This window comes from Marinigracilibium pacificum (assembly GCF_012926615.1).
GTDB classification, from domain to species: domain Bacteria; phylum Bacteroidota; class Bacteroidia; order Cytophagales; family Cyclobacteriaceae; genus Mangrovivirga; species Mangrovivirga pacifica.
In genome coordinates this window covers 57,672-115,342 of the sequence record NZ_JABBNU010000006.1, presented here as the reverse complement: position 1 = coordinate 115,342, position 57,671 = coordinate 57,672, and the positions used below count along the sequence as shown (strand labels likewise).

The window sequence follows — 57,671 nt, the reverse complement described above, 5'->3', positions numbered from 1 at the left end:
CGCAATGGGATTGACCTGGCAATAAGGTATGACATAATTCCATCACTACGCCTTGATTTTGACCTAAATTTAACAAAAGCAAGAGCTTCAGGTTCTCCCGAGGGATCTGATTATATCCCATTAGCTCCATCAATTACTTCAATGGGTGGAATAACCTATCGAAAAGGTAAATTTTCTTCTAATTTAAGATACAGATATCTGGGTGATAGACCTGGTGATGAAATGTATGAATTGACTGCAGAAGGATACTTGCTCTTTGATAGTAATATAAAATATGAGCCAGGTGATTTCTATATAAAACTAATAATTGAAAATATTCTTAATGAAGAATGGGAAGAGGCCCAATTTGCTACCGAATCAAAACTTCAGAATGAATTTTCACCTATAACAGAGATGAACCTTACACCTGGATACCCTTTAAATTTCAGGATTCAGGTGGGTATAAAATTCTAAAATACATGGTCGTCATTTATATGGCGACCATTACTTATTTAAATGAGGAATTCTCAATATAAAAGTACTTCCTTCTTCCGGATGTGACTCAACTAACAACTCCCCTTTTAACTTTTTAGCTAAATCATAACAAAGCATTAAGCCAATTCCTACTCCCTGAGCCAGACTTCTTTTGCCTGCTGCTTTCCATCTAAAAAGATCATTAAGTTGATCAGATGAAATGCCAAATCCAAAATCCTGAACTTCAAAAATAATCTGATTTCCTTTGTTAAATGCATTTACTCTTACCACACTATTATCCTTGCTAAATTTCATTGCATTTGAAAAAAGATTCTTCAAAATAAACGACAGTGCATTTCGGTCAGTAAGAATACTTAACCCGGATGAAACATTAATTTTCAAATCAAGTTGCTTCTGGCGGGCCAGATTATCAAATGAACTAATTGATTCGATCAACAGATCTTTTACATTTATAAATTCCGGTATTAATTGCTGTTCGTCAATACTACTTTTAGCCCAATGTAAAAGGTTGGTTAACATCTCGTCGGTTTGATCAAACCTGACTAGCATTTCAGCAGTTAAAAACTGTAGTTCTCTTTCAGATACTCCACCCATACGCATTAGCTCGAGCATCCCCTTCAATGATTTTAATGGAGCTCTAAAGTCATGAGAAATGATAGTAAACAGTTCATCTTTGATCTTTACTAGCTCTTGAAGTTCTTTATTGGCTTTTACTTTTCCTCTGTAGTACAATGAAATAAGAATAACCAATCCAAAAAGTAAAATAATAACCCCAGCCAAGAGCAATGTGTTTATTCTATTATTTGCCTGTACCTTCTTGGCAAGGTTAAGTTCATTAATTTTTTCTTCAAGCTGCCTGGTAAGTTCCAAACTGGCCACTTTTAACTTCTCATCCTTTAAATTCAATGAGTCTCTCAGTGAATTATGAACTTCCAAAACAGACAGAGCATCCTCATACTTACCAGTGGCTTTTTGCAATTGATATTTATGCATATAAAAATCAAGCAATAGTGGGCCATTTGAATATTTACTTGATAGTTCAATTCCCTCATCAATACTTTGAAGTGCTTTAGCTGTATCCCTATTTCCAATATATAAATCTGAAGATTTTAATAGTGTATAAGCAATACCATAATTATCATTAATTACCCTTTTGATTTTAAGAGAGAGATCAAAGTAATACTCAGCCGAATCATAGTTTTCAAGTTTTAGATAAGACTCCGCAATATTATTATATAAATAAGCTACACCCTGACGGTTTTCCTGTTTACTCATATAATCCAGTGAGTTCCTGAAACTATTTAAGGCTTGTTCGGGTTTGTTAATGGCAAGATAGAGCATACCTTTATTGTTATCTATTCTGGATATGTACTCTAATAAGCCCACATCTGATGCTATCTTTTCAGCCCTTTTATAATAATCACCAGCGAGATCGTACCTTTCCATTCTAAAATAAAGAAGCCCCATTGCATTGGTAATAATAATCTGGCCTTTAACATCTTGAATTTCTTCAAAAGACCTCAATCCTTTGAGATATAACTCAGTAGCCTGAGAATAATTACCTAAAATATAGTTGATATAACCAAGAGTTTGTAATGCTGAAGCCCTTCCTTTTACGTAATCCAGAAGTATTGATTCATTCATTACAGCTTTAGATATCTCAAGAGATTTTGATATATCAGAAGCTTTTATTTCCCAGGCAAAGGCATTAAGGGAGTCTATTGCCTCAATTTTCTCATCATAGTTAAGTTCCTCAAAATATAATTGATCAACTTGTGCCATTAACGAGAACTGCTGGCAATAAATAAAAACATACAGTACTATACTATAAAAAAGCCTATTCACAATTATTGAACCGGTGTCTTACCTCCATCTATTGCTAAACTTACACCGTTTATATACGATGCTTTATTGGATGCCAAAAATACAACAGTATCGGCAATTTCTTCAGGTTCTGCGAATCTTCCTACAGGAATTGATTTCATCATTCTATCTTCCATTTCCATAAAAGTGACTGATTCTGATTCAGCCTTATTTTTTATTATGCTCTTTAATCTATCTGTTTTTGTTAATCCGGGTAAAATATTGTTTACTGTTATACCAAAACCAGCTAACTCAACTGAAATAGTTTTTGACCAGTTAGCTACAGCTCCTCTAATGGTATTCGAAACACCAAGTCCGGGAATTGGAGCTTTAACAGATGTTGAAATAATATTAATAATGCGGCCAAATTGCTGGTTCTGCATATGCGGCAAAGTAGCCTGTAATAATATTTGATTAACTATTAAATGGGCAGAAAATGCTTTTTGATAAAGTTCCGGTTCTGACTCAAAAGCTAATCCCGGCGAGGGTCCTCCTGTATTATTGATTAAAATATCAATATTCTTACCACTTTCCAGATATTTATTAATTCTCTTCTCAACTAAATGAGGTTCATTAAAGTCAGCAACAATAAAATCATGTTCTTGCCCTGAAGTGGTATCTAAAACAGAAATAACCTCCTTTAATTTATCTTTATCCCGAGACATCAGGAGTACTGAGGCACCAGAACCTGCTAAAGCTATTGCAATAGCCTTTCCTATGCCCCTTGAGCTTCCACAAACTAATGCTCTTCTACCTTTTAAAGAAATCTCCATTATTCATTATTTCCTACAAATTAATTTTTACATCATAAACTTGGTAATTATTAGTCAAGAACTTTATGTAAAAGATTTAAACACCAGAATAAATATTGCGTTTGATAAATGATATATTTGACTTAATATGGAAATAATCGGAAGAAATGAGTTTGTTGATTTACCCGAATTAGGGTTATTTGGACTGAAGGCTAAAATTGATACCGGTGCATATAGAAGTGCCATACACTATCACGACCTTCGTATTGAGACAATTAATAATGTGAAAACATTAATTATTACTTTAGATTTAATAGGTGACCAACCTGTCGAAAAGAAATTTACTGATTTTAAGATCACTAAAGTAAAGAGTTCATTTGGAGATAAATCAAAGAGATATTTTATCCGCACCAAAATGCGAATCGGAGATATTGAGAAAATGGTTGATTTAAGTTTTAGTGATCGGTCTGATATGCGATACCCTTTACTAATTGGCCGAAAAGTATTGGCAAAAACATTTTTAGTTGATGTTTCTGCCAAATATTTACATTCACAAAATAGTTCAGATTAAGAGTTTGTTTCTATAAACTTCACTATTTGTCCGGCAACATCTATACCTGTTGCCTTTTCTATTCCTTCAAGTCCCGGAGAACTGTTCACTTCAATAATTAGAGGTCCACGAGAAGATTGCAACATATCAACACCGGCAACTCCAAGTTTTAATGCCTTAGCTGCTCTTACAGCTGCTATTTCTTCCTCACGAGTCAATTCGATAACTTCAGCAGTACCTCCTCGATGCAAATTAGATCTGAACTCGCCTTTCTTACCCTGACGCTTCATAGCCCCAACTACTCTACCGTCAACAACAAAAGCCCTGATATCCGCTCCTTTTGCTTCAGAAATAAATTCCTGAACAATTACCCTGGCCTTTAATCCATTGAATGCTTCTAGTACAGACGATGCTGCCTTCTTTGTTTCTGCAAGTACAACGCCCAATCCCTGAGTCCCTTCTAGTAACTTAATTATCAATGGAGCCCCACCTATTTGATCAATGATAGTATCAACATCCCTTGAATAATTAGTGAAAATTGTTTTAGGCAAGCCTAATCCTGCCCTACTTAACACTTGAAATGAACGTAACTTATCTCGTGACCTTACCAATGATTGAGAATCCACTGTTGTAAAAACATTCATCATTTCAAATTGTCTTACAACTGCCGTTCCATAAAATGTTACTGAAGCACCAATTCTTGGAATGATTGCATCAACATCCTTTAACTCCTCACCATTGTAATATATTTGCGGGTTCTTTTTCTCAATAAGAATATTACACTTTGTATGATCGACTACTCTGGCATTATGACCACGAGCTTCCGCAGCTTCTACAAGTCTTTTTGTCGAATATAATGATGTGTTACGAGATAATATTACAATGTTCATTAATCAAATAAATTTATAGCGACAAAAATAATCGCTCATTTAGATTATACTAATTTTTGATTATTAATTAATTTAATTAAGTACCTACGGATAACAAAATATTGCTAGAAATTGCAATTAATTTTCTTTGAATTCTGGCAAATGACTCTTCATCAGTTACATCTGCCAATTCAGATATCGAAACCCATTTTAACCCCTTAGATTCCTTATTACTTCTTACTTCTTCTTTATTATCGGTTATCCATAAAAATCTGAGATCATAATGATAGTGTTCTTTCACTTCTCCTGATTCAGGGATTTTATGGATATCTACATCAAAAGGAATGATATCATATAACTTTGCACTCAATGCATTAGTCTCTTCATGGAGTTCTTTCATTGAAACCTCCGGAAGATTTTTTTCTCCATCCGCATGGCCACCAGGTTGTAGCCATCGACCTAATTTTTTATGATTTAATAATAATATCTCTTCACAATATTGATCGATCAATATTGCAGATGCTGTAAAATGTGCATCATTAGATTTTCTGGTATATGCCTCAGGCTCCTCATTATGAAGATGAATCATTTTCTCAATAAATTCTTCTTCAATTTCCTCCTTATACTTCATTCCTTTTAAGGCAGGTATCAGATCAAAATTCATTATACAATAGGTGTTTTTTAGTTTATGATAATGTTTGCTCTATTCATTTTACCATTTTCAAGCGGACCGACGATATTTCCAGTCATGTAATTATTAAGATCTCCCTTCTCAACATTAACATAATATTTCTCCATATCAAGGTCTTTTATTACAACTCTACCCTTTTGATCCGTTTTATAAACCTCTTTTACATGATTTTCCGAACTATTATAATCATCTTCAGTCTTGTAAAGTTTGACTTCAGCACCTTCTACAGGATTTCCTAATTCATCTAATACGGTTAATCTTAAAGAAGTTGTAAATATCTGATTTTCAACTACTGAATCAGAGACAAAAGAAAAATTAATGACAGAAGATGTCAATAATGCAAGTAAAAATACTAAGTTTCTCATAGTCAGTTTAAATTATTAATAATGAAATAGTTAGTTAAGTAAATATTAATTAAATTATGTATAGGTTAAGTTAATTCAAAAACTAAACACCCAATAAAATTTTAACAACCCACATGGAAACAATTAAAAAACATTCTGACAACATTTTATCTGCTCCGGATGCTATCATTACCGAAAACTTCCTTTTTTGCTCTGCTCAATTACCTATAATCCATAGCAGTAAAAGTTTATCCGGTACTGATATAGATAGTCAGGCTCTTCAGGTTATGTTAAACTTAAGGGAAGTTCTTGAATTAAAACAGTTAAACTTCGTAGATCTTGTTAAAACCACAATATTTGTCACTGATATCTCCGAAATATCCAAGATTAAAAGAATCTATGAATCATTTTTCAAAATTCAACAACCCGTTTGCTCTGTAATTGAAGTGAGTAAACTTCCAATGGATGCTAAAATTGCTATTGAAGCAATTGCTAAGCTTTAAGACTCTCTAGTAAATACAAATTCATTTTTACTTGACAATTCATTGTCGAATGTATACCCCATTCCAGTAAACAGCTTAAGCTCCTCTGGATTTTGTATTTTATTTTTGATTATATAATCAGCCATAGTACCACGAGCTTTCTTGGCAAAAATCGCAATTACCTTAGCTTTCCCTCCTTTTATTTCTTTAAATACTGGAGTAATAATTTCAGCATCAAGCTTCTTTTTATCTATAACTTTAAAATATTCATTTGAAGCCAGATTAATAAGCACCTTACTTTTATGTTCCTTAAATTCTTTATTCAATTTATCTGTTGGTCTGTCTCCCCAAAACTTATATAAATCTTTACCTCTTTCATTTTCTAATTTCGTCTTCATTTCAAGACGGTAAGGCTGAATGAGATCCAGGGGTTTTAACATACCATATAATCCTGAAAGAATTCTTAGATGATTCTGTGCAAATTCAAAATCACTTTCAGAATAACTTCCAAAATCAAACCCGGTATAGACATCACCTTTAAATGCCATAAGAGCTTGCTTGGCATTATCCTCACTAAATGGAACTGAAAATTCTTCAAATCTCTGAGCGTTTAACTCAGCCAAATTTGTAGAAATTGCCATCAAAGATTCCAATTGAGTAACAGATAACTTTCGTAGCTCTCTAACCAACTTCTTAGATTCGGACAAAAACTCAGGAATTGAGCTCTTAATTTTAAAATCACTATCTGAAAAATCTTGAGTTTTAGAAGGTGATATTATAAGGATCATAACATTTAAAAATTTATTCCAACCACAAAACTAACGAAATATTTGCCTTTGCTGTTTTCAAAGAATAAAAAAAATCCCTCCAAATTGGAGGGATCTTTAATTTTTATCTTAATACCGTGACCCCACCCCGCTGTTTATAATATTCTCCATCTTCAAACTCACTTTTAAAAGTAGCAACATATACATACGAACCAACAGGAACATCATTACCGTTATGGGTCGCATCCCATTCAAAATCAATATCATTTGTATAGTAAATCAGCTCTCCCCATCTGTTATAAATCACCAACTCAAAATCATTAGCAGATATAAACCTCGGGAAAATCTTAAATCGCTGATTATCATCAATTCCACTGTTTGGTCTAATTGCATTAGGGGCTCCGAAAGTAGGTGTACATTTATCTTCTACAAAAATCGAATCGTTAACCACACACCCAAATGCATTTTCCATACTCACTTCATACAATCCACCTGTCTGACCTATTTCAGTGGTATATTCTGGTGAATTGGCTCCAACAGGAACACCATTATATGTCCATTGATAAATTATAAACTCATTATCAAGATCGGAAATCAAAGTTGTTGTTGAAAGCTCTGGATTCTCAGCTCCAATCTGTGAACAGATCTCTGCAAAATCCTGAAGATCACTGAATCCGACAGGCTTTCTGTCTATCAATAAATTCTCCCTTACTGAACAATTATTCTCATCAGTAACCTCGACAGAAATCACTCCTCCCTCTTCAAATGTTGTAAAAGTTGGTGAATTCGTATCTGGTATCGGGTTTCCATTAGTGCCAAACCATCTATATGTAACATTTGTTTTATTTGCAGAAGCTTCAAAGGTTACTTCACTTCCGTCATTACATTGAACATTGGTTGGAACAGCAAATACATCAAGCGGTTCGAAAACAGTTACATCTGTAGATATTTGATTTTCACATCCTGTAGAAGTACTGATTGCAGTTAAACTATAAGTTCCTGATTCAGAAGGATCCGATACAAGGTAACTAGGACCTGTTGTGGTGGTACCATCTGGCCTTGTCCATCTGAAAGAATATGTATCTGTTGAAGGACTTGCGGAGGCTAAGAATGTGATTTGTCCTTCACAAGCATTTCCATCTTGATTTATTATTGCAGCTGGATTATTGTTTACTTCAATGTTCTCGGTCACAGAAGTCATACATCCGTTTGCATCTGTAACTTCAACCGTATAATCACCTGTCTGTGTAATCTCAATAGTTTGTAAACCATCATCTCCTGCAAATGGAGAACCATTTAAAAGCCATCTAAATGTTTTCCCTGTATTATCACCTTGGATAAATACTGCTTCAACAGTATATGTTTCTCCAGGATTTCGGCATATCACTGAAGACTCCGGTTGAATATCCACTTCAAAATTAGATGGATTTTCAATTAGTTGGTCAGTGAATGAATAATCACAAACTCCCTGGTTTACTGTTATATTATAATTACCATAAATCAACCCATCGAGCACAACTTCGCCATTTACATCTGCAGGTAATGTTCTGGTTGGTTCAGTTTGATTTATGTCAGTGTTCTCGATTATAAAGTTATAAGAACTACCTCCAGTAAGGTTACCAATTATTATAGAGTTCGTTCCATCAACACATTCAACATTAATTGCGGCGGTCGGCGTAAATGCACTACTATTAATTGTCACATTATCTTGGGCCGCACATCCCGTTTGCTCATCAAGAATACTTACTAAATAAATATCAGCTGGAATAGTGCCGGTTACAGGAATATTTATCGGACCCGTTAACCCAGTCTGATTATCAACTACTGTATTATCTCCTGTATTTGTTACGTCATAAGCATAAAATCCTGTTGAAGTTATATCAATATCAATTTGCCCGTTAGTCGCACCACAAACAATCGAATTCCCTGTCAGAGTGAATACCGGTATAGCATTTACTTGAAGCATAACAGTATCTCTTACCAAACATGGTGTTGCAGGATCACTAGCAGGATCACGCACTTCAACAACATATTCAAAAAGCCCGGGAATGGAAGTATCAACATCTTGACTACTGGTTGTATTCCCCAGGTCAGCCCCATCAAGGTACCAGTTATGAAGATTTGCACCTGCAATTTGAGTATCGAAGGTTAAAGCTTCACCTTCACATAATATAGCATCCGGGCCTAGATCTAATGGAAGTGGTTCAATTACTAACACCTCTCCAGTAGTTTCACAACCTCCTGCGTTAATCAAACTATATTCATACAAGCCAATATCAGGTACATTCAAAACAGTAGTACTATCGATCACAACTCCTCTGGTAGACCAAGTCGCAAAAACAATATCTGTATCTCCATTAGTTGCATCCAGAACAAGTGGTGGTTCATCACACAATACTTGACTAGGCTGTAATAATGGATCGGTAGGTAATTGGTAAACCGTTACCGTATCAGTCAATATATCATCTGGTATAATACTACCATTACATCGGGTGAGTCTAAGTGTCACTATATATTCTCCCGGTGCAGCATATTGATGTTGTGGATTTTGCTGGGTTGAGGTGTTTCCATCACCAAAATTCCAGGTATAGGTATCAATATCATATCTGTAATTACCAGTAAATAAAGTAGGGCTGCCAAAACAAGCCGGACCCGTTGCAATTGAGGGAGATTGTCCGAGACTAACCCCTCCCTGTCTGTTTCGTGGCAATAATTTCCCTACTGTCCCTCCTGTATCTATACCCTGATCATAATTTATTGTCGAAACTGTTCCAGTATCAGCAGCAATTATTGGAAACAATTCAGATTGCCCTTCAATAGCAAGATATATTGTTCCATTTGGAGCAGTTTGTAACGCTCCTACACTTCCTCCTGGTGCTGCTCCAGTTGTATTTAATGCTGTTAAAGTGGCCTGTATTTCACTAGCATCAAATGAAGTTAAATCGATCTCATAAATTGTTCCATTACCGGTTGATATAGCTAACTTTCTACCTCCCGAATGAAATTCTAATCCAAATGGAGTTGATGGAAGATCAATTCTCACCGGATCGGATAAAACACCTGTTGAATCATTAAATTGAAAAATCTCGATAGCATTTTCACCTGGCACTGTAGTTGCTAACCAATTTACTTGGGTACTATCAACTAGTGCTCCGGTAAATAATTCCATTTCACCAGTTCCGCCTGTACCATGTACAGATCCAACCTGGGATTTTACAGGTGACCCGATTCCTTCAGCTGTGATTTCCCAAACCAGGAAGCTATTAGTTTCTAATTCATGAGCTATCAACCAGCGATCATCAGAAGATACCGCCAAAGCTTCGGTTACATCATTGAATAAATAAGATGATTGTTCTGTTGCTACTGCTTCTCCAATTAATGTCCCTTGAATTTCAGTCAAATCAACTAAAGTCATTCCCAACCTATAAACACCGTCTGTACCCGACCCATATGGCTCTGTTGTAAAGATGTATTTCATTGATTCATCACCAGCTGCATCTACAATAATCGTAGATTGCGAAGCCATTCCATCTTCAATTGACTGCCCTCCAGGCATATCAGTATGAGTAATTGAATTGTCCATACCAAAGGCACTATAAACATTTACTCCATCAGTATAAAACCATACTCTCCCAAGATTATCCACATAGGTATCGCCACCCAAAAGGTTATTCGTAAGTCCTCCAGGTGAAGCCTGAGGACCATTCTCAAAATCAAAATATATTCCTGCTCCCTGGCCAAAATACCAATATGAATCCTGTTCATTTAAAGAATCACCAACGACAGTTACTTGACCCCTTGCTGATGTAGCACATCCTGTAATTTCATCTTGAACTGTTACCCAATAAACACCAGAGCTATCAACATCAATAGTTGGAGAAATTTCATCTGTCGACCAGTAATAAGAAAAATTTCCAGAACCTCCACTAGCCATAGGATCAAGGGTAATTGTACCCGGACAAATAGTTGTATCTTGAAGTTGCGCAGTTAAACCTTGTGAATCCTGAATTACTACTGGCAATGTTGTTTGTCTGGGTTCCCCTGCATAATAGGCAGTCATTGTAACATTAGCTGTCCCAGGACTATCAAATATTACCCTAGGCACCATATCACGACTAATTACTTGTCCATTTGAAGTCCAAATTATACTATCTGGTGAACGTTCGAATTCAGGATATAAAAAAGTCTCAAGCTCGGAACAAGCTCTTGTATATCCAAAATTCAAATTAGGATCAGCCAAATTAAACCCTCCAAATTGAGGAAAACCGCTTCCATCAAATCCATTTCCTGAAAGACTTGTAAGCCGTTCGACATCAAAGAAGAAATTGGTGCTATCCGGATTATTAAACCGATAGGCATCTACAGCACCCGATCCGGTTCTGCCTAGAAAATAAATATTATTATCAGGTCCCAAACCAATTCCTAATGTTTGATTTACAGTTTGGCTTAACCCACCTAACAATCCTGTCATCAAAACTGAAGGATTTTGTAAATCATACCTGTAAATATTATCAGGACCTGTATTATGATCAAATGAAATATAAAGAAACCTTCCTGAAGGAGACCATGCCATACTTGTTGCTTCTCCTCCTTTACTATTCAGGTTAAGAATATACTGATCAAATATTATTGAATTACTACTTAAATCAATATCTGCAATAAATGGATTAGGTAAAGAACTCCCCGTATTTACTGCTAGTTTGCCATTAGCCAGATCAATCGAAAAGTTTTTTACTGTAAAATTCCCTAATGATGCAAAAGGAATATCTTGTGAAGCAGTGATATCCCCTGTGGAAGATATTACTGAAACTGAAATTGTATTAGTATTTGCTTCCTGAGATAAAAGATAATACCCCCCATTTCCATCAGAAACCAAAAGCAAAGCACCAGACCTGTTTGATAAAGATGGACCTGGAATATTTCCTGTAGAAATTATCTCACCTAGAGGTTCAGCAGTTGTACCATTCCCGGGCTGTGACATATCAACTACTGAATACTTCACCTGACCTCCTTCGATGTAGTAAACTTTATAAGTCTCAGGAGCACTCAAATCGGGTACAATTACAACTGGCTGAGTATTTGAATTATCTCCATTAGGCATTCCCACTCCAGCCATTGTATTTCCATCTGCATCTACTATTATATTTCCATCGGTATAAAACAAAACCTTTCCAGTTTGAGGATCAGTCAATACAGCCGACCCTCCGGTTCCTAATGGTCTTTGACCGGTATTTAATTGAAATTCACCCCCAGTAAAGGAAATAAACTCACTACTATTCCCGAAATACCAAATATTATTAGATAGATCCTGACCAATTGCCGGCATAACTATGAAGGTAAATACCGCCATTAAGCAAAAGGTATTTAAGAATCTAAAAAATGTCGATCTATACATATCTATTTTTTTATTGTCCGAATAGAGGATTTATACGAAAATATAACAAAAAAACGTATTCTAAGTATTGATAATTATAGTTTTGTCAACTAGTTTACTTGAAATTGTTTTTTAAGTAGAAGATTACAATAATTTATCAAAATTGGTACAAAAATTGTGCCGTTTACTCAATAAATATTTTGCCAATCGTTATTAATTTTACAATTTTAAATTAATAGTATTTGGTATTGCATATAAATCGAAGTCAAATTAAAGGTGACCGCATGAACAAATTTTTTCTTCTTATAGCCGGATTACTGATGTCTGGAGTCATTTTAGCTCAGGACGCACAGTTTTCGCAGTTCTATTCCCATAACCTATATTTGAACCCTGCATTTACGGGTTCTCATCATATGGGGCGTGTTGGTGCCATTTACAGGTCGCAGTGGCCTTCGATCAATGCAACTTTTGAAAGCTACTCTGCATATTTTGATGGGTATTTAGAAAGATATTATAGTTCAGTCGGACTAATGATTCAAAGAGATCGCGAAGGCTTATCAGGCTTAACATCTACCTCTATCAATGCACTTTATAGCTACGAACTTTATCTCACTGATAACCTTGTGTTTCGTCCGGGAGTAGATATCGGGTATGTTTTCAGAGGAGTGAATTTCACTAAACTTACTTTTGGAGATCAGTTTGATCAAAATGGTTTTATTAGCCAGGAAACAGCCGAAGCTCTTAATACTGGTGAAAATGTTAATTATTTCGACCTTGGTTTAGGTGGTTTATTGTACTCATCTAACTTCTTTGTTGGTGTTGCAGCTCACCACCTTACGACACCAGACCAAAGTATTCTTGGAGATCAATCCAGTAAATTACCAATTAAACTATCAGTACATGGTGGATACGTCCTACCATTTGCTAATAACAGAACTGGTAGAGAAAGAAATATAACTCCGACTTTTCAATACAAAAGACAAGGAACTTTCCAACAACTTGACATAGGAACGTATGCAACACTGGAACCGTTAGTTTTAGGACTCTGGTATAGAGGTTTACCTATCAATGGTGATGGTGGTGTGAATTTAACTGAATCTATAGTAGGACTGGTTGGACTTATGCCGAATGAAAACTTAAGAATAGGCTATTCGTTTGATTTCACAATGTCTAAAGTCGGACTTGATGCTGGTGGGGCACATGAAATCACAATTAACTACCTGTTTAAAATGAGAAGCCACCCTTACAGACCACCACGTAGTGTTATGTCTGTCCCTTGTCCTAATTTTTAAATCTTATATAATGAATTTTGATCCACAATTTCTGCTGATTTTTATATTAGCATTAATCATAACGGGCTTCATCTTTGATAAAGCCCTTTCTTTTGTCAATTTAAAACATGGTGAAAAACCCATTCCTGAAGATCTTAAAGATGTCTTTAGTCAAGAACAGCACCAAAAAAGTAAAGATTACCGTTCAACCAATTACAAATTTGGCTGGATAAGTGGTGCTTTTTCTTTGATAATCACAGTTTTATTTATCGGTTACGGTGGATTTGGTAAGCTCAACCTTTATCTTTCAAATCATTTCGACTTCTCTCCGATAGTCCAGGGTTTGATATTTTTCGGAATTCTTTTTATCGCTTCCGATTTAATTTCTACTCCATTTTCTTGGTATCACACTTTTGTGATTGAAGAGAAATTCGGATTTAACAAAACTACTCCAAAGGTATTTTGGACAGATAAGCTTAAAGGATATTTACTTGGCGCTATTCTGGGAGGGATAATTTTAGGAGCTTTACTTTTTCTACTCTATAAGCTAGGCCCTGATTTCTGGTGGATATTCTGGATAGTTATTACAGTATTCATAATCTTCATGAATATGTTTTACACAACTCTGATCATGCCTTTGTTTAATAAATTCACTCCTTTGGAGGAAGGCGATCTTAGAACTGCTATCGAAAACTACAGTAAAAAAGTAAACTTCCCCTTGACTAATATATTTGTTATTGATGGAAGTAAAAGATCGACTAAGGCAAATGCATTCTTTTCAGGGTTCGGTAAAAACAAAAAAGTTGTATTGTATGACACTCTGGTTGAAAATCATTCAGTTGAAGAACTAACTGCTGTTTTTGCTCATGAAGTAGGTCATTTTAAGAAAAAACACATTATAGGTAGTTTGATATTAAGCATTCTTCAAACCGGATTAATGCTTTTCATCATGAAAGAGCTAATTTTCTTACCTGAACTTTCAAAAGCATTAGGTGCAGAATCTTTAACCCTTCACATAAACCTGATTACATTCAGTTTATTATATAGTCCTATTTCAACCATATTAAGTATTGGAATGAATATTTTTAGCAGAAGGAATGAATATGAGGCTGATAATTACGCAAGAACAACCTATTCTGCTGAACCACTAATTACAGCTCTTAAGAAACTTTCATCTGACAATTTATCAAATCTAACGCCACATCCTTTTTATGTTTGGTTGAACTATTCGCATCCTCCGCTAATAAAAAGGATCAAAGCCCTACGCAGCGAATGACACTTGTAAGTTTATACTTAATATTCATTTATTTTTATATTCTGATATCATTAATATTGCGTCACATTAATTAATTCATATATCTACTAATATGAAATACAATTTTTTAGTCTTTGCATTCTTAATACTTTTTAGTTTTATCGGCAACGCTCAGGATATTGAAAAAATCCTTTATAGAGCTGACCAATATTTCAAAATTGAAAATTATCAGGAAGCATTAAAGAATTATGAAAAAGCGGTTGAATTAGGGGCTGATGATCCTGTTTCACTTTATCGATATGGTGTAACATTATCAAACCTTATTGACGTACAAGGTCAAAAAAATGCTCTTGATCACCTAAAAAAAGCTATTGATTCAAAAAGTGATAAGCTACCTGTTGAAAAATACTGGTATCTTGGTCTGGCTGAATTAAGAAACGAAAATCCTGTCGAGGCTATTAACGCTTTCGATAATTTCTTGTCAGAATCTAAACCGAATGATCCTTTAAGAGAAAAAGTTGAATTGTACAAAAAAATGGGATTCAACGCTCAAACTTTTTTAAATGATCCGAAGGATGTTCGTTTGCAAAGCCTTAGTTCGGTAGTGAATTCAGAATTAATAGAGTATAATCCGGTTATTTCTGCTGATGAGAAAGTAATGGCTTATACAGTATTTGATCCATTTACTAAAGGAGCTAAAGAGAAGATCTTTATTGTAACCAAGAAAGATGATGGAACATGGGGGAATCCGGAAGAAATAAACATAAATACTACAGGAAACATTGGTACAGCAGGTATTTCTGCTGATGGACGTCAACTTCTTGTTTTTGTGGGTAATGCTTCTGACCCAGGTGATTTATATACAATTCACAAAATCAAAGGAAAATGGCAGGCTCCTGTTTCATTGGGAAGCAATATCAACAGCAGATATATGGAAACTGCTGCATCATTAACTTCTGATGGAAAAACAATTTATTTTTCAAGTAACAGACCTGGAAGCGTTGGTGGTTTTGATATTTATAAGTCAGAACTGAATGATAAAGGTGTTTGGGGACCGGCAGTTAACCTTGGAAAAACAATCAACACCAAACAAAATGAAGAGGCTCCATTCATTCATCCTGACCAGAGAACATTATTTTTCACAAGTGAAGGACACAAATCTATGGGTGGAAGAGATATCTTCCGTACAGTCCTGGTTAATGATAAATGGCAATCACCTATAAACCTTGGATATCCTATTAACACAACTACTGATGATAATTACTTCACATTATCTGCAGATGGTAAAACAGGTTACTTCTCTTCTGACCGTGTAGGAGGTAAAGGAGGACAGGATATTTATTATTTCAATATGCCTGAAGGAAGTAACAATATTGCCTTAACAATGATCAAAGGATTAATACTTGATGGGGACACAAAAAAACCAATTAACTCAAGTATTAAAGTAGTAGAGAAGAGTTCAGGTAACAAAGTAGAATATGTTTACTCTCCAAATGAAAAAGGAGAATATCTTATCATATTTCCTCCGGGAAAAAGCTATGATTTGATAGTTGAATCTGAAAGTTACCTGCCATACACTATAGCAATTGATGTACCGGATCAGGAATATTTCTACGAATTATATCAGCGTATACTCCTTACCCCAATAAAACAATTTGACGTTGTAGTCGGGCAGGAAGTAAAGGTTAGTAATGTGTTTTATGACACTGAAAAAAACACAAAAATTAGTCCTAGAATGGCTAATGAAGCTAACCTTATCAAGAATGATAGTCTTGATCTATTAGATATCATGGATGGAATTATTGCAACTTCTGACACAGAAGCATTAGACTATTTAATGACAATAATGTTTGCAAAAAACCCTGTTAACGAAGTAAACTTTGATGACCCGGACAATCATAAAATTCAGCATGCAACTCAGAGGTATTACTATGACGAGAATGGCGAAGAAACATTGATCAAAACTGAAGTAGATGGCGAGACAATTTTCAGCTTACCAACATTCAGTGTATCTAAAGAATCAGCAAAAGTTGGAACTGAAATCATCAAAGGGTCTGAATACGACGCAAAAGTTTTACAAACAAAAGTATCTATATACTTCAATGTCGGCGATGCCAGCATGAATTCTGAAGCAAATGACAAGCTTGCTAAGATTTATGAATCCATTAAAGATAATCCGGTTCTTGGATTAGAAATTTCCGGATATGCATCAAAAGACGGCGATGAAGATACTAATAGAAAATTAAGTAACGAAAGAGCTAAGGAGGTTCTTGATTACTTTAATACACGAGGAATTGTTAGGAGAAGGATCATAGCTAAAGGTTATGGTGCGGTAGACAACTCGAACTTGTCAAAAGAAGAAAGCCGACGAGTAGACGTTCGAATTGTTGATCTTAACAAAGAACACTCACTTTAAACAAGCAAGGCTTACCTAAAAATCTGCAAGGCATCTCAATTTGGGGTGCCTTTTGTTTTGCCCTGACATCACAATTATTAACAAGAATTAACTGACTTATCCTTAATAATTTCTTATTTTCGCCCGAGTTAGTGATTCTAAATACAATTCATGAAAGATTTTAATAGGATAAATAACATTACCGGTTGGCTTATATTCATTATTGCCACAGTAGTTTATACTTTGACAGTTGAAGAAACTGCCAGCTTCTGGGATTGCGGAGAATTCATCGCTGTTTCATACAAGCTTGAGGTCCCTCACCCTCCTGGAGCACCATTATTTTTAATGTTAGGTAGATTTTTTAGTTTATTTACTGATGACGTAACCAAAGTAGCATTTTCAATCAATATGCTAAGTGTTGTTGCCAGTGGATTCACTATCCTGTTTTTATACTGGACTATCGTATTATTTGGTAGAAAACTTATCAATGCTAAAATTGGTGAAGAAACTCTTGAACAAGGGCTACTTTTAATCACTTCCGGGATCGTAGGAGCATTGGCTTATACCTTCAGTGATTCATTCTGGTTCTCAGCTGTAGAAGCAGAGGTTTATGCTTTATCATCATTCTTTACAGCTTTCGTTGTATGGGCGATGTTAAAGTGGGAATTAGTTGAAGATGAAAGAATGGCTAACAGATGGCTTCTATTGATTGCTTACATGGTAGGTTTATCAATTGGTGTCCACTTGCTTAACCTGGTAACAATCCCTGCTCTTGCTTTGATTATGTACTTTAAGCATAGTAAAAACAGCACCTTAACTGGTGGAGTTATCACAATGGTAGTTGGATTAATAATCGTTGGAGTAATTCAGGTTGGAATTATTCCGGGATTACCATCTATTGCAGGTCAATTCGAAATCTTCTTCGTAAACAGTCTGGGAATGGGCTTTGGTTCTGGTATTATTGTTTTCTGTCTGCTTTTATTCGGAGGACTAATTGCTGGTATCTGGTTTACACAAAAGAAAGGGCTTGTTAATCCTAACACCATCCTTCTGGCTCTGACTTTTATTCTAATTGGGTATTCATCATATACTATGGTTGTAATTAGATCTAATTATAATCCTCCAATTGATGAGAATGATCCTCAGGATGTAATGTCTTTCGTTTCCTATCTTAAAAGAGAGCAATATGGAAGCCGTCCACTACTATTTGGACCATATTATAACACTAAACTGGAAGATCAGGTTTCTGGCGAGGCAGTTTACGTAAAGGGAAAAGACAAATACGAAATAGCTGATTATAAAGTTGAAAATAAATGGGCTGAAAGTCATTTCTTCCCAAGAATATGGAACTCAGAACCAAGATACCAGCAGCAATATATGAGTATGCTTGGATTGCAGAAGGGTGAAGAACCTTCTTTTGGTGACAACCTGAGCTTTATGTTCAGACATCAGATAGGACATATGTATATGCGTTATTTCATGTGGAATTTCGCAGGAAGAGAAAGTGACATTCAAGATGCAGGTTATATGTTACCATGGTCATCTGATGAAGGCCTTCCTTATGAAATAAAAGAGAATAAAGCCAGAAACCAATATTTCATGCTTCCTTTGATTTTGGGATTACTTGGTTTAGTCTTTAACTTTTCAAAAAATCAGAAAACAGGTATCATCGTAACTCTATTATTCTTATTGCTTGGAGTTGCCTTGGTTATGTACCTGAACTCTCCACCATCAGAACCTCGTGAAAGAGATTATATTTATGCAGGTAGTTTCTATGCTTTCTGTATCTGGATAGGCTTTGGAGTTATGGCTCTTGCAGATATGCTAAGACCTGCATTAAAAAACAGCCAAGCTCGTGTAGCTACTGCCTTTATTATATCATTAATTGCAGCTCCTGTTTTAATGGCATCAGAAAACTGGGATGATCACGACAGAAGCAACAGATATTTTTCTGTTGATGCAGCAAGAAACTACCTTGAATCATGTGCTCCTAACGCTATTTTATTTACTGGTGGTGATAATGACACATTCCCTCTTTGGTATCTTCAGGAAGTTGAAGGAGTACGTACTGACGTAAGGGTCATTGTATTATCATACTTTAATACAGACTGGTATATAGAGCAAATGCACCGTCAGGCGTACGAATCTGATCCTTTACCGTTTACTTTATCAGAAGAAATGATACAGCAAGGTGGACCAGTTGACTATTTACCTTATGTTCCTTCAAATCAAAATATTGATAACAACGGAGTAAATCTTAAAGAATATTTAAATCTGCTTAATAAAGGATCAAGATCTATAATAGCAAACTTTGACAAGAAGGACTATGCAAGATTGTTATCTAAAAAATTCTTCTTGCCTGTTGATTCTTCAAAAGCAGCAAGTATTGTTCCTGATAAATTCAAAAACCGTACAGTTGACACCATGTGGTTTAACGTTAATGGGAATGGTTTGTATAAGAATGATTTCATGATTCTTGATCTTATTGCAGGAAATAACTGGGAAAGACCAATATATTTCAATTCAACTTCAATGAGGTCAGTAAGATTTGATATTCAGGACTACCTTGTTCAGGAAGGTCTTACTTACAGATTAGTACCTGCAAGAGTTAATACTTCAGACTATACTGAGGCTACTGATACAGACCAAATGTATAAGAATGTAATGGAGAAATGGCAATTCAGAGAATTGAATAACCCTGACTCTTATTACAATGAAGATTACAGAGGCTTTGTACAGAATCATAGATATGCTATGAACGCATTGGCTGAGGCCTTGGTAAATGATGGAGAATTCCAGAAATCATTTGAAGTGATCAATAAAAGTCTTAGCGATATGCCTGATCAATCAATACCTTATGATTTCTCAATCCTGCAGACTGTTGAAATTTTATATAAGCTTTCATCATTTGGAGTAAGTGGTGCTCATGAAAAAGCTGTAGAACTAACGAAAATTGGTTCTGAAAGAATGGCTGGTTTAGCTAACTATTATATTGAAAATTCATTCCAATTAAGAGAGGCTGAAAGACAGCTTACAGGATTGAACATTCTTGCTAATCAGGCCAAAAACAACGATGAAATGGAATTAGCTACTCAAATTTCACAGCAATTCAATTCAATTGCATCGAAAATCGGAGGTAGATAATAATAAAATCACCAACAAAAAAAAGGTAGCTGAATAAGCTACCTTTTTTTATGTCTTGTAAAATCACTGTCTCATATAAAACAGGTGATTCCTATTTTTTGTATCCGATATAAAACAGATCCAATGCTTTATCCGGATTATCTGTCACTAAATAGTCTTCATGACTAATACTTGACACCAAACCATTATCTTGTTTAGAAAGATTATTTCGATTTATCCTGTTTAGAATATCGTAAGGGATTCTCAGAATTGAAGCTGGTAATTTATATTGCAGGTTGAAAATATCAAATCGTGTGATTTTTTCTACTGACTTTTTATTCTGATTGTAATAATCCCAAACTTTATCATTTCCACCAATACCCTTTGTTTCTACTTCATCAAAATACTTTGCCATCAATTTTTCAAGTTCTGATGGGGTATATTCTCTTTCATGCCATGGGTTTCTGCTAAGAGTATAATTAATGTTTGGAGTGGTAACCAATAGTTTTCCTCCTGGTTTCAATAACCTGTATAATTCCTTAAGGAACAATCCATCATCCTTGATATGTTCAATAACCTGAAATGTAACAATTGTATCAAATTGATTACTTTCCCATCCATCAAAAGGAGGAATAAACGATTGAACAAATTTAACATCCGGATATTTTGCCGAAAGCCTTTCGATAACCTCCCCAATCTTATCAACGGCCGTATAGTTTTCAGCCTTTGGAGCTAACAATTCTACTCCTCTTCCTTCTCCACATCCCACTTCAAGCAGATTACCGGAAACAAAAGGAATTGCTGCATAATATGCCTTTAATAACCTCCTGTGTATCGGATTATCTGAAGAAATGGTATCTGATGCTATCTCTGTTGTATAAGTTGCCATATCAGTTTTAATAATAATCGACAAAATTAGGCCTTTTTACTTTGTCAAAACAAAATAAAGCAAATAACTTATGTTAAAATTTAAAAGCATGAGATTTTTAATTAGTTCGGGAGGTTATATTCTCCTTCTTTTAAGTGGATTTTTCTGTAATGCTCAATCGCTCGATTCCCTCGACCTTTCCTATAAATATTATCAGGGAAAAGGATTTGAATACGAAAGCCGTATTTATCTTACTGGAGGGGATCAAAAAAAAGCATCGATATTTATCCAGATTACCAACTTATCATCGGCTGAAAAGGATCTGGCATTTGCCACCTCTACACACAAGTCTCTTAACGAAAGAGTACCTGAGGAAATAAATTACAGTAAGAGTTATGTACTCGAAGGAGGAAAAACACTTCACATTAAACTTGAACAATTGATTGATTCAGAGTCTCAATGGCTTCTGCTATCAATGAAAATCAACAATTTAATGTACCCTGATTTATTCTTGATTGATGAACGTTCAATTTTTACATCTCCTGAGATTTTCCCAACCTTAAATGCATCAGAAGATAACACCAGTACATATTTCAAATCTGGAGACATCATTAAGTTTAATAACTTGGAAAATATTGAAGGTGACTCGCTGGTAGTGTATCATATGAATTATAATTTTAACCCAGCCTACCCTCCGATGTTTGAAACCTTCAATCAAAGCGAAGGAGACCCACAAAATATCCGGACATTTAAAGTTGCTGTAAATTCTGATATTGAACTTGACTCAACAGGATTATACCAATATAAGCTTTCTGAGGGATCACTGAATGCTCAGGGCTTCAGGGTTGAAAATGAATATTTCCCAAAACCAAGAACGGTTGAAGCATTAATAGGTCCTCTCCGATATATTTCATCGAATAAAGAATATTCAAGGCTGGATTCGATAGCTTCAAAACAAGCCCTTGATGAATTTTTCTTAAAAGTCTTTGGATCTCCGCAAAAAGCTAAAGCAAAGATTAAGTTATACTACAACAGGGTTAGCAAGGCTAATTACCATTTCACCAATTATAAAGAAGGCTGGAAAACTGATCAGGGGCTGATATTCATAATCCTTGGAGCACCTGCTAACATAAAAAAAGAAGGTAATTACGAAATATGGACCTATAAAAACGGATTTAATTCAAGCCTATCATTTACCTTTGTGCAGGTAAAAAATCCATATACAGGGTATCACTTTATTCTTATTAGAAAAAAAGAATATGAGAATGATTGGTTTAATGCCATTGATGCCTGGCGAGGAAGATAAAAGAAATGAGAACAGGTCCAAATAAAGAAGATTATATATTCGGTACACGTGCTGTTATTGAAAGTATCGAGGCAGGAAGAGAAATTGAAAAATTACTCCTTCTAAAAAATGAAAGAAATGCATTAATGCAGGAATTGGTAGGTTTGGCCAGAGCACATGAAATACCTGTTCAATATGTTCCTCAGGAAAAACTTAATCGGATAACCCGTAAAAATCATCAGGGGGCAATCGCCTTTATAAGTCCTGTAAAATATCTTCCAATGGCTGAAGTTGTTACTAGCCTTTACGAAGAAGGAAAGAATCCATTTATTATGATTCTCGACAGGGTTACAGATGTTAGAAATTTCGGTGCCATTGCGCGTACTTGTGAATGTATGGGTGTTGATGCCATAGTTGTCCCTTCCAGAGGAAGTGCAATGATAACCGGAGACGCTGTTAAAACATCTGCTGGAGCTCTTAATCACATAAAAGTATGCAGAGAAGATAACCTTAAGGAATCGATAAACTTCCTTCAAGATTATGGGGTGACAGTAGTAGCATGTACCGAAAAAGCTGACAAAAATATAAATCAGGTAGACTTATCAGGTCCTGTTGCAATACTTATGGGCTCAGAAGAAGATGGAATATCTCCAGAATATCTAAAAAGAGCTAATGCATCGGCAAAAATACCAATGACTGGAAATATTAGCTCTTTAAATGTATCGGTAGCAGCGGGAATGGCCGCTTATGAAGTAACAAGGCAGAGACTAACTCACAAGTAAGTCTCTCCCCAGTTATCTTTTACCTTCTTAGCATATTGTTTGATTTTTGCTGCATCACCTTTTGGCGTGATGAGTAAAACATCTTCACAATCGGTAACAAGGAAATTATCAAGACCATCAACAAGTATTACCTTTTTCGGGTCGCACGATTTAACATAACAATTGTTCGAATTGAGAAAGGTAACTTTACCATCAGCAACGTTTCCATCTTCATCTGCTTTCTTCATTTCATGGATTGCATTCCAGCTACCAAGGTCAGACCAACGAAAATCACCCTTAACTACGAAAACGTTTTCGGACTTTTCCATTATAGCATAATCAATGGAAATATTTTTGCAATGAGAATATGAACGTTCAATAAACTTAACCTCCTCATCTGTATCATAAAGCCCGGCACCTTCTGAAAATGTTTCGGCAATATCCTGTGCATATTCTTCAAATGCATTAATAATTGACTTCAAACTCCAGATAAAAATGCCTGAATTCCACAAGAAGTCTCCCGACTCTAAAAACTTGACAGCAAGCTCTTTATGAGGTTTCTCAGTGAAAGTTTTCACCTTTTTTACTTTACCTTCACTTTCCAGGAATTGGATATACCCATATTGAGTTTCAGGTTTATGAGGTTTAATTCCTATTGTAAGCAATGCATCAGTTTCTTCAGCTTTTTCAATGGCAGCATTTACTGTTTCAATAAACATTTCTTCATCAAAAATCGCATGATCAGCAGGAGAAACTACCATCACAGAATTCGGATCTCGTTCCCTTATTTTATAGGCTGCATAAGCAATACATGGAGCGGTATTCCTACCAATAGGCTCAGCAAGTATCTGATTATCTGCAAGTTCAGGAAGTTGATTTTTAACTTTATCTACATAGTCAGTATTGGTGACAATAAGAATATTCTCCGGATCAACCATTTTCCTGAATCGTTGGTAAGTCATTTGTAACAAAGATTCACCAACTCCCAGAACATCTAAAAATTGCTTTGGCTGAGAATTTCTACTATATGGCCAAAATCGGGAACCAATACCCCCGGCCATTAAAACAACATACAGGTTTTTACGCATAACATGATAATTGAAAAGGGTCGCCCCTTTGCCAATTCCTAAATTAGTTAAATTATTCCTTCTCTCAAAAGATCATGTAAATGTACGAAACCTACAAATTTTTCTTTATTAGTTACAATAATTTGTGTGATATTATTTTTTTGCATCACATTAAACGCTGTTACAGCATATTCGCCAGCTTCAATGGTCTTAGGATTAGCACCCATAACATCAGCAGCGGTGAGACCATCAAGCGATGGATTTTTTTGAAGCATTCTTCTTAAGTCTCCATCAGTAATCACACCGACGATATTATCATTATCATCGATTACGACGGCAGCCCCTAACCTTTTACTTGATATTTCAATGATACACTCATTTAAAGGGGTAGATGGCTTCACTATTGGCTTTTCATTCACCGGATAGATATCATCTACTTTCAGGTATAATTGTTTACCTAAGGCACCCCCCGGGTGATATTTACCAAAATCTTCACTGGTAAAGCCTTTAGCTTCTAAAAGAGCCACAGCCAATGCATCCCCGATAGCAAGATGAGCAGTTGTACTGGTCGTTGGAGCCAGGTTATGAGGGCATGCCTCCTCTCCTATTGTTGCGTTTAATACAAAATCAGCTTGTTGTGCTAAAAAACTATCAGTATTACTAACAAGTCCTACTAGTTGACAACCAGATCTTTTTATTAATGGAACAAGAACTTTTATTTCAGGAGTATTACCACTTTTTGATATACAAATCACAATATCTTCGGGCTGAATCATCCCCAAATCACCGTGAATAGCATCGGCAGCATGCATAAATAATGCCGGTGTACCGGTCGAATTCATGGTTGCAACGATCTTATTAGCTATTATAGCACTTTTACCGATACCAGTAATCACAACACGACCTTTGGTTGTAATTATAGCCTTTACTATTGCTTCGAATTCATCATCTATAAATCCTGCAATATTTTTTATCGCTTCGGCCTCATTTAAGAGTACATTTTTGGCGATTAATTTTATATTTTTTGCTAAATTCAATGTCTGATACGTGTTTAGTTACAAAATTTTGTTTGACAAATTTTTGATTTTTTTTTCAAATAAGCTAGAGTTTAAGGTAATACCATTATATGTCTGAGGTAAATACAGATCTTTTACGAACCACATTAAAGGATGTTTTCGGCTATCACCACTTCAGGGGAAATCAGGAGAATATTATAAATAATATAATAGACGGCAATGATACCTTTGTAATAATGCCCACTGGGGCCGGAAAATCACTATGCTACCAACTTCCAGCTGTTATTCTGGAAGGAACAACCATTGTAATTTCTCCTTTGATCGCTCTAATGAAGAATCAGGTTGATTCTCTGAGAGCATTAGGTCTTTCGGCCTATTTTTTGAATTCATCATTAAGCAAAAGTGAAATCAACAAAGTCAAGAAAGAGACTTTGGCAGGTAACACCAAGCTTTTGTATGTTGCTCCCGAGTCACTAACTAAGGAAGACAACATTGAATTCCTGAAAAAAATAAATATTTCTCTGGTAGCAATTGATGAGGCACATTGTATTTCTGAATGGGGGCATGATTTCCGTCCTGAGTATAGAAGAATTAAATCTATAATTGGTGATCTAGGCAGCATGCCTGTAGTTGCACTTACTGCAACTGCAACTCCTAAGGTACAATTGGATATCCAGCGAAACCTCCAGATGGAGGATGCTACGGTATTCAAATCATCATTTAATCGCCACAATCTTTATTACGAGGTAAGGCCAAAACAAAATATCAAAAAGCAAATAATCCAGTTTCTGAAACCTAGAAAAGGTCAATCAGGAATTGTGTATTGCCTGAGTCGTAAAAAAGTTGAAGAAATAGCTCAATTCCTGGCTGTAAATGGTTTCAGAGCCGCGCCATATCATGCAGGTCTTGACAGTAATGTTCGAATGAATAATCAGGATGGATTCCTGAATGAAGATATAGACATTATAGTTGCAACAATTGCTTTTGGTATGGGAATAGACAAGCCTGATGTTCGGTTTGTAATCCACTATGACACACCAAAATCAATCGAAGGATACTACCAGGAAACTGGCAGAGCCGGAAGAGATGGTTTAGACGGTCATTGCCTGATGTTTTATAGCTATAATGACATCTTAAAGCTTGAAAAATTCAACAAAGATAAATCTGTTACCGAAAGGGAAAACGGCAAGGTTCTTTTAGAAGAGGTTTCAGCTTATGCCGAATCTGCGGTATGCCGTAGGAAACAGCTTCTTCATTACTTTGGAGAGTCTTGGAATGAAGAAGAGTGTCAAAGTACTGCAGGGTGTGATGCATGTAATAACCCACAAGAGTCTTTTGAAGGAAAGGAACATCTCACAGCAGCCTTGAAGGCAGTGGTAGAAACTGATCAAAGGTTTGGAATTGGCCACCTTGTTGATGTAATTCGTGGATCAGAAAATCAGTATGTGATATCTTATGGTCACGACAAAACTTCTATTTATGGATTTGGCAAGGGTGAATCTAAAGATCTATGGTCTTCTATTTTGAGACAGGCACTTCTATTTGAATACCTTGAAAAAGACATCGAAAATATAGGTATCCTTAAAATTTCTGAAAAAGGAAAGCAGTTTATTGAATCTCCGCATAGCATAGAGTTACGCAAACCTCATGATTACAGTGAACTTACAAAAGACACTGAAGAGGAAATGGATGAGCCCGCTGCACCTTCAAGAGGTCATGACGAAGCCTTATTTCAGATTCTAAAAGACCTTCGTAAAAAAATAGCTAAGCAAAAAGATCTTCCTCCATATGTTATCTTTCAAGATAATTCACTGGAAGAAATGGCGACCAGTTATCCTACAGACAAAGACCAGCTAACCAAGGTTAATGGTGTCGGAACAGGTAAAGTAGCCAAATTTGGGAAGCCTTTTCTTGATGCTATAAACAAATATGTTGAAGATAATGACATCATTAAACCAGATGACATATTAATTAAATCTTCTGGTGATAAGTCTAAACACAAAATAAATATCATTCAACAGATTGACCGTAAGACTGACCTTGAAGAAATGGCTGAATCGCTAGGGATTTCTTTCGAGGCTCTTCTTGATGAAATTGAAAATATAGTTTATTCAGGAACAAAACTTAATCTGGATTACTACATTGAAAACTTCCTTGATGAAGATGCTGAGCAAGAACTTTTCGATTATTTCATGGAGGCAGAAAGTGACAGCCTTGAAGATGCTTTAGATGAATTTGAGGAAGAAGAATATTCAGAAGAAGAAATCAGACTTATTCGTATCAAATTCCTTTCTGAAATAGCAAATTAATCAAGATATTCTCTAACATCGACGATTTTCATATTCAGGGCCCGGGCTGCAACAATTCCGGGCTCTCCATCTTCAAACACCAGGCATTCCGAATTTTCAACACCCATCAAACGGGCACATTTCTCAAATGTTTCCGGGTCAGGCTTACCTTTTGACACGTCATCAACAGTAACTATGTGATCAAAATAAGGAGTCATATGAAGAGTTTCGATTGTCTTCATTCCCATTTGCCTGCTACTACCTGTACCAATAGCCATAGGCAATTTCCCATACCATTCTCTCACAATATCAAATACCGGTTCAATTCTACTTACAAGATGGAAGTTTGTTTTAAAGTTTTCTCTTTTCCGAAGTGTACAATCTATCGGGTCCATATCCTCCAGCTGATACATTTCCTTCAGCCTTTCAAAGGTTGTAATTGTTGGTGTTCCTGCCCAGTCATAAAATAATTGTCTCGAGAAGTTAATACCAAAACTATCCGTTACCTTCTTATATGCTTCATAATGCACCTCCATAGTATCGGCTAGAGTACCATCGAGATCAAATATCAAGGCTGAAGCGCCCATTTTACCTGGTAGATCAATCATGGCACAAAATTAAAAGGACTGAAGAGTTATACCACCCTTTTGCTAAAAATATCCATTATGCCATCCAAATATTATTATTTTTAATACATCAAGATCATATGCTTATTATATTTGTAGAAATAAATTTACAAGGACTATATAGTTCTAAAATTTTTAACCGGTCATTTACAGGCCTCATTAAATAGCGAATTACACAAATGAATATACTAGTAATAGGCTCAGGCGGACGTGAACATACATTATCCTGGAAAATATCAGAAAGTAAACATTGTGACAATCTTTTTATAGCCCCAGGTAATGCAGGAACTGAAAACTTAGGGAAAAATGTTGAATTAGACATTTCAGACCACACAAAAGTGGCTGACTTCATAAATGATAACAATATAAAAATGGTAGTTATCGGCCCTGAAGCTCCACTTGTTGATGGATTAAGCGATAGTTTAAAAGCAGATTCACGTTTAGGTAAATTAATTATAATTGGCCCTCAAAAAGCTGGTGCCGAGCTCGAAGGAAGTAAAGACTTCAGCAAACAATTTATGGTTAGGCATGGCATTCCAACTGCAAAGTCAGAAACTTTCACTAAGGAAACATTGGAAAAAGGATATGCTTACCTGGAATCATTAACGGCACCTTATGTATTAAAAGCAGATGGCTTAGCCGCTGGCAAAGGTGTAGTAATAGCACAGGATATCAATGAGGCTAAAACTGCCCTTAAAGAAATGCTTGTTGATGCAAAATTTGGTGATGCAAGTTCACAGGTGGTGATCGAAGAATTCCTAAGTGGCATCGAACTTTCAGTTTTCGTACTTACCAACGGAAAGCAATATATCGTACTTCCGGAAGCTAAGGATTATAAGCGAATTGGTGAGGGTGACACAGGTTTAAATACTGGTGGAATGGGAGCAATAAGCCCGGTTCCTTTTGCTCAAGGCGAATTCTTACAAAAAGTTGAAGAAAAAGTCATAAAGCCTACTATTTCAGGTCTGGAAAAAGATAATATCCCTTACCAGGGTTTCATATTCATAGGTCTGATGAATGTTAATGGTGAACCTTTCGTTATTGAATATAATGTTAGAATGGGCGACCCGGAAACAGAGGCTGTCATACCTAGAATTAAAAGCGACCTTGTTGAAGCTTTTATTGCCACTGATAATCATACACTCAACGATTACAAACTGGAAGTAGACGAAGAAACTACAACAACCGTAATTCTGGTTTCAGGTGGATATCCGGAAAGCTATGAAAAAGGTAAAGCAATTACCGGACTTGACCTTGACCATGAGGCAACTATCTTCCACGCAGGAACCAAAGTTGACAATGGAAATATTGTTACTTCAGGGGGAAGAGTTCTAGCATTGACAGGAAAAGGTAAATCTATGCAGGAAGCTCTGAAAAAGGCTTATTCAACTGCCGAAAAAATCTCATGGGACAAAATCTATTTCAGAAAAGATATCGGATTTGATCTTTAACATCTGATTTTTGAAAGGTTTATCACACGAAATAAGGAAACCGTAAAAAAATTAGTATTTTAGACAATGGGAGTCATGAAATTCATCTCTAGATGTATAGCATAACGATGTGTCGAGGACTTTGCGGTTAAAGGAAAAATTTAATTATGGCTTGTAGTACATGCGCAACTAAAAATAAAGATGGTGTAGTTTCAGGATGTCAGAATAATGGTGCTTGTGGTACCGGAGGCTGCAACAAAATGAACGTATTCGATTGGTTATCGAATATGGAACTACCATCAGACCAGGTTTTTAACATCGTAGAAGTACGGTTTAAAAATGGCAGAAAAGAATTCTTCAGAAATACTGAATATCTTGATTTAACAACAGGAGAGCCTGTAATTGTCGATGTTCCCAATGGACATCACATGGGCCATGTTTCCCTTCAGGGTGAACTAGTCAGGCTTCAAATGAAGAAAAAAGGTATCACTGAAGATAGTGAAGAAGTAAGAAGTCTTTACAGAAAAGCAACTGATAAGGATCTTGAAAAATATGAAGAGGTCAAAAACAGGGAAATGCCTACTCTGTACCGGACAAGAGAAATAATCCGGGATCTTGGACTTTCAATGAAACTATCGGAAGTTGAATATCAGGCAGATAATACTAAAGCAACCTTTTTCTATTCTGCTGATGACAGAGTAGATTTTCGTGAACTAATCAAATTACTAGCATCGGAATTCAAGATTCGAGTTGAGATGAGACAAATCTCACTTCGTCAGGAGGCCGGTATGCTTGGAGGAATTGGTTCATGTGGAAGGGAACTATGCTGTTCTACCTGGTTGAGTGATTTCAAAAGTGTATCAACCTCTGCAGCAAGATATCAAAATCTTTCTCTAAACCCTGGTAAACTTTCAGGTCAGTGTGGAAGACTAAAATGTTGTCTTAATTATGAGCTTGAAACCTACATGGATGCCCTAAAAAACATCCCTGAAATGTCTAATGAGGTAATCGAAACTGAAAAAGGTATTGCCAGATTACAGAAAACAGACATTTTCAGAAAGATAATGTGGTTTGGGTATTCTGATGAAAACACCTGGCACCCTGTAGATGCAGAAAGAGTAATTGAGATTATAGAGCTTAATAAAAAGGGCATTAAGCCGGCTACTCTTTTTGAAGATGAGCTTGAGCTAAATCTAGCAGGAAGTCTCAATAGTGATCTTGAAATCCTTGACAGAAAACTTCAAGGCAAGAATAAAACTGCCAACAGGAAGAAAAAGAAAAGGAAAAAGAACCCTAACAAAACTGAAAATAAATCTCCTCAAAACCAGATCACAAAAAAGAAAGGTCCGGAACAGCAAAAACAAGCACAGGAGAATAAAAAACAAGCTAATAAGCCACAAGGCAACAAGCCTCAGGGTAATAGAGGACAGGAAAACAAAGGGCAGGAAAATAAAGGCCAGGGAAACAAAAGGCCAGGAGCTAAATTTTCAAGGCAAAACCATCCAAAAGCCCAAAATCAGGGAACCGGGCAGCAAGGACAGCCTACAGGACAGAAGGCGCAAGGAACAGGGCCTCAAGAAAATAAAGCAAAACCAAATCCAAACAAGAAAAGAAGATTTAAAAAGGGTGGTAGAAAAAACCCTAATGGTAATAACTCTAATAGCAACAATAATCAGCAAGGATGAGAAAATCATTTTTTATAATTATTCCAGTATTTCTTTTATTCCTTTGTGCTTGTGATACTAATAGAGTATTCGAGCAATATAATGATTTTGATAACAGCACCTGGATGAGGAATGATCCGGTAAACTTCGAATTCAACATTACTGATGCTGAAGCAAGCTATAATCTATATTTCAACATAAGAAATACTGCTGATTACCCTTTTCACAATTTGTATTTGGGAGCTGAAATTAAAAACAATAACGGTGAAATACTGATTGAAAATGAGGCCTTGCTAAACAAACCTGAAGAGATAATGATTTTTGATCGAAAATCAGGCATACCTATTGGTGAAAGCAGTATTGGAGATATTTATACTCTTCAAGCTCCATTTAAAAAAGGCTTTCAATTCCCTGATACCGGAACCTATAAAGTAGTAATTACTCATTTTATGAGGGAACAAGAACTCAAGGGTATTCAGTCAACAGGCTTTAGAGTAGAAAAAACAAAATAAATATGAGGCTGATCAATGAATGATCAGCCTTAATTTATCATTCTCTTTCTCTGTGTCAATCCAATAATTTCTGGAATAAAAATGACTGTATTTCCAATCCTTCTCTTTTAAGGCTAAAGGAACATAAGCAAACCAATCTTTCCCTGATACTCCATTATAAAATTGCTGATCATCAGTTAAAATCAAGGCTTCATACTTACCATTTTTAGACAATACTGTAAGGTCCGCAAAAGGCATTTCCTCTCTCAAAATAAATTCATGATCATTCTCAGCAGACAACTGCTTGATTTTTTCAGTTAGATAGATATTCGTCTTACTAATATTATACTCACCCCTACTTGGTTTAAAATTACCATCAGAAACATTTTTAGCATATTCAAGGTATTCTCTGAGAAGCTTTGGACCTTCAAACTTTGAAGTTTTCACCTTAAGTTGTTCAGGAAAAATCGATGTCACAATAACAATCCGTTCCCTGGCTCTTGTTACTGCCACATTAAGTCTATTTTCTCCACCGTCTTGATTAAGCAAACCAAACTGCATATTCATTTTACCCTTTGAATCAGGAGCATAAGCGGTGCTAAATATTAAAATATCAGTTTCATCTCCCTGAACGTTTTCAATATTCTTAACAAAAAAATCAGACGGAAATCTCTTACCATTTGCAATATTCTTGTCAATTAAATCAACAATCAGATCTTGCTGTTTTGCATTAAAAGTTACTACTCCAACAGATTTACCAGGGTAATCATCTGGTGCTGCCAACATCAAATCAATTACTTTTTCCGCTTCAATTTCATTTCTCTGATCTTTCCATTCTCCTTCGACCTTTATATAGTCAATAGCACCACCATCTTGGTTCACATCCTTTAAATTAGGGAGTAAGCGAAGGTTATTTCCGTAAAACTTATTGTTTGAAAAGGAAATGAGATCAGGAGTTTTACTTCGGTAATGTCCTTTTAACTGTACAGACCCCAGATACCTTTTTGATAAATCTAATAAAGAGTCAATGTTTAAATCCGGATGATCAAGCTCATCATCATCCCATCTTACTTTATATAGATCATAGGGACGTAATTGCTTTTCATCACCGGCAACAACAATTTGTTTTCCTCTGTAAATTGCAGGAAGTCCCTTTTCAACGAAACACTGACTAGCTTCATCAAATATTACGAGGTCAAATACATCTTGTGAAAATGGGAACACTGCAGAAACAGTTTCCGGAGATGCCAACCAGCAAGGAAGCAGTTTAAAAATCTCTTCATCAAAATTTTCAACCAGTTTTCTAATTGGCCATATTTTTCTTTTTTTAGTTACCTGATGTTCCAGGTCACGATAAGTAACACGATTATTTAAGCGGTTATATTCAAGGTTTTCATAAGTACGCTCTCTGACATTTAATATGGTGATTTCTTTTACAAGCTCCTGTTTTTTCTTGATCAGATGTTGTAATTCTTCTATCATCTGATTGAATTTAGCGGTACTTACAAGCCTTAAAACAGGATATTTTACTTCGATATGTTCTATCCAGGCAAGATATATTGAATTCAAAAACAAAAATTCAAAATTAACCTGAAGGTCCTCTTGCTCAGTTTCAAAATCAATTAGTCGATTAAAAACATCTTTTTCATGCTCAGCAAACGATTCCCAAAGCTTATCATACTCGCATAAATCATCAAAATCCGACTTGACAGTATCCTGTAGTTGCGCAATTTTGGCCGGATTTGCCATTAACCTGTTTATCAGGTTTTCAGAAAGAAATTTACCCCACGAAACTTTATACTTAGGTATAACTTCAAATTCAGATATCAACCTCTCAAGTGCATCTTTTAAATCATTGAATGACAATTTTGACACATTAAAATACTCCTTGAAATTTCGCAATGAAGCAAACTCATTTTTAGCTGTCATTGCTTTTTTCTGATTGAAAAACCAGGTTTGAAAATTTACTTTCTCGTATTTCTCCGGAATATCCTTTAGCCATTTCTTTTCTCTCAACTCTGAAAGATTGTGTTCAAGATTAAGTCGATTATCAATTTTCTCAACAAGCACGTTAAATCCTTGTCTGTCATAAGTTAGCCCATTGGCAGTTATTACACGCTTTATGAAAAACTTATCCTTAGAAAACAATCTCCAGCGAAGCCACTTGAAAACATTCCTTTGTTTTTTCATTGCTTCTTCCAGAGCTTCCTGGAAGCGACCAAGCTCAGATGAATCAAGTGAAATTTCAGGCCCATACTTCTTAAAGCAGTCCATTATTACTCTTTCTTTACCCGATAACCACTGCAGATCTGATTTACCATCTGTAGAATGATTAACCATTCTTACAAAAGCTTTATATACCTGCTTATTTTTGATAAGACTAAGTAAGTTATCTATATTCTCAGCTGACTTATAGATATATTCTGCCTCCTGAAAAGACATATCTCTATTCACTAAATCATGACTAACTGATTTGATTTTTTCAGCTGCCTTAGGCATTTCATCAAGATGATCTAATAACTCCTGTCTGTCATAAACAGTGAATGTAGAAAATGAATTTCTTGCTTTAAGCGGATAATTATCAAGGATAAACTTAGTGCCAAATGACCTTAGCGACTTCGATTTTTGCAAAAAGTCATCAGCTCTTAATTGATCAAACTCCCTGTAGTATTGCCTAAGATCAAGGTTTGGCAAATTTAAAGATGCTTTTAAATATAATTCCTTGATAGAAAGTCCAAACTCCTCAGAATCAAATAGTGCCTTTTTATACTCCTCAAGTTCTTCGTTGATCTGATCAATTCTTCTGCATGCAAGTAAAAAGTCTCTTTCCAATTGAATCGTATCAAGACCATTATTTGAGCGTTCAAATTCTTTCAGACTATTTATCAAGTCATCTATCTTATGATATATCTCTCTTCTATCTTCTTTAAAATCATGGACAAGCGCAGAAAACCTATCTAATCCCAAATCAGCCAGACGTTTGTAAACAACATCCAAAGCCACTCTTTTCTGACAAACAACTAATACATTTTTACCTCGCGATATATAATCACTCACCAAATTACATATCAACTGAGATTTCCCTGTACCCGGAGGGCCATGAACAACGAGGCTGTTACCTTCTTTAACACTTTTAATTGCTTCTTCTTGAAATGCATCGACCTGGAAAGGAAGAAAAAGCTCCTCCTCTTTTACCGGTGAATGATAACCTGATGCAGTATCTTCATGAAGAATATTCTCAATTTTTTTAGTTTCAAAAAAAGATTCAAGACCTTCATGCTTATTTGTTTCAAGCCAATTTAAATAATCCGGCACCTGATATGAACCTGCTTGAGGAAACAACCCCATCACAGCATTCATATTTAATTTAAGTTCACCGGAAGAACCTTCCTTTTCTAAATCAGACTTCAGTTTTTCCTGAAAATGAATCAATTCATTTGTAAAAGTGTCCGAATTAAAATTCAATTCTATTGACGAAGCTTTTAAAAGTGAATAAATCTTAGATTTAAAAGAGATGTCATCTCCTATATGATCATCAAGTATCAGATCAAGAAGTTTTTCATCCGGAGCCAGGTCATTATAATAGGCATATGCGAGAATAAAAGCTTTATTTAATGAAACCGGCTCTTCTGACCTTGGTTTCAAATACCATTTATTTGACTCCAACCATAATTTTACCGGAAAATAAATCAATGGAGTTCTAACAGAAGTTTCATCTGTAAATTGTCCTTCAACGAAAGGCCATCCGACATAAAGATCTCTTGCACCTCTTTCTTCATAAACAAAATTATCCATCCGCTGAAGTTTCCTTAACTGACTACTCAGTTGATTAGATTCACTATCTCTTGGATCGATAAAAGGACACAAAAATATTTTTTTATCTCTGGTGATTAGTCCATGAATAATATCATATGAACTTCCGTCGGGCGTTATATTTTCAAATTCATGAAGATCTAAAAACTGCGCTTTTGGCAATCTGAGCATCTGCAAAGTCCTGTTAGACCCGCTGATATTCGTTAACTTTTTTAGGTATTCACGAAGAAGATTATTCATATATTAATGATCAGTAAAAAATCGAAAATAACAAAATCACATGATTAAAACGTCAGGTATGGTAAAATCCTTGTGATGGAAACTGAATCAATTGCATAGATACGGTAAAGATTCCCTCTTTCAAAACCCTGACTATTAGATTCATAAAATGATTTAATCAATTTTGCCTCCTTAAAAGAAATATACGGATGAGATGCTAATGAGTCAATCGAACTTGTGCTAACATTAATTCTTTCCGGGGTAAAACCATCTTCAATTTTACCATATATAAGCAATTGATCAACCACTGCTGGCTTTAGCCCCCATACTTCATATAATTGATTTGTAGAAACAAATCCTCCAAGTGATTTCCTGTACTTTATGATTCTTTTACTAAGCACTGAACCTATCCCATTAATTTTCATTAAACCAGTAGTGTCAACAGTATTAAGATCAAAAGAGGTTAAGTGCTCTTTATATTTCTTTTCTCGTGAAAATTCTTGATTATTAACGGTAGCTAAAACCGGTTCATTTAGTTTTTTAGGTTTATTTGAAGATTTTTCAATAGCAAAAAATTTCTCGACAGACATGAAAACCGAATCATTAACTCCGTATATTTTCTTCAAATCACTTACATCATAAAACTTCCCTCCGCTATTTCGGTATTTAATCAAACGCTTTGATTCAATTTCAGGAAAACCAATCATTTTTAATTCATCAAAAGTCACATTATTTGGATCTAAGGAACCAATATCTGGCATTTTTACCTTTGCCTCAAAATCAGACGCTGAAACATCTGAAGAAACTGAATCAAACGCAACATATTGATAATCAACATAAAAACCCTTATCTTTAAATAAGACATCTCCCCATTTCAAAACAAAACAATATGAAATGAGTAGAATAGACAAGAGCAGAAAGCCGGATGCTTCACGACTATTGAAATAAAACGATGATAATAACTTTCTTAGTAAGTTAATGATAAATCTCATGGTTGATAAAGATATAATTCAGCCATTGGGATAGCTGTTGTGAGGCAAATCTATTTAAATTTGAAATAAATTATGCGTTTTTAGTACATATTTAAGTGATTTTACGTATTGAAATGTATCTTTGCTGGTAGTATTTTTGAATATGGTGAAAAATTTTAGGGCATTAGCGTTATCATACAAGAACACTCCTTTAGAAATAAGGGAGAAAGTAGCTTTATCTGAAAGTGAAATCAAGCAATTGTTGGCTCGTTTTAAAGAAACCACAAGAGCTGAAGACTTTCTGATTCTATCGACGTGTAATAGAACTGAATTTTACTACTCATCTGATGAATCTTTTGATAATCAGATTCTAACAGAGCTTTCACTACTAAAAGGAATGGTTGATTCAGAAGATCTATCATCTTATTTTGAGTCATTTTACGGTGGTGATAACGCAGTTGAAAGATTATTCAGAGTATCCATGGGTCTGGAAGCACAGGTTGTTGGAGATATTCAAATTTCAAATCAGGTAAAACGTGCCTACCAATGGTGTGCTGATGAAGAAATGGCAGGACCTTTTCTTCATAGATTAATGCATACTATATTTTTTACAAATAAAAGAGTAGTTCAGGAAACTCCATTTAGAGATGGTGCTGCCAGTGTTTCTTATGCTTCAAGTGAACTTGTTGTAGATTTAAAGAAAACAATGGTAAATCCGACAATTTTAGTTGTTGGACTAGGTGAAATCGGAATCGATGTATGCAGAAACTTAGCTGGTATTACAGATTGCGAGGTTGTTCTTGTTAATAGAACAAAATCTAAAGCCGATGACATGGCACTTGAATGTGGATTTTCTTGTGAGCCTATAGAAAAACTGCCGGAATTAGTTGATAAAGCACAAATCGTTGTTAGTTCGGTTAGTGCAAATGAGCCAATTATCAACACAGGCATGATACATAATTCAGTAATTGCCAAGTACTTCATAGACTTATCAGTTCCAAGAAGTATTGACACCAAAATTGACAACACCCCGGGATGCATGGTATATGGTATCGATGATATCCAATCCAAAGCAAGTAAAGCTTTAGAAAGAAGGCTCGAAGCTATTCCGTTGGTTGAAGAAATTATAAAGGAAAGCATTGCTGAATTTAATGACTGGGCGAAAGAAATGATCGTATCTCCTACTATCAAAAAATTCAAGAATGCCCTTGAGGAGATAAGAAAAGAAGAACTTGCCCGTTACCTTAAAAAAGCTTCTGATGAGGAGATGAAAATAGCGGAGCAGATCACAAAAAGCATGATGCAAAAAATCATCAAGCTTCCGGTGATCCAGCTTAAAGCGGCTTGTAAAAGAGGTGAAGCCGATACGCTAATTGATGTGTTGAATGATCTTTTTAATCTGGAGAAAGAAGAACAGAAGAACTTTAAATAGATTTTTTTTAATGTCGTACTGGAAAGCATTTTTATTACCGATTGTCCTACTGACTTTCGGTAATTCTGTCATTTTTGCTAATTATAAAATTTTTAAAAAAGACGGAAAAGAGGGCCTTAAAACAACCGAAGGAAAAATTATTGTACCCGCACACTACGAAAAGCTTGGATGGAGTGATGGTTCTACGGAAGTTGTTGAGGACAAATATTTGGGATACAAAAAAAACAGCCGCTGGGGAATTCTTGAAATAGAAAATCCCGAGGTTCCTGATCCTGTTTATTATTCTCTTTACCCAATCTTTGATGACCTTTTCATAGCTGCAAAACCTAACAATCAATCAGAAACTACATTCGGGCTAATTAATATAAAAGGTAAAGAATACATACCTTTTACTTATAATTTTCTTGAACCTACAGACAAATACCTTATCGCTACCAAGTGGATAAATGGTAAACAGGTTAAAGGATTGGTAGATAAAAAAGGAAAAATTCTTCTTTCATTTAAATATGAGTCTATCCATAGTATCAGTGAAAACAAATACATATTATCTGAGGATGGAAATTCATACTATTGCTATAACCTGGAACTAGGCAAACCAACATCAGCTGCATTCGACAAGATTGAAACTTTAAATCAACATATACTTGTAGGGGTTCATGATGGAAAAAAGGGAATTTTAAATATTGATGGCACTGCGTTATCAGAATTCATCTATACATCAATCGAATTTGATGGCTCAAATATTACTTTTAAAGAAAGTAACAGTATCCACATTCTCGGATATGACAACAAAGAGAAAAAAGTACTTCTGAATGACCGATTGATTCCAATTCCAAATGACAGTAATTATATAGCTGCTTCCGGTGATCAATGGCAGTTGTTAAACAATGACTTTAATCCCGCCAACAAAATTTGGTATGATTCAATCTTATTCAGTGATAATAAGGCCTATCTTATACTAAAGAAAAACAATAAATACGGATTAGCGGATAAGTCCTTATCTCTTTCATCTAAATTCAATTTCGATAATATTGAAAGTGGAGGAAAGTATTTTGTAGGTGCAAAAAAATCAGGCAATAAAAATACTTACATCATTCTAAATGAAAGACTAATACCAATAAATTCTGAAAAGTATGATTCAGTAGAAATCAATAAACTTGGAGGGTTTATAGTTTCAAAAAATGGTAAGAAAGGATATCTGGATAAAAACGGTAATAAAATCACTGAAATTAAATATGCAGATGGAGATCATTTCATAGGTGACCTGGCAAGAGTAAAATATCAGGATACTTTTGGAGTAATCAACAGAGAAGGCGAATGGGCATTGATGCCATATTATTCTTCACTTTACCGGGTTGATGATAATACATTCATCTTCACTAAAAAACAGCAATATGGAGTTTATAATTTAATTGACGGGATTCAATTTGAGACTGGCAATAAGTTATCTATCCATAAAGCCGGAATAATTGAAGAAAGCTCAGAAAAAGTAAAAGACCTATACAAATTAAATGGAAGAAGATTATTCCCGTATTCATTTAATAAAATCCAGACGATTAATGATTCATTGTTTTATATTTTCAGTGAAAAATATGGTCGATTCCTTTTAAACAGTAAGAGCGAGCAATACAAAAAACTTAATAAGGAAATTAAAGAGTTTGGTGGTTTCAGAGATGGATTTTTCTCTGTGAATATAGGAGGACAGTGGGGATATATTGATGAAGAAGAAAGGTTAAGAATAAGTAACCGATATGATACGGTAGGCCTGTTTTCTCAGAATATGGCACCAGTTAGAATCCTAAACAGATGGGGATTTATCAACCTTCTGGAAAAGATTGTCATTCAACCAGCCTATGAAACGGTAATACCTGTGAATAATCACATCATGGTTAAAAGATTAGGCAAATGGGGATTAATAGACAGAAAAGGAAATGAAATTATCCCATGTGAATATGACGAAATTTCTGAGTTGCCAAATAAAGATCACTACCAGGTAAAAAGAGGAAGCCTCTACGGCATTATTAATTCAGAAGGCAACCAACTATTATTCCCTAAGTTCCAGAAGATCATTGCTTTAGACAACAATAGTTATAAAGTCATGAAACGAAATAAGTGGGGTATATACGACGAAGATGGAATGAACATCATTCCAGACCTATATGATGAATTGTACTACGATAAGCAAAACGGTCAATATGTCGGAATGACACTTGGAAAAGAAAAGAAAGAGTCAATTACAAAATATCAGTAATAAAAAAATCCCTTCTGAAAGCCAGAAGGGATTTTTTGTTTAATGAGTTTCTATTAATCTTCATCTTTATCAGAATCCTTCTTTTTATCATCAGGACCTGCGATTGAATTTCTCATTTCAGTATCAGCTTCGATATTTTTCATTTTGTAGAAATCCATAATTCCAAGATTTCCTTGTCTGAATGCTTCAGCCATAGCTTTTGGCACTTCGGCTTCAGCTTCAATTACTCTGGCTTTCATTTCCTGAGCTTTAGCTTTCATCTCCTGTTCTACTGCTACTGCCATAGCTCTTCTTTGCTCAGCTCTCGCTTCAGCAACTTTAAGGTCAGCATTAGCCTGGTCAATCTGTAATTTAGCACCAATGTTATCTCCAACATCAATATCAGCTACATCAATAGATAAAATTTCAAATGCAGTACCTGCATCCAGTCCTCTTTCCAAAACAAGCTTTGAAATATTATCAGGATTTTCAAGAACTTCTTTGTGAGTTTTCGCAGAACCAATTGAAGTTACAATACCTTCACCAACCCTAGCAAGAATAGTTTCTTCACCTGCACCACCAACTAACCTTTTAATATTAGCTCTTACGGTAACTCTGGCCTTAGCTATTAACTGAATACCATCTTTTGCAACTGCAGCTACCGAAGGTGTATTGATTACTTTTGGATTTACTGAGGTTTGAACTGCATCAAACACATCTCTACCAGCAAGGTCTATTGCAGCAGCCTGCTGGAAATCAAGAGCAATATTTGCTTTATCAGCAGAAATCAAAGCATTAGTTACCTGAGGCACGTTACCTCCAGCAAGATAATGAGCTTCAAGTTCATCACGAGTTATTGAAAGCCCTGCCTTACTCGATGTAATCATCGCATTAACAATTACTGATGGTGGCACCTTTCTTAACCTCATAAAAAATAACTGAAAAAGGTTAATATATACCTTTGATAAAAGTGCTGACAACCATAATCCAAAGATCTGGAAGAACATCAGAAATAAAATTAATCCGATGATTGCCAGTACGACATAAATAACAATCATTATATCCATAAAAATCTAAATTTTAAAAGGTACTTATATTTGCTTTACTATTACTTTTCTTCCTTCTTTTTCTATTGAGATAATCTCAACCATTTTACCACTTTCAAGAAATTGTCCAACGGTGTTAACTTCATATCTTTCACCATCAAACTCAGCCTCACCCGAAGGCCTTAATGCAGATACAGTCATGCCTTTCTGACCAATTTCCAATTTGGTATCTGCTTCACTCTTAATTTTGCCAGTAACTGAGGAATTTACTGAAAACTTTTGCCAGACTTTTAATTTAAATGCCAGCACCCACATACCAGTAAAAATCAATATTGAACTTCCCAATATAACATGTCCTGCAGTTTCGCCATGATCTTTGTATGCCACAATAATTCCGGCAGCAATTACAGCCATTCCAAGAAAGCCAACAATGGTTGTTCCGGGAATGAAAATAATTTCTGCTGCAACCAGCACGAAGCCCAACAAGATCAATATTATTACTGGCAACCAATCAGCCATAGTTATGAAATTTTAATTAGTAGAATAAAATAGGCAATCACCTATCTTGTCAATAAATCCCAATAAAAAAGGCGACAAAAATGTCGCCTCTATATTACAAAATTTTTAGTTCAGTTCTAATAAGCCCTTGCAAAAATAACTCGCTGCTTACTTGGTTTGCCTGAATAAATACATTTACCTTCTTCCAACTCGTTATTTAAAGGTATACATCTGATAGTTGCCTTAGTCTCATTCTTGATTTTCTCTTCAGTTTCCGGAGTACCATCCCAATGAGCTCTAACAAAACCTGCATTTTCATCAAGAATTTGTTTGAATTCATCATAAGAATTAGCTTCTCTGATGTTTTCATCCCTGAATTTCCTGGCACGTTCAAAAATACTGTCTTGAATTTCATTCAATAAGTCAGGTATTCTATTTTCAATACCTTCTATCTCAACAGTATTTTTTTCTTTAGTATCTCTTCTTGCTAGTTCAACAGTTCCGTTTTCAAGATCTCTAGGCCCGATAGCAATACGTAATGGCACACCTTTTAATTCATACTCAGCAAATTTCCATCCTGGCTTATGTGTATCTCTGTCATCAAATTTCACAGAATAGCCTTTTGCCTGTAGTGCACTTTTTATTTCGTTAGCCTTTTCAGAAATCGCCTGTAACTGCTCATCATTCTTATAAACAGGAACAATTACCACGTGTATCGGAGCAAGATTTGGAGGAAGTACTAATCCGTCATCATCACTATGAGCCATAATTAATGCACCCATTAAACGAGTACTCACACCCCAGCTAGTACCCCACACATGCTCAAGCTTACCATCCTTACCTGTAAATTTCACATCAAATGCTTTTGCAAAATTCTGTCCAAGAAAGTGGCTTGTACCTGCCTGTAGTGCCTTACCGTCCTGCATTAAAGCTTCGATACAGTAAGTTTCCAAAGCACCGGCAAATCGTTCATTTTCTGACTTTATACCTTTAATTACAGGAACACCCATAAAGTTTTCTACGAATTCAGCATAAACATTTATCATTTGTTCAGTTTCCTGAATTGCTTCTTCTTTTGTAGCATGAGCAGTATGACCTTCCTGCCATAAAAATTCTGCAGTACGAAGGAAAAGTCTTGTTCTCATCTCCCAGCGAACAACATTTGCCCACTGATTTACCAATATTGGAAGGTCACGATAAGATTCAACCCAATTTTTATATGTACTCCAAATTACAGTTTCAGAAGTAGGGCGCACAATAAGTTCTTCTTCTAGCTTAGCTTCCGGATCAACAACAACACCTTTACCATCCTCATCATTTTTTAATCTGTAATGAGTAACTACAGCACATTCTTTAGCAAACCCTTCAACGTGATCAGCTTCTTTGCTTAAATAAGACTTGGGAATAAATAACGGGAAATAAGCATTGGTATGACCGGTATCTTTGAACATCTTATCAAGCGTTTGCTGCATTTTTTCCCATATCGAAAAACCATATGGTTTAATAACCATACAACCTCTTACAGCAGAGTTTTCGGCCAGATCAGCTCGCTTAACCAGTTCATTATACCATGCTGAATAATCTTCGCTTCGCTTTGGCAGTGCTTTACTCATAAAGTTTGGTACGTTTTTTGTTTTGAATATTACAAAGTAACTTTGTTTCGGCAAATATAATTCTTTCCGGATAATTTCATCCAATATTGCGTCGGAACGTTTATATTAATGGGAATCAATTTAAAATGGGGAAAGTTATGAACCAGAACACTATAACAAAACGATTATTCATCCTTGCCTTCATATTGACAGGTCTAACTGTCAATGCACAGGTGGTAGATGATATGTACTTTACTCCTGCAGACAGGCAGAAGAAAGACAAGAAACAGACTTCAACTACTCAGGTAACTGAAGGTCAGAAGGTAAGCCCTGATTATTCAATTCTTCAGGCTACAAATACTGAGCAAACATCAACAACACAAATCAACCCTGACTATCTTAGCCGATATACTAACGAGGTTGTAACCAATGCTAATACTGATGAACCTGAGTATTATAGAAACACTGACTCAAACCTGAATGTAAACTCTTATAATAATCAAGAGCAGGTTACTCAATATAATAATTCAAACGGTAGAACACAGGAAATATTACAAGATGGTTCGAGAACGATCATTGTAAACAATTATATACCTACTACTTACGCTAATACTGGATACAGATACAATGGCGGGTTCTACGATCCATGGTATGACCCTTATTGGTATGGTGGTTCCGGATGGAACTTCAATATATCTTTTGGATTTGGCTGGGGCTGGGGTAATTATTACCGCCCTTGGAGAAATCCATACTATGGATGGGGTGGAGGATTTTACGATCCGTGGTATGACCCTTGGTATGGATATAGTGCATGGAACAGACCATCATGGGGATGGGGCTGGGGATATTCCAACAGCTGGTATTCATATAACCGCGGATTTAACAATGGTTACTGGTGTGGATACAATGCCGGATTATCAAATAGTTACTACAGCTATAATAATGGAGATTATTACGTAGGAAACAGAAGAGTTGTAGGATCAAGACCAGGTGGTTCAACAAGTACAAATGACAGATACAATGTAAGCCCTAATAGAACAAGAACTTCGACATCTGGCAGAGTTTCTGAGTCAAGTACAGGCAGAAATTCAAGAATTGCATCAACTAACAGTAGAACTACTACAAATAGAAATGCTCGTACTGTTGCATCAAGAGATTCAAGATTAGACTCGTATGACAGAGATGCTACCAGAACACGTAGTACTTCTACAAGATCTTCATACACTGCCGGAAGAACAACTTTGGCAGCTGCAAGTAGCAGATCTTCATACACAGCAGACAGAGATGTAAGTAGAACATCTGACAGAAGTGCTTATACTCGTTCTACAAATACATCGACTAGAGATTATAATAACACTAGCAGATCAGTTCCAAATTCTGATTACAGAAACAGAACTTATCAGCGATCAACAAATTCAGGAACTTATAATAGAAGTTCTTCTCCTTCAAGAGATTATAACAGAAGCTCTACTCCTTCTAGAAATTATAATAGTGGAGGAAGTTCAAGAAGCAGCGGAGGTTCAACTTACAGAAGCTCAGGTTCTTCATCAAGAAGTAGTGGAGGTTCTTATAGCAGTGGCTCTTCAAGCAGCAGAAGTTCTTCAAGTAGCCGAAGCTCATCATATAGCAGTGGTTCTTCAAGAAGTTCTTCAGGAAGCAGTAGCCGCTCTTCAGGAGGAAGAAGCTCTTCTTCAAGAGGAGGTAGAGGAAACTAAACCGACCTTTCCCAAATTGATTTCATAAAGGTGCTTTACATAATGGAAAACATTAGTTAGAGCACCTTTTATTTTTAACAACAACACCAATTACTAATCATATGGAATTTTTAAAGAAAATTTCACTTTTATCTACACTTTTCATGACGACCCTTTTGGCGTCAGCACAATCATATGTTGAAATTGTTGAAAAGGCCTCTAATACAGAAATTAGCGGTACAGCACGAATCCAGGCTATGGGTGGAGCTCAAACTTCTCTGGGTGCTGATATCAGTAGTGGCTTTTCAAACCCTGCAGGAATTGGATTTTATAATAATAAATCATTCGCAGTTACGGCCGGACTAAATTTCGTTAATGCCAAATCTGACTTTTATAATAATAGAAATAGTGAAAGCGATTTCAGATTTAACACACCTGCACTTGGTATCATTTTTCAGAATGATGGAAAAGATAATAGCATAATAAAATCTAAAGGATTTGGTTTAACCATAACAAATACTTCTTATTTTGACAATAGCATCAGGTATAATGCGAGTAATCCATCCCAAGACTTTTCAAGTGACTTTTTTGATTACATATACAGCTTATATGATGCGAATAATTTCAATCCTGACTTTCCCTCAAACCTACCTGAACAGGCTTACAATGCATTTCTAGTAGAAGAAGATGCTTTAGGTTTATATTATATTGAAGGAGATGACTACCCTCCCCTTCCTAATGCTATAGACTATTCTAAAGATATCGAAGGTGGTAATTCTGCTTTAAACGTAGCTTACGGCATAAACATTAATGACAGAGTATATCTGGGTGCAGGATTAAACTTGCATTTTTATGATTACACTGTTGAAACATTTTATAGCGAGTTCAGAAATAATGCTGCTTTGGAAAGAATGAACTATTTACAATATGTAGATGTTAGTGCAGCAGGTGTAAGCGGAACTTTTGGAATTATAGCCAGACCTTTAAATCAATTAACTGTCGGTTTGTCTTACCAAACAAGAACAAGTTATAGAGCAACTGATTATGCAGAAGTAGTAGTTGAAGGCATTTTTAATAATTATGAATATGAAACAACTGATGGCTCAATATTCTTAAATAATGAATCTTCATTAGTTAGATACGAATCAGAATACAGTTTCACTACACCGGGAAAGCTTAGATTAGGAGCAACTTATTTATTCGGTAAGCGTGGATTAGTTTCTTTTGATGCTGAACATGTAAACTATTCAGGAATGAAGCTAAGAAACGGAACAGGTATAGATTTTTCTGGGGATAATCAATTTATTGATGATAATTATGATAATGTATGGAACTACCGTGTAGGTGCTGAGTTCAGATTAACAAAATTATTCTACTTAAGAGGAGGGTATGCTACATATGCCTGCCCTAAAAATCTTAATGGAGATAAATTCATTTATAGTGGAGGAGTTGGTTTCAGAACTAAAAATGGCTTATTCTTTGATCTGACATATTTATATAAAACCGAATCTGATATTCAGGATTCACCTTTTACAATTGCTGAACCTTATTCATCAGATATTCAAGCATTTGCTCCTTCAGCAAATATTAAGCAACAAGCTTCCTCAGTATTATTTACTTTTGGAAAATCTTTCTGAGGTAATTGATAACAGAAAACAAAAAAGCGGTGAAGTCATTCCTTCACCGCTTTTTTGTTGTTAAATATTTTAAGCATTACTGTTCAGTTTTTTCAGAGAACTTTAAATAATTCTCAATAGCTTGAAAATATGATCTGGCCACTTCTTGCAACCTCTCATTTTTCAATAATTGCTTATAAGTCAATCCTGATTTTGTCAGACTTAATATTTCATCAATATTATCCTGATACAAACTTTCTCCATAAACAATTGAGCCTTTAACTGCTCTTGTTAGATAAAGATTTCTATGATAAACACCCTTCTCACCTGAATAAATATTTACATATTCAATATGGCGAAGAGAATTCTCTTCAGGAATAGCCGGTATTCCTAGTGTTTCCTCATGATCCTGAATGTATGAACTTGCAAGCTCCTCGCTTCTATCCATATCATCACTTAATAACAGCCTTAGGAAATCAATACGCTGATCAACTTTCCTTAATTCATCCTGTAGAAAGCTACCTGGAATAAATGCCATTGAATAGTTCTCTTTGGTAGGAGTAGTGTACCCATCCTCATCTCTAGGATTATCCTCTTTTGCATTGTAATGAACAACTATAGTCACATCTGCTTTATAATCATTGATTACATCAGCCCTTCCAGTAAAATCAAGATATTTATAAAGTTTAAAGAATGCATTTTTAGGACTTGAATCAGACTTAAGACTTTGACATGTTCCTTCTGTCAATTCATCATCAGCACACATTTCATCTCTAACTCTGATAAAATCTTCTTTATACCAATCATCGAAGCTCTTACCAACTGCTGACTCGCCCTGTACACGTGTTAATTTAACACTAGCCAGTTCATTCTCAAGCATTTCTCTTAATATCTCAGCCGTAGCATAAGTTAACTGTGCTTCATAGAAAAACAGATCGCTTTTCCTTCCAACATCCTTGCCTTTTATCTTTAAAAATTTTGCTTCTTGTTTAGCTTCCCTTTCGTTTCCAGCAAAATGCCCCGGATCAATTGCTACTCTTAATCCAGCAAACTTAGTAGGCCTGTCTAAAGAAAACTCATCGTATTTTTCGGCAATAGACTTAGGAAATGCCGATGTCCCCTTTCTCTTATAAAAGTCGATTGCCTCCTCTCTAGATGCATTATAGACAATCTTCAAGAATAGTGGTATCTCCTGGTAGTAAAGTCTGAATTCCGGAGATCTCCCATTCCTCTTATCAGCAGGATGTGCATAAACTTCGAGGTAATTATCATCAAAAACGAAATATTCATGGAGACTTTCGTGTTTGATGAGTTTAGGTAAATGTCTTTCTATCCGTTTTTTATATAGCTCAACATCAACATCTTGTGCCATTATTAGATTAAACGATAAAAGACCAGCAAATAGAATCAATAAAACTCTCATAACGAGTAAAAATTTGATTTGACAAGTAGATTAAAAAAAATATTACTGAATATAAAGTTATTCCTTCAAATGTGAAACTATGTTTCTTATAACTTCATCAATATCATAATCAGTTGCATCTACCGTTAATGATGCCTGTTCATAATATGACCTTCTATTATTTAATAGTGAGTTATATTTTTCTTTTAGATCACCAGCAGCAAAAAGTGGTCTGGCAGTCACCTCCTTTTCATCTTTTCCTATTCTCTCAATCAACTGATCTAACTTCACATCAATAAAAATTGAGAATCCGGAAGTTGTTATTAATGACATATTATCATTAAAACAAGGAGTTCCTCCTCCTGTAGCTACAACTGTACTATTTTTACAATCATCGACCAGGTTTTGCAAATATTTAGATTCCAATTCTCTAAAATACCCTTCTCCATTTTTACTAAATATTTCAGGAATTGAGCGACCTTCTTTTTCGACGATATAATAATCTAAATCCAGAAAATCATAATTAAGCATTTCACTTAATCCTTTCCCAATAGAAGATTTTCCTGATCCAGGTAAACCAACAAGAAATATCAAATCAGGTTGATTCATAAAGATCTTAGCTTATTCTTACTCTAGGATCAATTAATGCATATAATGCATCAACAAGAATATTGACAATTACGAATATTAAAGCAATAATTAAAACAGCTCCCATCACAACAGGAAAATCAAGACTTTCTACAGCTTTGATTGTCACATACCCAAATCCTTTCCAGTCGAATACTAATTCAATAAAAAATGCTCCAGCCATTAGCGAGGCTAACCAGCCAGAAACAGCAGTAATTACCGGGTTTAAAGCATTTTTAAGCGCATGCTTGATTATTACTTTTTTATATGGTAATCCTTTTGAATATGCCGTTCTTATAAAATCTTGCTTTAATACATCCAGCATGGAGCTTCTCGTAAGCTGCATAATAATAGCCAAAGGCCTGATTCCCAGAGTAAAAGCAGGTAAAATCAGATTTTTCAAATGAAGAGTTTTACCTCCAAACGGACTATAGTCATATAATTGACCGGTGAGTCCCAAACCTGTCCAGTCAGCCAGATAATAACCAAATACCATCGAAATTATAATAGCAGCCACGAATGAAGGTAGAGAAATACCTAATACAGAGCCTGCAACTAGGAAGTTATCAAGAAACTTATGCTGATTTACTGCTGCAACAACCCCTATAGCTATTCCAAATACCGTGGCAAACAGCATTGCAGCAATAGCAAGCCAGATTGTAGGCTCTAAATTCTCCATTAATAGTTCACCAACCTTTTTATTAGTCTGAAATGACCTTCTTAAGTATGGAGCTTTAAAAACTACAGCTTCATTGCCAATTGAAAACAATTTGGTGTATTCGTATTTAGTTTGGTTCTCAGGTGTATCATCATGTATAGATATTGGAGAAAGATCTTTCACATAATGATAAAATTGAACTGGAAGTGGCTTATCAAGACCAAATTCTTTATTTATTGCTTCAATGGTAGTGATATCAGATCTCTTTCCCGCTACCATCCTTGCCGGATCTCCAGGTAATAGATGGAAGAGGAAAAATACTATAACAGTAACTCCCATCATAACCAGCAAACCATACCCCAATCGTCTACCTATGAATTTAAGCATTAAAAAATCTTTTGAATGATTATTTGATGGCTAAAATAATTCAAATTAATTCGTTATTAAAACCAATGTAGTAAAAAACCAAGTTAATCAATTAAACTGTGAATATCTGATGGTTCCGGAGTATCATTATGATGCCATTTTCCTTTCACAACACCATCTTGCACTAATATTAATCCCGGATTAGATCTTACCATTGCCTTCAATACAGTATGATCAGTGAAGTAATATGGAACACCTAATTGAACCTGGTGTCTGAATTTATCAAATTCTGACGGTCCCACAGCTGTCAAAACCATTGGCTCAATCCCTGGCTTTAATCTTGACAACAAAGAATTTATCCCTTTATATGCTTCAGCATCAGTCTTTTCAAGACTTTCTATGATTATCAAAAGCTTGATACCTTCAAAAGTTTCCTGTGTAGCATCTTCACCATCAACAGATTCAACACTATAATCAGTTATCTTTGGTTCAGACTCATCCTTATTTATCACTTCATTTGAAACATATTTATATCCTTCATCCTGAATATACTCTCTTGATTTTATTTCTTCGCCATCCTTCAAAAATGTATATTCAAAAATAGGTCTGGCGGCTGGCTGCATATTCTGAGGAATACTTTCTCCGATAGCATAAGGTCTGAAATCTATATATGGAAGATGTTTAATTGCATAAATCCCTACGATTGTAAAAATTATCGCTGAGAAGAAAAGAATACTATTTGCAGTCAGGCTTCTGAAAGTTGAAACAAAATCTTTTCGGTTCACAAATAGCCATAATGACATTACCAAAAGCACCACATCTTTATAGAATGATTCCCAAGGCGTTAACGGTATGGCATCTCCGAAGCATCCACAATCAGTAACTTTGTTAAAGTACGCAGAATAGAAAGTCAGAAAAGTAAAGAAGACAATCATTGCAAGAAGCACCTTTGTAGTCAAATTCATATTATAATTGATCAAAAGGGCTATACCTACCAGAATTTCAAATACTATGATCGCAAAGGCAATCGGTAAAGCTGCAGGAACAAGGTATTGAAACAACCCAAGGAAATCTTCAGCAAAAACCTGAAAATATTCAGTCATCTTAATTGCCGTTCCCTGAGGATCGTTAAGTTTAACTAAACCTGAAAAAATAAAAAGACCTCCTACAAAGATCCTGAAAGTATTATTTACAAAAGTCTTCATGTATTAAAAAATTACTTTACAAACTCACTTAATATTAGTGCAAAAACCGAATAGTTTAGCATATCCTGATAATTCGCTTTAACACCTTCTGAAACAAGAGTATGACCTTCATTATCCTCAATTTGTTTTACTCTATAAACTTTCATAAGGATAATATCAGTTATTGAAGAAACACGCATGTCTCTCCAAGCTTCACCATAATCATGATTTTTACGTTGTAATAGCTCCAAAGTTTCATTCGCAAACTGATCATAAAGCTTCATAAGCTCATCAGCCGGAATTTCAATTCGATCGTCTCCCTCAAGTGAGATCTGGATCATGGCTATCAAACTATAATTAATTATAGCTACAAACTCATCCTCAATAGCTTCATTGACCTGTTGCTGACCTTTATCCTGAATAGACCTAATTCGATTAATCTTTATGTATATCTGATCAGTTATCGAAGGCATCCTCATAATTCTCCAGGCTGTCCCGTAGTCTTTTGCCTTCTTTTCAAAAAGTTCACGGCAATGACCGATCACTTGATTATATTGCTTTATGGTTTTTTCTTCCAAAACTCCGAATTTTGTTCGACTGCGAAAGATAGTAATTTTAAAAATATTATGACACTTAAGATAAGGGGAAAACTACTGAATTTAAACACTCCTGTCGTGATGGGGATAATTAACCTCACTAATGACTCATTTTATAGTGAAAGCCGGGTTGATGATAACCTTTTAATGCAAAGGGTTGAGAAAATGATCAGTGAAGGTGCATCAATTCTAGATCTTGGAGCCTATAGTACTCGCCCGGGAGCAATTGAGATACCTATTGAGGAAGAAACAAAAAAAATCGTCAATGCAGTAACTACAATAAAAAGGGAATTTCCGGAAGTAATACTTTCAATAGATACATTTAGAAGTCAGGTTGCAGAAAGTGCACTTGATGCAGGAGCAGAAATAATTAATGATGTTTCGGGTGGTGATGCTGATCATGATATGTTTAATCTGATTATAAAGAAAAACTGCCCATATATATTAATGCATATGCGAGGAACCCCTCAAACGATGCAGTCGCTAACGGAATACAAAAATGTTACAGAAGAAGTAGTTATGAGTCTCGCTCAAAAGGTTAGACACTTACGAAATGAAGGTGTTTCAGATCTAATTGCAGACCCTGGCTTTGGATTTGCAAAAACCGTTGAACAAAATTATGAAATGCTCAAAAATTTAGCTTATTTTAAGGAAATTGGCGTTCCTTTACTCGTGGGAGTCTCCAGAAAATCCATGATATACAAACCACTTGGAGTCAGCTCCAAGGAAGCATTAAATGGAACCACTGCCTTGAATATGATTGCATTGGAAAAAGGAGCTAACATACTTCGAGTACATGACGTTAAAGAAGCTGTAGAATGCATTAAACTTTTTAACCTTATTAACACTTGAACCTATTATTTAAAATCGGATTCCTGAACATTAGCTGGATAGATGTTATCGATATCTTTCTGGTAGCTATACTTATGTATCAGCTTTATAAGCTAATGAAAGGCTCCGTTGCGGTTAAAGTATTTCTTGGTTTCCTTTCACTATATCTGATTTACCTTGTTGTAAGAGCATCAGGGATGGAGCTTCTATCATCAATTCTTGGTGAGTTTATGGGAGTTGGAGTTCTTGCAGTGATTATTTTATTTCAACAGGAAATTAGAAAGTTCTTGTTAATTATTGGTCGAAGTACAGCCTTTAATCGTGAGTCATTTATGGAGCTGCTAGGAATCAAAAATAAAAAGGAAGTCATTAGTCTAAATGTATCTTCTGTTGTTGAAGCAGCAAAAACACTTGGAGGCTCTAACACTGGTGCTTTAATTGTATTTTCGAGAAACTCAGAACTTAAGTTTTATGTTGAATCGGGGGACATGATGGATGCAGTGATATCAAAAAGAATCCTGCTATCAATATTCAACAAATACAGTCCTTTGCATGACGGAGCTGTTATCATACACAATGGAAGAATTAAAGCTGCAAGGTGTATTTTACCAGTTACAGAACAGAATCTTCCAGCTCAATTTGGATTAAGACACAGGGCTGCTATTGGAATGAGTGAAAATACTGACACTCTGGTGCTAATTATTTCAGAAGAAACCGGGCAGCTTTCAATAGCTAAAAGTGGAAAAATCGACCACAACCTTTCTCCACAGGAAATCAGAAAAAGAATTAATGAGTATTATCGTACAGTAGAGCCATCACTTGAACAAATGATTACAAACTCTGATAAGGAAGGAAAGAAAAAGAAGAAAAAGAAACCTACGGAATCATTAGAAGAAACATCATAAAAAAAGGCCCTGAACAGGGCCTTTTGTTTTTTCAATTTTATTTATTCTTATTTTATAACTCCTAATTCTTTACCAATTTTCACAAAGGCGTTAATAGCTTTATCAAGATGTTCTTTTTCATGAACAGCAGAAACCTGCACTCTGATTCTCGCCTGACCTTTTGGAACAACAGGGTAATAAAATCCAATCACATAGATTCCTTCTTCAAGAAGTCGCTCAGCCATTTTCTGTGCCAACGGCGCTTCATAAAGCATGATTGGAACAATTGCATGTTCACCTGGTTTAATATCAAAACCAGCTTCAGTCATTTTAGCTCTAAAGTATTTAGTATTATCCTCAAGCTTATCTCTTAGTTCAGTAGTTTCTGACAACAGATCAAAAACAGCAATTGAAGCTCCGGTAATAGAAGGTGCCAAAGTATTACTAAATAAGTATGGACGAGATTTTTGTCTCAGCATTTCGATTATCTCTTTTCTCCCGGATGTAAATCCACCAGAGGCACCACCAAGAGCCTTCCCTAAGGTTCCGGTAATTATATCAACACGTCCCATGCAGTTGCGATATTCATGCACCCCTCGACCTGTTTTACCCATAAACCCTGTTGAATGACATTCGTCTGTCATCACCATGGCATTATACTTTTCAGCCAGATCACAAATTTTATCAAGCTGAGCAATAGTTCCATCCATCGAGAACACTCCATCAGTAACTATGATTTTGTGTTTAGCACCCTGCTCATTGGCAGCTATTAGTTGCTTCTCAAGATCAGCCATGTCGTTATGTTCATATCTGAACCTCATAGCCTTACATAACCTGACCCCATCAATAATTGAGGCATGATTTAATGCATCAGAAATAATAGCATCTTCTTTTCCTAAAATAGGTTCAAACACTCCTCCATTAGCATCAAATGCTGCAGCATATAAGATTGTATCTTCAGTACCTAAAAATTCAGAAATCTTTCTTTCAAGTTCTTTATGAATATCCTGAGTACCACAAATAAATCTTACAGAAGACATTCCAAATCCGTGAGTATCTAAAGTCTTATGTGCAGCTTCAAGAATTTTTGGGTGAGACGATAACCCAAGGTAGTTATTAGCACAAAAATTGATCACTTCATTTCCCTGATCAGTCTTTATTTCAGCACCTTGTGGTGTTGTAATTATTCGTTCAGATTTATACAAACCGGAATCCTTTAATTCCTGCAATTGTTGCTGTAGTTCTTCTTTCAATGAATCAAACATCGTTTTCGTCTTTATTTGGTCTATTTATTTTGGGTTTCTTCATTATTGGTCTTGGTGCCTTTTTCTTTTCAGTATTTACCGATTCATTTATTGGCTCGACCTTTTTTTCTTGCTCTGTATCTTCAGACTTTTTTTTGATAACAGGCCTTTTCATTTTAGGCTTTATCGGCTTTGATTTTTGTTCTACGGTATTTTCAGTCGATTCTTTATCAGTTGCCATTTTAGGTCTGATTACAGGCCGTGGTTTTTTTATGGCTTTTGGTACTGAAGGCTCCGGTTGATCTTCTGCTTTGGAAGCTTTTATTACCGGTTTTACACGAACCGGCTTAGGTTTAACAGCCTTAACTTCTTTAGTGTCAGAAATATCGTCAGGCGCTTTTACTTTAGGTTTGATTATTGCCTTACCTCTTACCGCCTTTGCAGCTATTGCCGGCTTAACAGATGGTTTTGGCTTTAATTCAGGCTTAGGAATTTCTCCTTCGAATGGATGCATCCTTCTAATTTTATTTATGACAAACAGTTTCTGCCTAACAAAACTATTAGGGTGTACATAACCATACAGGAGTTCCCAGGAATGATATAGACTAGGATCAGTTTTTTTTAAACTGTCCGGATCAATTCTTTTTGTCTTCAGAAAGGTACTGAAATCCATATTACAAATATAGCTTTATGAACATGAAATGTATAGTATGTCAGCCTATAATCTCATAATACTTTATGCCATGATGGTTACCTTTTATTATTCCGGAGCATTATAATTATAAACCAATCTATATGTTACAGACAAAAGTAATTGCACCAATTTTTCATGAAACAGATATATTTGACAGAGAAATAAACTTGGCTGAATATACTGGTAAAAAAATACTTGTTGCATTTTTCAGACATGCGGGTTGCCCATTTTGTAACCTGAGAGTCCATACCCTTGTAAAGTTTTACGAAGAACTCAATGATCCGGATTTTAAGATGATTTTCTTTTTTGAATCAAAAAGAAGTGTTTTAGAAAGAAGCACTTTCCACCAGGAAGTCTCTCCTGTTCCAATAATATCTGATCCGGAAAAAATCATTTATGAAAAATACGGTTTAGAGCAATCAGCAAAAAACTCAGCTATCAGTCATATAACATCATTTGTCCAGACTGCTTTTAGAGCAAAGATGAAAAATTTACCAATGGGAATGCCTACTACGGGTGAATCTTTAAATACAATGCCTGCTGAGTTTCTCATTGATAAAGACTTAACAATTAGCCATGTTCATTATTCTCAAAGATTGAACGATCGTATGGATTTAACTCATATAAAAAATTTTATTTCAAATTAATCTATTACAATAGGTATATATTTGGCTAAAAACTTATATATCAGCACTACAATACCCATAAATCCAACGAGACCAATAAAACATTATCAAGATATCAAGATAAATAATGTAAAATCTTCAACATGATGTTTTTTTAGCCGTTCATTATTAATAATTTCGCAAAAAAATCTGCATCAATGACAAAAATATTGGTAATTGGATCTTTAGGTCAGCTTGGCACTGAGTTGGTCACCGGACTTCAGGAAGAATATGGTAAGGACAACGTAATTGCATCAGACTTAAAACCTGCCTCAGAAGTATCAGGAGACTTTATTTATGAGCAGTTGGATGTAATGAATAAAGATCTACTCCTTGGTATTGTAGAAAAATACAGAATTAATCATATATATCATTTAGCCGCTATACTTAGTGCTAAAGGTGAACAAAATCCACAATGGGCCTGGGATTTAAACATGGGCAGCTTGTTTAATATCCTTGATTTAGCAAAAGATATTGATCATGTAAACAGAATATATTGGCCTAGTTCAATTGCTGTTTTTGGTCCGGACACTCCAAAAGTAAATACTCCTCAGCAGATTGTAACCAATCCAACAACGGTTTATGGAATTAGTAAATTGGCCGGAGAAAGATGGTGTCAGTACTACTTCGAAAAATATGGCGTCGATGTAAGAAGCATCAGATATCCGGGATTGATCGGATATAAATCTCTCCCAGGTGGTGGAACAACAGATTATGCTGTTGATATTTATTACAAAGCACTTGAGAATGAAAAATTTGATTGTTTCCTTTCTGAGAACACTGCATTACCTATGATGTATATGCCTGATGCAGTAAGAGCTACAATTGATATAATGAAAGCTGACCCTGAAAAAATAAAGATTAGAAGTAGTTATAATCTATCAGCATTCTCATTTACACCTGAAGAAATCTACCAAAGTATTAAAAAATTTAAGCCGGATTTTGAGATTGAATACACTCCCGACTTCAGACAAAAAATTGCAGATAGCTGGCCAGATAGTATAGACGATTCATGTGCAAGAAATGACTGGGGATGGAAACCAGAATATAATCTTGATTCTATGACTGAGGATATTTTAATAAACTTAGAAAAATTGTTAGAATCTCAGAAATAATTTAAACCTTTTGCAAACATAAATCGTTTAAATTATTACTTAAACAGTGCAAATAGTTGGTATTAGCCCTGTCGTTGGTCGCGGCAGGGTTTTTTTATTAAAAAAAGGAAGCACCTCAAATGAAGTGCTTCCTTTTTATTCATTCAGCAATAATTCTCCTTATTTGGTCATAGCCATAAGAAGGTCATGCTGAGTAATAATATGAATGTCATTTTTTGCATCTCTGACAAGCAAAGCCTTATGCTCTTCATCAATCAATGAAGACAACACATCTAAAGTATTATTAGCAGCTACAAATTGAAATGGAGCATCCATAATTTCTGAAACCGCACCATTCTTCAGGTCCGGATTATCAATTAACTTCCTAAGCACTTTAGAGTCAGTTAAAGAACCAACAAAATTCTCTCCGTCAGTAACAGGAATCTGAGAAATACCTTTCTCATTTAAAAGACTAACAGCTTCACTTACTTTAGCATCTTTGCTTAATGTAACTAACTTACCATTTCCGTTTTGTCTGCTGATAATATCTTCGGCTGTAGCATAAGTTCTAGACTCAATGAAACCATGATCTTTCATCCAGTCATCATT

Annotated in this window: 45 protein-coding genes (2 of these 45 cut by a window edge); 21 read left to right on the top strand and 24 right to left on the bottom strand. The window is 35.4% G+C overall.

Annotated features, from left to right (window positions below):
- On the top strand, window positions 1–453 hold the 3' end of the coding sequence (locus HH304_RS10645) for a TonB-dependent receptor (RefSeq protein WP_169681233.1). Its footprint begins 1,767 nt before the window's first position; the window shows 453 of its 2,220 coding nt (coding positions 1,768–2,220); its start codon lies off the left edge, out of view; it ends in the stop codon at window positions 451–453.
- 30 nt (window positions 454–483) lie between these two features.
- Here the strand turns inward: HH304_RS10645 and HH304_RS10640 are convergent, their stop codons facing one another.
- Window positions 484–2,256, bottom strand: coding sequence for a tetratricopeptide repeat-containing sensor histidine kinase (locus HH304_RS10640; protein ID WP_169681231.1), 1,773 nt, complete (start codon window positions 2,254–2,256; stop codon window positions 484–486).
- 65 nt (window positions 2,257–2,321) lie between these two features.
- On the bottom strand, window positions 2,322–3,110 hold the full coding sequence (locus HH304_RS10635; protein WP_169681229.1) for an SDR family oxidoreductase: 789 nt from the start codon (window positions 3,108–3,110) through the stop codon (window positions 2,322–2,324).
- Between the two features lie 127 nt (window positions 3,111–3,237).
- Between HH304_RS10635 and HH304_RS10630 the strand changes: the two genes are divergently transcribed.
- Window positions 3,238–3,660, top strand: a complete 423-nt coding sequence (locus tag HH304_RS10630; RefSeq protein ID WP_169681227.1) for an ATP-dependent zinc protease family protein — start codon at window positions 3,238–3,240, stop codon at window positions 3,658–3,660.
- Here the strand turns inward: HH304_RS10630 and rimK are convergent.
- The 3 genes from rimK to HH304_RS10615 form a co-directional block, all read right to left on the bottom strand.
- The gene (rimK, locus tag HH304_RS10625; RefSeq protein ID WP_169681226.1) at window positions 3,657–4,529 is read right to left on the bottom strand and encodes a 30S ribosomal protein S6--L-glutamate ligase; all 873 of its coding nucleotides are present in this window, start codon (window positions 4,527–4,529) and stop codon (window positions 3,657–3,659) included. The genes HH304_RS10630 and rimK overlap by 4 nt on opposite strands.
- A 76-nt stretch (window positions 4,530–4,605) precedes the next feature.
- Window positions 4,606–5,172 (bottom strand): NUDIX hydrolase, encoded by a 567-nt coding sequence (locus tag HH304_RS10620; protein WP_169681224.1) that lies wholly within the window; start codon window positions 5,170–5,172, stop codon window positions 4,606–4,608.
- A gap of 17 nt (window positions 5,173–5,189) precedes the next feature.
- Window positions 5,190–5,564, bottom strand: a complete 375-nt coding sequence (locus HH304_RS10615) for a prealbumin-like fold domain-containing protein (protein ID WP_169681222.1) — start codon at window positions 5,562–5,564, stop codon at window positions 5,190–5,192.
- Window positions 5,565–5,677: 113 nt separating this feature from the next.
- On the opposite strand from HH304_RS10615, the gene HH304_RS10610 reads away from it, so the two are divergent.
- Window positions 5,678–6,046 carry a RidA family protein gene (locus tag HH304_RS10610; RefSeq protein ID WP_169681221.1) on the top strand — a complete coding sequence of 123 codons (369 nt, stop codon included), beginning with the start codon at window positions 5,678–5,680 and terminating at the stop codon, window positions 6,044–6,046.
- Here the strand turns inward: HH304_RS10610 and yaaA are convergent.
- Both yaaA and HH304_RS10600 read right to left on the bottom strand, forming a co-directional pair.
- The gene (yaaA, locus tag HH304_RS10605) at window positions 6,043–6,813 is read right to left on the bottom strand and encodes a peroxide stress protein YaaA (RefSeq protein ID WP_169681218.1); all 771 of its coding nucleotides are present in this window, start codon (window positions 6,811–6,813) and stop codon (window positions 6,043–6,045) included. The two genes, HH304_RS10610 and yaaA, sit on opposite strands and share 4 nt — an antisense overlap.
- A 103-nt stretch (window positions 6,814–6,916) precedes the next feature.
- The gene (locus HH304_RS10600) at window positions 6,917–12,142 is read right to left on the bottom strand and encodes a PKD domain-containing protein (protein WP_169681216.1); all 5,226 of its coding nucleotides are present in this window, start codon (window positions 12,140–12,142) and stop codon (window positions 6,917–6,919) included.
- A gap of 308 nt (window positions 12,143–12,450) precedes the next feature.
- Between HH304_RS10600 and HH304_RS10595 the strand changes: the two genes are divergently transcribed.
- The 4 genes from HH304_RS10595 to HH304_RS10580 all read left to right on the top strand — a co-directional run bounded on the left by HH304_RS10595 (window position 12,451) and on the right by HH304_RS10580 (window position 20,231).
- On the top strand, window positions 12,451–13,458 hold the full coding sequence (locus HH304_RS10595) for a PorP/SprF family type IX secretion system membrane protein (protein ID WP_169681214.1): 1,008 nt from the start codon (window positions 12,451–12,453) through the stop codon (window positions 13,456–13,458).
- A 10-nt stretch (window positions 13,459–13,468) separates the two neighbouring features.
- Window positions 13,469–14,713, top strand: a complete 1,245-nt coding sequence (locus HH304_RS10590) for a M48 family metallopeptidase (protein WP_169681212.1) — start codon at window positions 13,469–13,471, stop codon at window positions 14,711–14,713.
- Window positions 14,714–14,804: 91 nt separating this feature from the next.
- A complete protein-coding gene (locus HH304_RS10585; RefSeq protein WP_169681210.1) occupies window positions 14,805–17,108 on the top strand; it encodes an OmpA family protein in 2,304 nt (767 codons plus the stop codon).
- Between the two features lie 150 nt (window positions 17,109–17,258).
- Window positions 17,259–20,231, top strand: a complete 2,973-nt coding sequence (locus tag HH304_RS10580; protein WP_169681207.1) for a glycosyltransferase family 117 protein — start codon at window positions 17,259–17,261, stop codon at window positions 20,229–20,231.
- 91 nt (window positions 20,232–20,322) lie between these two features.
- Here HH304_RS10580 and HH304_RS10575 read toward each other — a convergent pair whose 3' ends face one another.
- On the bottom strand, window positions 20,323–21,099 hold the full coding sequence (locus tag HH304_RS10575; RefSeq protein WP_169681205.1) for a class I SAM-dependent methyltransferase: 777 nt from the start codon (window positions 21,097–21,099) through the stop codon (window positions 20,323–20,325).
- Window positions 21,100–21,187: 88 nt separating this feature from the next.
- On the opposite strand from HH304_RS10575, the gene HH304_RS10570 reads away from it, so the two are divergent.
- Together HH304_RS10570 and rlmB are read left to right on the top strand one after the other, a co-directional pair.
- On the top strand, window positions 21,188–22,384 hold the full coding sequence (locus tag HH304_RS10570) for a GWxTD domain-containing protein (protein WP_169681203.1): 1,197 nt from the start codon (window positions 21,188–21,190) through the stop codon (window positions 22,382–22,384).
- A 5-nt stretch (window positions 22,385–22,389) separates the two neighbouring features.
- A complete protein-coding gene (gene rlmB / locus HH304_RS10565; protein ID WP_169681201.1) occupies window positions 22,390–23,145 on the top strand; it encodes a 23S rRNA (guanosine(2251)-2'-O)-methyltransferase RlmB in 756 nt (251 codons plus the stop codon).
- Here the strand turns inward: rlmB and HH304_RS10560 are convergent.
- Together HH304_RS10560 and HH304_RS10555 are read right to left on the bottom strand one after the other, a co-directional pair.
- On the bottom strand, window positions 23,136–24,212 hold the full coding sequence (locus tag HH304_RS10560; RefSeq protein WP_169681198.1) for a mannose-1-phosphate guanylyltransferase: 1,077 nt from the start codon (window positions 24,210–24,212) through the stop codon (window positions 23,136–23,138). The genes rlmB and HH304_RS10560 overlap by 10 nt on opposite strands.
- 47 nt (window positions 24,213–24,259) lie before the next feature.
- Entirely contained in the window at window positions 24,260–25,228 is a 969-nt protein-coding gene (locus HH304_RS10555) for a KpsF/GutQ family sugar-phosphate isomerase (protein ID WP_169681196.1), read from the bottom strand.
- A gap of 89 nt (window positions 25,229–25,317) precedes the next feature.
- Between HH304_RS10555 and recQ the strand changes: the two genes are divergently transcribed.
- Window positions 25,318–27,516 carry a DNA helicase RecQ gene (recQ, locus tag HH304_RS10550; protein WP_169681194.1) on the top strand — a complete coding sequence of 733 codons (2,199 nt, stop codon included), beginning with the start codon at window positions 25,318–25,320 and terminating at the stop codon, window positions 27,514–27,516.
- Here the strand turns inward: recQ and HH304_RS10545 are convergent.
- Window positions 27,513–28,103 carry an HAD family hydrolase gene (locus tag HH304_RS10545; protein WP_169681192.1) on the bottom strand — a complete coding sequence of 197 codons (591 nt, stop codon included), beginning with the start codon at window positions 28,101–28,103 and terminating at the stop codon, window positions 27,513–27,515. The two genes, recQ and HH304_RS10545, sit on opposite strands and share 4 nt — an antisense overlap.
- A 197-nt stretch (window positions 28,104–28,300) precedes the next feature.
- On the opposite strand from HH304_RS10545, the gene purD reads away from it, so the two are divergent.
- The 3 genes from purD to HH304_RS10530 all read left to right on the top strand — a co-directional run bounded on the left by purD (window position 28,301) and on the right by HH304_RS10530 (window position 31,727).
- Complete coding sequence (gene purD / locus HH304_RS10540) at window positions 28,301–29,572, top strand: phosphoribosylamine--glycine ligase (protein ID WP_169681190.1); 1,272 nt, start codon at window positions 28,301–28,303, stop codon at window positions 29,570–29,572.
- A 146-nt stretch (window positions 29,573–29,718) separates the two neighbouring features.
- Entirely contained in the window at window positions 29,719–31,236 is a 1,518-nt protein-coding gene (locus HH304_RS10535) for a PSP1 domain-containing protein (protein ID WP_169681188.1), read from the top strand.
- Window positions 31,233–31,727, top strand: a complete 495-nt coding sequence (locus tag HH304_RS10530) for a gliding motility lipoprotein GldH (RefSeq protein ID WP_169681186.1) — start codon at window positions 31,233–31,235, stop codon at window positions 31,725–31,727. The genes HH304_RS10535 and HH304_RS10530 overlap by 4 nt, the downstream gene beginning before the upstream one ends.
- Before the next feature lie 12 nt (window positions 31,728–31,739).
- Here HH304_RS10530 and HH304_RS10525 read toward each other — a convergent pair whose 3' ends face one another.
- Window positions 31,740–35,759 (bottom strand): AAA domain-containing protein, encoded by a 4,020-nt coding sequence (locus tag HH304_RS10525; protein ID WP_169681184.1) that lies wholly within the window; start codon window positions 35,757–35,759, stop codon window positions 31,740–31,742.
- Between the two features lie 44 nt (window positions 35,760–35,803).
- Window positions 35,804–36,730 carry a ComEA family DNA-binding protein gene (locus HH304_RS10520; RefSeq protein ID WP_169681182.1) on the bottom strand — a complete coding sequence of 309 codons (927 nt, stop codon included), beginning with the start codon at window positions 36,728–36,730 and terminating at the stop codon, window positions 35,804–35,806.
- A gap of 142 nt (window positions 36,731–36,872) precedes the next feature.
- On the opposite strand from HH304_RS10520, the gene hemA reads away from it, so the two are divergent.
- Both hemA and HH304_RS10510 read left to right on the top strand, forming a co-directional pair.
- Window positions 36,873–38,141: a glutamyl-tRNA reductase gene (gene hemA / locus HH304_RS10515; protein ID WP_169681180.1), complete on the top strand. Its 1,269-nt coding sequence runs from the start codon at window positions 36,873–36,875 to the stop codon at window positions 38,139–38,141.
- Entirely contained in the window at window positions 38,095–40,392 is a 2,298-nt protein-coding gene (locus tag HH304_RS10510; RefSeq protein WP_169681178.1) for a WG repeat-containing protein, read from the top strand. Before hemA ends, HH304_RS10510 begins: the two co-directional genes overlap by 47 nt.
- Before the next feature lie 53 nt (window positions 40,393–40,445).
- On the opposite strand, the gene floA is transcribed toward HH304_RS10510, so the two are convergent.
- The 3 genes from floA to proS all read right to left on the bottom strand — a co-directional run bounded on the left by floA (window position 40,446) and on the right by proS (window position 43,528).
- Complete coding sequence (gene floA / locus HH304_RS10505) at window positions 40,446–41,438, bottom strand: flotillin-like protein FloA (RefSeq protein WP_169681176.1); 993 nt, start codon at window positions 41,436–41,438, stop codon at window positions 40,446–40,448.
- 24 nt (window positions 41,439–41,462) lie between these two features.
- The gene (locus HH304_RS10500) at window positions 41,463–41,936 is read right to left on the bottom strand and encodes an NfeD family protein (RefSeq protein WP_169681174.1); all 474 of its coding nucleotides are present in this window, start codon (window positions 41,934–41,936) and stop codon (window positions 41,463–41,465) included.
- 116 nt (window positions 41,937–42,052) lie between these two features.
- Window positions 42,053–43,528: a proline--tRNA ligase gene (proS, locus tag HH304_RS10495; protein WP_169681172.1), complete on the bottom strand. Its 1,476-nt coding sequence runs from the start codon at window positions 43,526–43,528 to the stop codon at window positions 42,053–42,055.
- Between the two features lie 137 nt (window positions 43,529–43,665).
- On the opposite strand from proS, the gene HH304_RS10490 reads away from it, so the two are divergent.
- Complete coding sequence (locus tag HH304_RS10490) at window positions 43,666–45,222, top strand: hypothetical protein (RefSeq protein WP_169681170.1); 1,557 nt, start codon at window positions 43,666–43,668, stop codon at window positions 45,220–45,222.
- A gap of 101 nt (window positions 45,223–45,323) precedes the next feature.
- Window positions 45,324–46,838: an OmpP1/FadL family transporter gene (locus HH304_RS10485; RefSeq protein WP_271711587.1), complete on the top strand. Its 1,515-nt coding sequence runs from the start codon at window positions 45,324–45,326 to the stop codon at window positions 46,836–46,838.
- A gap of 76 nt (window positions 46,839–46,914) precedes the next feature.
- On the opposite strand, the gene HH304_RS10480 is transcribed toward HH304_RS10485, so the two are convergent.
- The 5 genes from HH304_RS10480 to HH304_RS10460 all read right to left on the bottom strand — a co-directional run bounded on the left by HH304_RS10480 (window position 46,915) and on the right by HH304_RS10460 (window position 51,632).
- Window positions 46,915–48,240 carry an N-acetylmuramoyl-L-alanine amidase gene (locus HH304_RS10480; protein WP_169681167.1) on the bottom strand — a complete coding sequence of 442 codons (1,326 nt, stop codon included), beginning with the start codon at window positions 48,238–48,240 and terminating at the stop codon, window positions 46,915–46,917.
- A 57-nt stretch (window positions 48,241–48,297) separates the two neighbouring features.
- Window positions 48,298–48,828, bottom strand: a complete 531-nt coding sequence (locus HH304_RS10475; protein WP_169681165.1) for a shikimate kinase — start codon at window positions 48,826–48,828, stop codon at window positions 48,298–48,300.
- Between the two features lie 7 nt (window positions 48,829–48,835).
- On the bottom strand, window positions 48,836–49,891 hold the full coding sequence (locus HH304_RS10470; protein WP_169681163.1) for an ABC transporter permease: 1,056 nt from the start codon (window positions 49,889–49,891) through the stop codon (window positions 48,836–48,838).
- A gap of 83 nt (window positions 49,892–49,974) precedes the next feature.
- Window positions 49,975–51,075, bottom strand: a complete 1,101-nt coding sequence (locus HH304_RS10465; protein WP_169681161.1) for a BT_3928 family protein — start codon at window positions 51,073–51,075, stop codon at window positions 49,975–49,977.
- A gap of 11 nt (window positions 51,076–51,086) precedes the next feature.
- Window positions 51,087–51,632 (bottom strand): DUF1599 domain-containing protein, encoded by a 546-nt coding sequence (locus tag HH304_RS10460; protein ID WP_169681159.1) that lies wholly within the window; start codon window positions 51,630–51,632, stop codon window positions 51,087–51,089.
- A gap of 48 nt (window positions 51,633–51,680) precedes the next feature.
- Here HH304_RS10460 and folP point away from each other — a divergent pair, with 48 nt between their 5' ends.
- The gene (folP, locus tag HH304_RS10455) at window positions 51,681–52,502 is read left to right on the top strand and encodes a dihydropteroate synthase (RefSeq protein WP_169681157.1); all 822 of its coding nucleotides are present in this window, start codon (window positions 51,681–51,683) and stop codon (window positions 52,500–52,502) included.
- Window positions 52,499–53,386 (top strand): diadenylate cyclase CdaA, encoded by an 888-nt coding sequence (gene cdaA / locus HH304_RS10450; RefSeq protein WP_169681155.1) that lies wholly within the window; start codon window positions 52,499–52,501, stop codon window positions 53,384–53,386. The genes folP and cdaA overlap by 4 nt, the downstream gene beginning before the upstream one ends.
- Before the next feature lie 47 nt (window positions 53,387–53,433).
- On the opposite strand, the gene kbl is transcribed toward cdaA, so the two are convergent.
- Together kbl and HH304_RS10440 are read right to left on the bottom strand one after the other, a co-directional pair.
- Complete coding sequence (gene kbl / locus HH304_RS10445) at window positions 53,434–54,630, bottom strand: glycine C-acetyltransferase (RefSeq protein ID WP_169681153.1); 1,197 nt, start codon at window positions 54,628–54,630, stop codon at window positions 53,434–53,436.
- Entirely contained in the window at window positions 54,623–55,282 is a 660-nt protein-coding gene (locus HH304_RS10440; protein WP_169681151.1) for a hypothetical protein, read from the bottom strand. Before HH304_RS10440 ends, kbl begins: the two co-directional genes overlap by 8 nt.
- A 122-nt stretch (window positions 55,283–55,404) precedes the next feature.
- On the opposite strand from HH304_RS10440, the gene HH304_RS10435 reads away from it, so the two are divergent.
- Together HH304_RS10435 and HH304_RS10430 are read left to right on the top strand one after the other, a co-directional pair.
- Window positions 55,405–55,950 carry a redoxin domain-containing protein gene (locus HH304_RS10435; protein WP_169681149.1) on the top strand — a complete coding sequence of 182 codons (546 nt, stop codon included), beginning with the start codon at window positions 55,405–55,407 and terminating at the stop codon, window positions 55,948–55,950.
- Between the two features lie 176 nt (window positions 55,951–56,126).
- Window positions 56,127–57,083 carry an NAD-dependent epimerase/dehydratase family protein gene (locus tag HH304_RS10430; protein WP_169681147.1) on the top strand — a complete coding sequence of 319 codons (957 nt, stop codon included), beginning with the start codon at window positions 56,127–56,129 and terminating at the stop codon, window positions 57,081–57,083.
- Between the two features lie 159 nt (window positions 57,084–57,242).
- Here the strand turns inward: HH304_RS10430 and HH304_RS10425 are convergent, their stop codons facing one another.
- A protein-coding gene (locus HH304_RS10425; RefSeq protein WP_169681145.1) for a cystathionine beta-synthase crosses the window boundary here: on the bottom strand, window positions 57,243–57,671 show its final stretch. 942 nt of this gene lie beyond the right edge of the window; the window shows 429 of its 1,371 coding nt (coding positions 943–1,371); its start codon lies beyond the right edge, outside the window; the stop codon is at window positions 57,243–57,245.

Bases quoted from the DNA above. Each gene is read 5' to 3' on its own strand.
- HH304_RS10640 (WP_169681231.1), bottom strand. From the start codon at position 2,256: ATGGCACAAGTTGATCAATTATATTTTGAGGAACTTAACTATGATGAG.
- HH304_RS10635 (WP_169681229.1), bottom strand. From the start codon at position 3,110: ATGGAGATTTCTTTAAAAGGTAGAAGAGCATTAGTTTGTGGAAGCTCA.
- HH304_RS10630 (WP_169681227.1), top strand. From the start codon at position 3,238: ATGGAAATAATCGGAAGAAATGAGTTTGTTGATTTACCCGAATTAGGG.
- rimK (WP_169681226.1), bottom strand. From the start codon at position 4,529: ATGAACATTGTAATATTATCTCGTAACACATCATTATATTCGACAAAA.
- HH304_RS10620 (WP_169681224.1), bottom strand. From the start codon at position 5,172: ATGAATTTTGATCTGATACCTGCCTTAAAAGGAATGAAGTATAAGGAG.
- HH304_RS10615 (WP_169681222.1), bottom strand. From the start codon at position 5,564: ATGAGAAACTTAGTATTTTTACTTGCATTATTGACATCTTCTGTCATT.
- HH304_RS10610 (WP_169681221.1), top strand. From the start codon at position 5,678: ATGGAAACAATTAAAAAACATTCTGACAACATTTTATCTGCTCCGGAT.
- yaaA (WP_169681218.1), bottom strand. From the start codon at position 6,813: ATGATCCTTATAATATCACCTTCTAAAACTCAAGATTTTTCAGATAGT.
- HH304_RS10600 (WP_169681216.1), bottom strand. From the start codon at position 12,142: ATGGCGGTATTTACCTTCATAGTTATGCCGGCAATTGGTCAGGATCTA.
- HH304_RS10595 (WP_169681214.1), top strand. From the start codon at position 12,451: ATGAACAAATTTTTTCTTCTTATAGCCGGATTACTGATGTCTGGAGTC.
- HH304_RS10590 (WP_169681212.1), top strand. From the start codon at position 13,469: ATGAATTTTGATCCACAATTTCTGCTGATTTTTATATTAGCATTAATC.
- HH304_RS10585 (WP_169681210.1), top strand. From the start codon at position 14,805: ATGAAATACAATTTTTTAGTCTTTGCATTCTTAATACTTTTTAGTTTT.
- HH304_RS10580 (WP_169681207.1), top strand. From the start codon at position 17,259: ATGAAAGATTTTAATAGGATAAATAACATTACCGGTTGGCTTATATTC.
- HH304_RS10575 (WP_169681205.1), bottom strand. From the start codon at position 21,099: ATGGCAACTTATACAACAGAGATAGCATCAGATACCATTTCTTCAGAT.
- HH304_RS10570 (WP_169681203.1), top strand. From the start codon at position 21,188: ATGAGATTTTTAATTAGTTCGGGAGGTTATATTCTCCTTCTTTTAAGT.
- rlmB (WP_169681201.1), top strand. From the start codon at position 22,390: ATGAGAACAGGTCCAAATAAAGAAGATTATATATTCGGTACACGTGCT.
- HH304_RS10560 (WP_169681198.1), bottom strand. From the start codon at position 24,212: ATGCGTAAAAACCTGTATGTTGTTTTAATGGCCGGGGGTATTGGTTCC.
- recQ (WP_169681194.1), top strand. From the start codon at position 25,318: ATGTCTGAGGTAAATACAGATCTTTTACGAACCACATTAAAGGATGTT.
- HH304_RS10545 (WP_169681192.1), bottom strand. From the start codon at position 28,103: ATGATTGATCTACCAGGTAAAATGGGCGCTTCAGCCTTGATATTTGAT.
- purD (WP_169681190.1), top strand. From the start codon at position 28,301: ATGAATATACTAGTAATAGGCTCAGGCGGACGTGAACATACATTATCC.
- HH304_RS10535 (WP_169681188.1), top strand. From the start codon at position 29,719: ATGGCTTGTAGTACATGCGCAACTAAAAATAAAGATGGTGTAGTTTCA.
- HH304_RS10530 (WP_169681186.1), top strand. From the start codon at position 31,233: ATGAGAAAATCATTTTTTATAATTATTCCAGTATTTCTTTTATTCCTT.
- HH304_RS10525 (WP_169681184.1), bottom strand. From the start codon at position 35,759: ATGAATAATCTTCTTCGTGAATACCTAAAAAAGTTAACGAATATCAGC.
- HH304_RS10520 (WP_169681182.1), bottom strand. From the start codon at position 36,730: ATGAGATTTATCATTAACTTACTAAGAAAGTTATTATCATCGTTTTAT.
- hemA (WP_169681180.1), top strand. From the start codon at position 36,873: ATGGTGAAAAATTTTAGGGCATTAGCGTTATCATACAAGAACACTCCT.
- HH304_RS10510 (WP_169681178.1), top strand. From the start codon at position 38,095: ATGATCTTTTTAATCTGGAGAAAGAAGAACAGAAGAACTTTAAATAGA.
- floA (WP_169681176.1), bottom strand. From the start codon at position 41,438: ATGGATATAATGATTGTTATTTATGTCGTACTGGCAATCATCGGATTA.
- HH304_RS10500 (WP_169681174.1), bottom strand. From the start codon at position 41,936: ATGGCTGATTGGTTGCCAGTAATAATATTGATCTTGTTGGGCTTCGTG.
- proS (WP_169681172.1), bottom strand. From the start codon at position 43,528: ATGAGTAAAGCACTGCCAAAGCGAAGCGAAGATTATTCAGCATGGTAT.
- HH304_RS10490 (WP_169681170.1), top strand. From the start codon at position 43,666: ATGAACCAGAACACTATAACAAAACGATTATTCATCCTTGCCTTCATA.
- HH304_RS10485 (WP_271711587.1), top strand. From the start codon at position 45,324: ATGGAATTTTTAAAGAAAATTTCACTTTTATCTACACTTTTCATGACG.
- HH304_RS10480 (WP_169681167.1), bottom strand. From the start codon at position 48,240: ATGAGAGTTTTATTGATTCTATTTGCTGGTCTTTTATCGTTTAATCTA.
- HH304_RS10475 (WP_169681165.1), bottom strand. From the start codon at position 48,828: ATGAATCAACCTGATTTGATATTTCTTGTTGGTTTACCTGGATCAGGA.
- HH304_RS10470 (WP_169681163.1), bottom strand. From the start codon at position 49,891: ATGCTTAAATTCATAGGTAGACGATTGGGGTATGGTTTGCTGGTTATG.
- HH304_RS10465 (WP_169681161.1), bottom strand. From the start codon at position 51,075: ATGAAGACTTTTGTAAATAATACTTTCAGGATCTTTGTAGGAGGTCTT.
- folP (WP_169681157.1), top strand. From the start codon at position 51,681: ATGACACTTAAGATAAGGGGAAAACTACTGAATTTAAACACTCCTGTC.
- kbl (WP_169681153.1), bottom strand. From the start codon at position 54,630: ATGTTTGATTCATTGAAAGAAGAACTACAGCAACAATTGCAGGAATTA.
- HH304_RS10440 (WP_169681151.1), bottom strand. From the start codon at position 55,282: ATGGATTTCAGTACCTTTCTGAAGACAAAAAGAATTGATCCGGACAGT.
- HH304_RS10435 (WP_169681149.1), top strand. From the start codon at position 55,405: ATGTTACAGACAAAAGTAATTGCACCAATTTTTCATGAAACAGATATA.
- HH304_RS10430 (WP_169681147.1), top strand. From the start codon at position 56,127: ATGACAAAAATATTGGTAATTGGATCTTTAGGTCAGCTTGGCACTGAG.